38 protein-coding genes and 1 pseudogene are annotated in these 43,965 nt (G+C 65.4%); 15 read left to right on the plus strand and 24 right to left on the minus strand.

The annotated features are described in order from the left end of the window. Positions 1-162: 162 nt before the first annotated feature. From CDV49_RS09715 to CDV49_RS09755, 9 genes are all read right to left on the minus strand, one after another. The gene (locus CDV49_RS09715; protein ID WP_256947300.1) at positions 163-975 is read right to left on the minus strand and encodes a VOC family protein; all 813 of its coding nucleotides are present in this window, start codon (positions 973-975) and stop codon (positions 163-165) included. Continuing rightward, on the minus strand, positions 972-1,391 hold the full coding sequence (locus CDV49_RS09720) for a DoxX family protein (RefSeq protein ID WP_088215344.1): 420 nt from the start codon (positions 1,389-1,391) through the stop codon (positions 972-974). The genes CDV49_RS09715 and CDV49_RS09720 overlap by 4 nt, the downstream gene beginning before the upstream one ends. Positions 1,392-1,491: 100 nt before the next feature. Beyond that, positions 1,492-2,397 (minus strand): LysR family transcriptional regulator, encoded by a 906-nt coding sequence (locus CDV49_RS09725; protein WP_088215345.1) that lies wholly within the window; start codon positions 2,395-2,397, stop codon positions 1,492-1,494. A gap of 62 nt (positions 2,398-2,459) precedes the next feature. Beyond that, complete coding sequence (locus CDV49_RS09730) at positions 2,460-3,305, minus strand: ATP-binding protein (RefSeq protein ID WP_088215346.1); 846 nt, start codon at positions 3,303-3,305, stop codon at positions 2,460-2,462. Beyond that, positions 3,302-4,168: a twin-arginine translocase subunit TatC gene (gene tatC, locus CDV49_RS09735; protein ID WP_088215347.1), complete on the minus strand. Its 867-nt coding sequence runs from the start codon at positions 4,166-4,168 to the stop codon at positions 3,302-3,304. The genes CDV49_RS09730 and tatC overlap by 4 nt, the downstream gene beginning before the upstream one ends. Beyond that, complete coding sequence (tatB, locus tag CDV49_RS09740; protein ID WP_088215348.1) at positions 4,165-4,683, minus strand: Sec-independent protein translocase protein TatB; 519 nt, start codon at positions 4,681-4,683, stop codon at positions 4,165-4,167. Before tatB ends, tatC begins: the two co-directional genes overlap by 4 nt. Positions 4,684-4,709: 26 nt before the next feature. Then, positions 4,710-4,934 carry a twin-arginine translocase TatA/TatE family subunit gene (locus CDV49_RS09745; RefSeq protein ID WP_035746531.1) on the minus strand — a complete coding sequence of 75 codons (225 nt, stop codon included), beginning with the start codon at positions 4,932-4,934 and terminating at the stop codon, positions 4,710-4,712. A 248-nt stretch (positions 4,935-5,182) separates the two neighbouring features. Beyond that, positions 5,183-5,962, minus strand: coding sequence for an SDR family oxidoreductase (locus CDV49_RS09750; RefSeq protein WP_088215349.1), 780 nt, complete (start codon positions 5,960-5,962; stop codon positions 5,183-5,185). Positions 5,963-6,067: 105 nt separating this feature from the next. Further along, positions 6,068-7,594 (minus strand): DEAD/DEAH box helicase, encoded by a 1,527-nt coding sequence (locus CDV49_RS09755; protein WP_088215350.1) that lies wholly within the window; start codon positions 7,592-7,594, stop codon positions 6,068-6,070. A 231-nt stretch (positions 7,595-7,825) separates the two neighbouring features. Between CDV49_RS09755 and CDV49_RS09760 the strand changes: the two genes are divergently transcribed. Continuing rightward, the gene (locus CDV49_RS09760) at positions 7,826-8,242 is read left to right on the plus strand and encodes an OsmC family peroxiredoxin (RefSeq protein ID WP_179209164.1); all 417 of its coding nucleotides are present in this window, start codon (positions 7,826-7,828) and stop codon (positions 8,240-8,242) included. A 66-nt stretch (positions 8,243-8,308) separates the two neighbouring features. After that, positions 8,309-9,073, plus strand: a complete 765-nt coding sequence (locus tag CDV49_RS09765) for a transglutaminase-like domain-containing protein (protein WP_088215380.1) — start codon at positions 8,309-8,311, stop codon at positions 9,071-9,073. A gap of 3 nt (positions 9,074-9,076) precedes the next feature. On the opposite strand, the gene CDV49_RS09770 is transcribed toward CDV49_RS09765, so the two are convergent. After that, entirely contained in the window at positions 9,077-10,675 is a 1,599-nt protein-coding gene (locus tag CDV49_RS09770; RefSeq protein WP_088215351.1) for a peptide chain release factor 3, read from the minus strand. 118 nt (positions 10,676-10,793) lie between these two features. On the opposite strand from CDV49_RS09770, the gene tpiA reads away from it, so the two are divergent. Genes tpiA through CDV49_RS09785 form a run of 3 tightly spaced genes read left to right on the plus strand, consistent with a single transcriptional unit; the run spans position 10,794 to position 13,230 of the window. After that, on the plus strand, positions 10,794-11,537 hold the full coding sequence (gene tpiA / locus CDV49_RS09775) for a triose-phosphate isomerase (RefSeq protein WP_088215352.1): 744 nt from the start codon (positions 10,794-10,796) through the stop codon (positions 11,535-11,537). Next, a complete protein-coding gene (locus tag CDV49_RS09780) occupies positions 11,534-12,721 on the plus strand; it encodes a cytochrome P450 (RefSeq protein WP_088215353.1) in 1,188 nt (395 codons plus the stop codon). Before tpiA ends, CDV49_RS09780 begins: the two co-directional genes overlap by 4 nt. Beyond that, positions 12,718-13,230: a GNAT family N-acetyltransferase gene (locus CDV49_RS09785; protein ID WP_088215354.1), complete on the plus strand. Its 513-nt coding sequence runs from the start codon at positions 12,718-12,720 to the stop codon at positions 13,228-13,230. Before CDV49_RS09780 ends, CDV49_RS09785 begins: the two co-directional genes overlap by 4 nt. 588 nt (positions 13,231-13,818) lie before the next feature. Here CDV49_RS09785 and CDV49_RS09790 read toward each other — a convergent pair. Next, entirely contained in the window at positions 13,819-15,381 is a 1,563-nt protein-coding gene (locus tag CDV49_RS09790) for a phospholipase D family protein (RefSeq protein ID WP_088215355.1), read from the minus strand. 51 nt (positions 15,382-15,432) lie between these two features. Next, positions 15,433-18,927 (minus strand): DNA polymerase III subunit alpha, encoded by a 3,495-nt coding sequence (dnaE, locus tag CDV49_RS09795; RefSeq protein WP_088215356.1) that lies wholly within the window; start codon positions 18,925-18,927, stop codon positions 15,433-15,435. A gap of 75 nt (positions 18,928-19,002) precedes the next feature. On the opposite strand from dnaE, the gene CDV49_RS09800 reads away from it, so the two are divergent. Beyond that, a complete protein-coding gene (locus CDV49_RS09800) occupies positions 19,003-19,380 on the plus strand; it encodes a VOC family protein (protein WP_088215357.1) in 378 nt (125 codons plus the stop codon). On the opposite strand, the gene CDV49_RS09805 is transcribed toward CDV49_RS09800, so the two are convergent. Continuing rightward, a complete protein-coding gene (locus CDV49_RS09805; protein WP_088215358.1) occupies positions 19,374-19,736 on the minus strand; it encodes a VOC family protein in 363 nt (120 codons plus the stop codon). The two genes, CDV49_RS09800 and CDV49_RS09805, sit on opposite strands and share 7 nt — an antisense overlap. 256 nt (positions 19,737-19,992) lie before the next feature. Here CDV49_RS09805 and xdhA point away from each other — a divergent pair, with 256 nt between their 5' ends. From xdhA to CDV49_RS09840, 7 genes and pseudogenes are all read left to right on the plus strand, one after another. Then, positions 19,993-21,381, plus strand: a complete 1,389-nt coding sequence (gene xdhA, locus CDV49_RS09810; protein ID WP_088215359.1) for a xanthine dehydrogenase small subunit — start codon at positions 19,993-19,995, stop codon at positions 21,379-21,381. Further along, positions 21,378-23,792, plus strand: a complete 2,415-nt coding sequence (gene xdhB / locus CDV49_RS09815; RefSeq protein ID WP_088215360.1) for a xanthine dehydrogenase molybdopterin binding subunit — start codon at positions 21,378-21,380, stop codon at positions 23,790-23,792. The genes xdhA and xdhB overlap by 4 nt, the downstream gene beginning before the upstream one ends. A 154-nt stretch (positions 23,793-23,946) precedes the next feature. Next, positions 23,947-24,915 carry a xanthine dehydrogenase accessory protein XdhC gene (gene xdhC / locus CDV49_RS09820; RefSeq protein WP_088215361.1) on the plus strand — a complete coding sequence of 323 codons (969 nt, stop codon included), beginning with the start codon at positions 23,947-23,949 and terminating at the stop codon, positions 24,913-24,915. Positions 24,916-24,950: 35 nt separating this feature from the next. Beyond that, positions 24,951-26,493: pseudogene (locus CDV49_RS09825) on the plus strand (ABC transporter ATP-binding protein). Continuing rightward, on the plus strand, positions 26,480-27,559 hold the full coding sequence (locus CDV49_RS09830) for an ABC transporter permease (protein WP_088215362.1): 1,080 nt from the start codon (positions 26,480-26,482) through the stop codon (positions 27,557-27,559). The pseudogene CDV49_RS09825 and the gene CDV49_RS09830 overlap by 14 nt, the downstream one beginning before the upstream one ends. Next, the gene (locus CDV49_RS09835) at positions 27,559-28,485 is read left to right on the plus strand and encodes an ABC transporter permease (RefSeq protein WP_088215363.1); all 927 of its coding nucleotides are present in this window, start codon (positions 27,559-27,561) and stop codon (positions 28,483-28,485) included. The genes CDV49_RS09830 and CDV49_RS09835 overlap by 1 nt, the downstream gene beginning before the upstream one ends. A gap of 30 nt (positions 28,486-28,515) precedes the next feature. Then, complete coding sequence (locus CDV49_RS09840) at positions 28,516-29,598, plus strand: BMP family ABC transporter substrate-binding protein (protein ID WP_088215364.1); 1,083 nt, start codon at positions 28,516-28,518, stop codon at positions 29,596-29,598. A gap of 472 nt (positions 29,599-30,070) precedes the next feature. Here CDV49_RS09840 and CDV49_RS09845 read toward each other — a convergent pair whose 3' ends face one another. From CDV49_RS09845 to CDV49_RS09855, 3 genes are read right to left on the minus strand one after another with little or no spacing between them, the layout of a single operon-like run. Then, complete coding sequence (locus tag CDV49_RS09845; RefSeq protein WP_088215365.1) at positions 30,071-30,490, minus strand: bleomycin resistance protein; 420 nt, start codon at positions 30,488-30,490, stop codon at positions 30,071-30,073. A 20-nt stretch (positions 30,491-30,510) separates the two neighbouring features. Then, positions 30,511-33,597 carry an efflux RND transporter permease subunit gene (locus CDV49_RS09850; RefSeq protein WP_088215366.1) on the minus strand — a complete coding sequence of 1,029 codons (3,087 nt, stop codon included), beginning with the start codon at positions 33,595-33,597 and terminating at the stop codon, positions 30,511-30,513. Further along, a complete protein-coding gene (locus tag CDV49_RS09855) occupies positions 33,594-34,910 on the minus strand; it encodes an efflux RND transporter periplasmic adaptor subunit (RefSeq protein WP_088215367.1) in 1,317 nt (438 codons plus the stop codon). Before CDV49_RS09855 ends, CDV49_RS09850 begins: the two co-directional genes overlap by 4 nt. A gap of 119 nt (positions 34,911-35,029) precedes the next feature. Here CDV49_RS09855 and CDV49_RS20695 point away from each other — a divergent pair, with 119 nt between their 5' ends. Together CDV49_RS20695 and CDV49_RS09865 are read left to right on the plus strand one after the other, a co-directional pair. Continuing rightward, on the plus strand, positions 35,030-35,578 hold the full coding sequence (locus CDV49_RS20695; protein WP_256947301.1) for a TetR/AcrR family transcriptional regulator: 549 nt from the start codon (positions 35,030-35,032) through the stop codon (positions 35,576-35,578). A 39-nt stretch (positions 35,579-35,617) separates the two neighbouring features. Next, positions 35,618-36,697 carry an NAD(P)/FAD-dependent oxidoreductase gene (locus CDV49_RS09865; RefSeq protein WP_088215369.1) on the plus strand — a complete coding sequence of 360 codons (1,080 nt, stop codon included), beginning with the start codon at positions 35,618-35,620 and terminating at the stop codon, positions 36,695-36,697. A gap of 2 nt (positions 36,698-36,699) precedes the next feature. Here the strand turns inward: CDV49_RS09865 and CDV49_RS09870 are convergent, their stop codons facing one another. The 8 genes from CDV49_RS09870 to fba form a co-directional block, all read right to left on the minus strand. Continuing rightward, a complete protein-coding gene (locus CDV49_RS09870) occupies positions 36,700-37,653 on the minus strand; it encodes a YncE family protein (protein WP_088215370.1) in 954 nt (317 codons plus the stop codon). Between the two features lie 160 nt (positions 37,654-37,813). Continuing rightward, complete coding sequence (gph, locus tag CDV49_RS09875) at positions 37,814-38,479, minus strand: phosphoglycolate phosphatase (protein WP_088215371.1); 666 nt, start codon at positions 38,477-38,479, stop codon at positions 37,814-37,816. Beyond that, positions 38,476-39,195 carry an HAD-IA family hydrolase gene (locus tag CDV49_RS09880; protein WP_088215372.1) on the minus strand — a complete coding sequence of 240 codons (720 nt, stop codon included), beginning with the start codon at positions 39,193-39,195 and terminating at the stop codon, positions 38,476-38,478. Before CDV49_RS09880 ends, gph begins: the two co-directional genes overlap by 4 nt. Next, a complete protein-coding gene (gene rpe, locus CDV49_RS09885; protein WP_088215373.1) occupies positions 39,188-39,907 on the minus strand; it encodes a ribulose-phosphate 3-epimerase in 720 nt (239 codons plus the stop codon). Before rpe ends, CDV49_RS09880 begins: the two co-directional genes overlap by 8 nt. Next, positions 39,904-40,809, minus strand: coding sequence for a CbbX protein (cbbX, locus tag CDV49_RS09890; RefSeq protein ID WP_088215374.1), 906 nt, complete (start codon positions 40,807-40,809; stop codon positions 39,904-39,906). The genes rpe and cbbX overlap by 4 nt, the downstream gene beginning before the upstream one ends. 89 nt (positions 40,810-40,898) lie before the next feature. Beyond that, the gene (locus CDV49_RS09895) at positions 40,899-41,288 is read right to left on the minus strand and encodes a ribulose bisphosphate carboxylase small subunit (RefSeq protein WP_088215375.1); all 390 of its coding nucleotides are present in this window, start codon (positions 41,286-41,288) and stop codon (positions 40,899-40,901) included. A gap of 89 nt (positions 41,289-41,377) precedes the next feature. Continuing rightward, the gene (locus CDV49_RS09900) at positions 41,378-42,832 is read right to left on the minus strand and encodes a form I ribulose bisphosphate carboxylase large subunit (RefSeq protein WP_088215376.1); all 1,455 of its coding nucleotides are present in this window, start codon (positions 42,830-42,832) and stop codon (positions 41,378-41,380) included. A 13-nt stretch (positions 42,833-42,845) separates the two neighbouring features. Further along, on the minus strand, positions 42,846-43,925 hold the full coding sequence (gene fba / locus CDV49_RS09905; protein ID WP_088215377.1) for a class II fructose-bisphosphate aldolase: 1,080 nt from the start codon (positions 43,923-43,925) through the stop codon (positions 42,846-42,848). Positions 43,926-43,965 lie beyond the last annotated feature (40 nt).

Raw genomic sequence — 43,965 nt, forward strand, 5'->3', positions numbered from 1 at the left:
TGAAGCGGTATCTAGGTAATCACAAACAATCCCGCAAGCAGAAAATGCAGCAAACAGACCACATTTTTCATATTACCTTCACAACACCACTTATCCACAGAACACAATGCGCAAACCATCCACTCAAAGACACAATATTACAACGCACGCGTAAGAGCAGGATCAGGCCGAGAGACCGAGACGAATCGTAGTGCCCCATGGATCATCCAGATGCAGCGATTCCACCCCTTTCATGCGAGCGGATTCCCTTACCGCGAGTCGAACTTCCTCGAGCCCGGTGGACGGACGCTGCCTGACGCGCGCGCCACGGCTGTTCCAGACGTTCGTTGCCAGATGATGGTGATAGCCACCGGTCGCGTAGAAGGTGGCGCCTGGGTAATGCGTGGTGATGTCGAAACCCAGTTGGCCTGCGTAGAACGCCTCGGCCTCCGGGAGAGCGCCAACCTGCAGATGCACGTGCCCGACCATCGACCCCTCCGGCGCGCCGGTCCAGGGCGTTGCGGCTTCCAGAACAGCGGCGACATCCATCCGTTCGGTGGTCATTGCCACCTGCCCGTCATGCCACTGCCAGAGGCTGCGCGGACGGTCGGCATAGATCTCGATGCCGTTTCCCTCGGGGTCCGCCAGATAGGCGGCTTCGCTCACCAGATGGTCCGAGAGACCCTGAAGCGGCGTCTTAAGGTCGGCCACATGGCGCAACCAGCCTCCCAGAGCGCCCCGGTCGGGCAGCAGAAAGGCCGTATGAAAGAGACCTGCCTCCTGCGGCATCCGCTGGCGGGCGTTCGGATCCTTGCGCAGCTCCAGAAGCCCGCGCCCCGCTGTACCAAGAACAGCGCCCACGGCATCCTTGCTCAGGACCGACAAACCGACAACCGTCTCGTAGAATCGCGTGACCGTATCCAAATCCCGGACGCGGAGAGCGACGCTTGCGACACTCACCGGGTCATGGTCGGGACCATGTTCCATTTCCATCATACTCTCTCCCCTGAAGCCGACCGCGAGGGTTTCGCGGCAAACGCGCCATCACCGATCAACGCGAGGGCCAGCAGACCGGCGATCCAGAGCGCGAGAAACTCCCAGCCGCCATTCGGGTTGGTGAAGAAAAAGCCCGCCGGCCCATGGACGGTCGCGATTGCGCCGATCAGCGGCAGGGTCATGATTACAGCAACCCAGCGCGTATAGATGCCAAGGATAAGCGCCAGCGCACCGATTATTTCCCACGCGATGGTGATATAGGCCAGCCCGCCCGGCAGACCGAGCGATGCGAAGAATTGAGCGGTTCCCGCGGGGGTGAAGACAAACAGCTTCAACCCGGCATGGGCAAGAAACAGGGCACCGAGCGTGACGCGAAGCAGCAGCGCGGCATAGGGTGCCGTTCGAGTATCCAGCATGACAGATCCTTCAGGGATTCGATTTCATGCGCAGAATATGGCCCTATCCGTTACGGCAATAAATGGCGATATTGGCGGGATATTCATCCCAATATGGAAGTTATTCCCAGGCTGGCGACCGGAACTCCGCCACTAGAAAGTCGAGCAAAACCCGCACCTTCCGCGCGAGATGCCGTCCTTGCGGATAGAGCGCGAAGATGGAGAGCGCTTCCGGCTCCCATGCTTCCAGCAAGGGCGTGACATGGCCCTTGCGCACACTGTCCATGGCGAGAAAGGCGGGAATCGACGCCACCCCCTCGCCCGCCTCAGCAGCGCGCAGGCACGCTTCCGCATTCGCAAATCGAAGGCGGCCGGTCACAGGATATTCGAGCGCCTCCCCGGTCCGGGGGTCGCAAAACTTCCAGCGAAAGGGTTCCGCCATATTGGTATCAAGGATGCAGCGGTGGCCGCGCAGGTCATCCGGCACCTCGGGCCGGGGATGATCGGTGAGGTAATGGGGCGCGGCGCAGCGCAGAAGCCGCGTCTCCGACAGCCTGCGCCCGATCAGCGAGGGTGAATCACCGATACGCCCGATGCGGACCGCCACATCATAGCCCTCCTCCACCAGATTGACCTGACGGTCGGTGTAGGACACGTCGAGCACGATTTCAGGATAGGCTTGCGCGAAGCGGAGCAGCACCGGCGTGAGTGCGGACACGCCGAAGGACAGCGGCACGGAGGCACGGATCCGCCCCGCCGCGGTCTGAGAGGCAGTCCGAACCGCCGCGTCCAGCGCATCGAACTCCAGCAGCAGATCGCGAAGCCCCTCGTAGTAGGCGCGGCCCGCATCCGTCGGATGAAGTGCCCGGGTGGTCCGGTGAAGGAGACGCACGCCAAGAGCCTGCTCCAGCCTGCCGATCAGCTTGGACGCCTGTCCGGGGCTCGCGCCCAGCCGTTCGGCACCGCGGGCAAAGCCGCCCGCCTCGACAACCGCCACGAACATCCGATCGGCTTCGAGCCTGTCCACCTGCGACTCCTCTTGCTACGGGAGGAGGTAAGCAGTTTATAAAGCTGGAGAAAAGCGTTTCTTCAGGCGCGCAGAGGAACGCCCTTGCGGCCTGCGAGGTCGGTAAAGAACTGCCACGCGACGCGGCCCGACCTCCCCCCGCGCGTCGCCTGCCATTCGATAGCCTCGGCGCGGAGTTCATCCTCGGCCACGGGCACGCCATATGCGTCGCAATAACCGCGGATCATGGCCAGATACTCGTCCTGATCACAGGGATGAAAGCCAAGCCACAGGCCGAATCGATCGGAGAGAGAAACCTTCTCCTCCACCGCTTCGCCGGGATTGATCGCGGTGGACCGCTCGTTCTCTATCATGTCGCGCGGCATCAGGTGCCGCCGGTTGGAGGTCGCGTAGAACAAGACATTCTCCGGACGGCCTTCGATACCGCCATCCAGAACCGCCTTCAGGGATTTGTAATGCTGATCGTCGTGGCTGAAGGAAAGATCGTCGCAGAACAGGAGGAACCGCTCCTCCGACTTGCGCAGGAAGTTCAGCAACCGTGACAGGGACGGCAGGTCTTCGCGCTGCACCTCGACCAGTTTCAGCGGCCACCCCTGGCGGCGGACTTCGGCTTGGACGGCCTTCACCAGACTGGACTTGCCCATGCCCCGCGCGCCCCAGAGCAGCGCATTGTTGGCCGACAGTCCCCGGGCGAATTGCAGGGTGTTCTCCAGCAGGACGTCTCGTGCACGATTGACGCCGATCAGGAGGGAGAGGTCCACGCGCGCGACATGCGGCACCGGCTCGAGCCGGTCAGGCCCGACATGCCAGACGAAGGCATCGGCGAGCGTGAAATCCGGGAGCGCGGCGGGCGGCGGGCTCATGCGTTCCAGAGCCGCGGCAATCCGTTCGAGTGTCTGCATCGTCATGCCTTGTCCTTCCCGTCGTCTTCGTCCTCGTCCACCCAGAGCCCCTCCGCCTTCATCTCGGCCTCCTTCCGGCGCTCGATCCGGCGGATGAGGAAGATGGAGATCTCATAGAGAGGGTAGATCGCGGCAAACAGGATGGACTGGCTCATCACATCGGGGGGCGTGGCGATGGCTGCCACGATCAGGATGACCACCACTGCATAGCGCCGCACGCTGGCAAGCCCCTTGGAGGTGATCAGCCCGGCCTTTCCCATCAGCACGAGCAGGACCGGAAGCTGGAAGCACAGGCCGAATGCCGTCACGAAGCTGATGGTCAGCGACAGGTATTCCGCGACGGAGCCCTGAAAGGTGATGCCGGCGGTATGGGGCGTCACACTGCCCGGTTCCGCGGGAATCGGCACGCCGGGCGTTCCGACCTGCTGGAAGGTCAGGAAGAAATTGAACGCGATCGGAATGACCACGAAAAAGGCGAAAGCTGCGCCGATGATGAACATCACCGGGGAAGCGATCAGGAACGGCAGGAAAGCGGCTTTTTCGGACCGGTAAAGTCCAGGCGCAACGAAGCGCCAGAGCTGATAGGCGATGATCGGGAATGACAGGACCAGACCGCCGAACATCGAAATCTTGATGGCGACGAAGAAGCCTTCCTGCAGCTTGATGAGAACAAGCCCGCAATCCTGCCCCCGTTCCGCCAGAGCGCCGCAGACTGGCCAAGTCAGGAAGTTGAAGATCGGGTTCCAGACGGTGAATGCCAGGAACATCGCTACCACGAAAGCGAGTGCTGACCAGATGAGCCGCTTTCTGAGTTCCGCAAGATGTTCGATCAGCGGGGCGGAGGAGTCGTCGATATCTTCGGACTTCATACTTTGGTCCCGTCTCCGGGGCTTTCGGCCGAGGCTTTCGCCACGGCGGGTTCGGATACGGGTTCGGACGCGTGCGCGCGCGGCGCGGCTGCCGCGACCGCCGCGGGATCGGTTCCCTGAGCGTTTGACGGCGTCTCCAGCGGAGCGGTGGCTGCAGGGGGGACCGGGGCTGCAGGGGGCGGCGCGGATCCATTCGCCGCGGGAGGCGTGGTCACGCCGGACGTGGTCGTGCGGTTTGCACGGCTACGGTCGTCCCAGTCGTCCAACTTGCGATTGACCGCATCGAGACCCGACTGCATGGGCGAGCGGATGGAATTCAGGTCACGCTGAATATCCTTCAACCCGGCCTCATCCGCCGCGTCTTCCATGGCGCGCTGAAAATCACGCGCCATCATGCGCCCCTTGGCCGTCACACGGCCCAGTGTGCGGAACATGGCAGGCAAATCCTTTGGCCCGACCACGACCAGCGCCACAATGCCGATCAGGACGAGTTCGCTCCAGCCGATGTCGAACATGTTCCGCTGCCTTCAGGTTCGCAGGGTCAGACCTTGGTCTTTTCCTGCTCCGGGGTGGTCGCGGGCGTTACGTCACGCGCCGCGGCGGCGGAAGCGGATTCGATCTCCTCCGTCCCGTCTTTCACCCCTTTCTTGAAGGCAGTGATGCCCTTGCCGACTTCACCCATCAGCGAGGAAACCTTGCCGCGCCCGAAGAGCACCAGCAGCACCACACCGATGATGAGGATTTCGGTCACTCCGAAACGACCCATGGCTTACTCCTTCTAAGGCGTCACTGCGCCTGTTTCCCGTTCCTACGGCCGGGTGTCAACGTGCTGACTGACAGACTTACTCCCCCCTTTTGTCCTTTCAAAGCCCCCTCAACCGCATAATCACGGAAAATCGTTCAGGGTGCTGGATAGCTGAAAAGACTTAAAAAAGTGTATGTCGCGCGCTCAGTGTGCCCCGAAGAGCCCTGCAGACCCCCGTCACCGGCCTACCGGCAACGGGGAATCACCCTTCACATTGTCAGGTTGTTCAGGCCGCCGTCCGGCATGAAGTTCTGCCCGATGAAGAAGCCTGCATACCGGGAGCAGAGAAAGGCGCAGGCGGCGCCGAACTCCTCCGCGGTGCCATAGCGTCCGGCGGGGATGCTGGCATACCTGCGCTGACGTGCCTCCTCCAGAGAGATGCCCGCCTGCTTGGCCATGCCGCCGTCGAGGGCGATCGCCCGGTCGGTATCGTGGATGCCGGGAAGCAGGTTGTTGATGGCCACGCCCTTGCCCGCGACCTGCCGGGATGTGCCCGCGACGAAGCCGGTCAGTCCCGTGCGTGCCGTGTTGGACAGTCCGAGGGCTGCGATCGGCGCGCGGACGGATTGCGAGGTGATGTTCACCACCCTGCCCCAACCGCGATCCGCCATGCCGGGCACGAGCGCCTGCATCAGCGCCACCGGCGTGAGCAGGTTCGCATCGAGCGCCTTGATGAAATCGTCGCGCGACCAATCCGTCCAGGTGCCGGGGGGCGGGCCGCCTGCGTTGGTGACGAGGATATCCGCCTCTCCTGTGGCCTTCAGAACACGCGCGCGCCCTTCGGGATCGACGATATCGGCGGCCACGGTCGTCACCTCCACGCCATAACGGTCGCGGATATGGGCGGCGGTCGCCTCAAGCGCCTCGGCGCCGCGCGCGTTCAGGATGAGGTCCACCCCCGCCTCTGCCAGAGCCTCGGCACACCCCCGCCCAAGCCCTTTCGACGAGGCGCAGACCAGCGCCTTCCTGCCCCGAATACCCAGATCCATCCGCTTCTCCATCATTCCCTGAAGAAGGCGTAGCATCCGGCGGCGCGGGAGGCCAGCCGCACGGAGCAGGCGCGGAGGCCGAAACGGCAGCCCCCAAGCCTTGCGTCAGTTGCCCGAGGGTGTGGCGAAGGAGCGGAGCATGAACTCCGGCACGTGATCCCCCATGCCGACGACGGGCCCATCGTCCCGCTTCTCCTTCCGGTCGCGACGGCCCTGACCCTCGCGGGAGCGGTGCGGTTTTTCCTCACGCGCAGGGGTTTCGGCTTCCAGGCGCGGCTCCTCCGGCGGGGCGGATTTGGCCCTGGGCTTCTCGGCCGGCTTCTCGGCGGACTTCTCGACGCGGGTCTCCGCCTCGGCCTTCGGCGATTCCACGGGTTCCGCAGCGTCTGCCTTGCGGCGACCGCCACGGGTCCGGGTGCGCGTGGGTTTCTCCTTGCGCGGCTCGCCTGCGGCCTCATTCTCCTCCACAGCGGCGATGGAGATCGGGTTCGCGATCCGCGGGATCGGCTGCTTGATCAGGCTTTCTACATTGGCGAGATACTTGTCGTCAGACGGAACCGCGATGGTAAAGGCCTTGCCCTTCCGCCCCGCGCGCCCGGTCCGCCCGATCCGGTGGACGTAGTCCTCCGGGTGGCTCGGCACGTCGAAGTTGAACACGTGGCTCACCGCCGGAATGTCCAGACCGCGCGCCGCCACATCGGAGGCCACGAGAATGTTGATCGAGCCGTCGCGGAAGCCGTCGAGCGTCTGCATCCGCTGCCGTTGCTCCAGATCGCCGTGGATGGGAGAAGCGTTGAACCCGTGCTGCTTCAGCGATTTCGCCAGCACATCCACATCCATCTTGCGGTTGCAGAAGATGATCGCGTTGGTGCAGGCCGCGCCTTCCTGCCGCAGCAGACCACGCAGGACGGCGCGTTTCTCCTTGAAGACCACGGCCCGGTCCTTGCGGCTCGGCTTGAACTCGACCAGCCCCTGCTCAATCGTTTCGGACGTCGTCGCCTGACGCGACACCTCCACCCGGACCGGGTTGGACAGGAAGGTCTTGGTGATCCGCTCGATCTCCGGCGCCATCGTGGCGGAGTAGAACAGAGTCTGCCGGGTGAAGGGCGTGAGAGAGAAGATGCGCTCGATATCAGGAATGAAGCCCATGTCGAGCATCCGGTCCGCCTCATCGACAACCATCATCTGCACGCCGGTCAGCAGCAGCTTTCCGCGTTCGAAATGGTCGAGAAGCCGCCCCGGCGTGGCGATCAGAACATCCACGCCCCGGTCGATGAGCTTGTCCTGCTCCCCGAAGGAGACGCCGCCGATCAGCAGCGCCTTGGTGAGCTTGGTGTATTTGGCATAGACGTCGAAGTTGTCGGCCACCTGCGCCGCCAGCTCCCGCGTGGGGGCGAGCACGAGGCTGCGCGGCATCCGCGCGCGGGCGCGGCCCTTGTCAAGCCGGGTGATGAGCGGCAGGGTGAAGGAAGCGGTCTTGCCGGTGCCGGTCTGGGCGATGCCCAGCACGTCGCGCCCTTCGAGCGCAGGCGGAATGGCTCCTTCCTGAATGGGGGTCGGTGTCTCATAGCCCGCCTCTTCGACGGCACGGAGCACCTTCGGGTCGAGATTGAGATCTGAAAATTTTGTCATTGGCGTCCAGTGGTTCGGCGGCATCGGGCCGCGCGGTCAGGAGGACGCCGTTCCATGCGTCCCGGCTCGGGTCCGCAGGAGCGGACGCAATTGCTTACAGTAATTCCACTGGAAGGTCAACAATCGCGGCCCAGATGCTCCTCAGCGGCCGCATTCGCCGCTTGCCGGATGCCCGCGACGGTGAAACCAATGAGCGGGGCACCGCGTTGTCCCGTAACAAGGAGAGTTCCCATGATCGAGAAATACGGCACCGCAGTCTGGAACGGATCGCTGAAAGAAGGCCACGGTTCGCTCAGCACGCAAAGCAATGCGTTGACGGACAAGTCCTATAGCTATGCGACACGGTTCGAGAAAAGCGGCGGCTCCAACCCGGAGGAGCTTCTGGGTGCGGCCCACGCCGGCTGCTTTTCCATGGCGCTCGCCAGCATCCTCGGGAAGAAGGGGATCACCCCTCACGAAATCGACACGACCTCCAAGATCACGCTCGACCCGAGCCAGGGTGCGATCACCAAGGCGCATCTCGTCGTGGTGATCCGCGCGGATGCGGATGAGGAGACCCTCGTCGCTGCCGCCAAGGAAGCAGAAACCGGCTGCCCGGTCTCCAAGCTGTTCAAGGCGGAGATCAGCATGGAAGCGCGGAAAGGCTGACCCGTGTTGGACGCCCGGCATCCCCTCACCATCCGGTTCGGCTGTGAACTGACCATCGGTTGTGTCATGCCGACGCCGATTGTGACGATGCTGGACGTCCATCCCGAGCGGCAGGCGGACCTTTTGGCCCCCGTGGCGGCAGAGGTTCGCGGCAGCATTGAGGATGTCGAAAGCTATCTGGACGCCCACGGCAACCTCTGCCGCCGCTTTACCGCGCCTGCGGGCGATACGACCGTTCTGCTCGACGGGCTGATCCGCGATGACGGACTTCCCGATGCGGCGGACGAGGATGCGGGCGAAAATCCCGTGTCGGCCCTTCCGCCTGAGGCGCTCTATTACCTCACCGGCTCACGATACTGCGAAACCGACATGATGAGCCAGCGCGCCTGGGATCTGTTCGGAAACCTCCCGCCGGGCAGGAGCCGGGTTCAGGCGATTCTCGACTACGGCAAGTTGCAGGTCGCCTTCGACTATGCCCGCGCCAGTTCCACCCGAACCGCCTCCCAGACCCTTGCGGACGGCACGGGCGTCTGCCGCGACTTCGCGCATCTCGCCATCACCTTCTGCCGCGCGCTGAATATCCCCGCGCGCTACGTCAACGGGTATCTCGGCGATATCGGGATCCCGGCCCAGCCCAGCCCGATGGACTTTTCCGCCTGGATGGAGGTGTGGCTCGGGGATCGCTGGTGGACCTTCGACCCCCGCAACAACGCGCGGCGCATCGGGCGCATCGTCATCGCGCGCGGCCGGGATGCGGCGGATGTGCCCATGCTTGCCAGCTATGGCCCGCATGAGCTGAAAGGGTTCCGCGTCTGGACGGATGCGGTCTGAACCTCAGACCATCATCTCCTTGGTCGCGGTCAGCTTCAGATCGGGAAAGTCGCGCTGAACCCGGTCGATGTCCCATTGCAGCCGCGTCAGGAATACCACGTCGCCGTCGTGATCCTCGGCGATATGACCCTTGTTGATGTTGACGAACCGCTCCAGCTCCGCCTTCGGGCCGGAGACCCAGCGCGCGGAAGTGAACTGCGAGCCCTCGAACCGCACGGGCAGCGAGTATTCCTGTTCGATCCTGCTCGCCAGCACCTCGAACTGCAGCGCGCCCACCACGCCGACGATGAAGCCGGAGCCGATCATCGGCTTGAACACTTTCGCGGCGCCCTCCTCCGCGAACTGCATCAGCGCCTTTTCAAGGTGCTTGGCCTTCATCGGATCACCCGCGCGCACAGTCTGCAGCAGTTCCGGCGCGAAGGACGGGATGCCGGTGAAATGCAGCGCCTCGCCTTCCGTCAGCGCATCGCCGATCCGAAGCTGGCCATGGTTGGGGATGCCGATGATGTCCCCCGCCCAGCCTTCCTCCGCCAGTTCCCGGTCAGCGGCAAGGAACAGGACGGGGTTCGACACCGCCATGGGTTTCTTTGTCCGAACGTGCAGGAGCTTCATCCCACGCTCGAAATGTCCCGATGCCAGCCGCACGAAGGCCACGCGGTCCCGGTGCTTCGGGTCCATGTTCGCCTGCACCTTGAAGACAAAGCCGGTCACGGCGGTTTCCTCGGGCAGGATCTGCCGCTCCAGCGCCTTCTGCGGCTGCGGCTCCGGTCCCCATTCGCCCATGCCGTCCATCAGTTCCTTCACCCCGAAGGAATTGATCGCGGAGCCGAACCAGATCGGCGTCAGCGAGCCGTTCAGCAGCGACTCCCGGTCGAAGGCGGGCAGAAGCTCGCGCGCCATCTCCAGCTCCTCGCGCAGCTTTGCCAGCAGGTCGGCGGGGACGTGATCGGCCAGCTTCGGATCATCCAACCCGCTGATCTTGATTGATTCCGCCACCCGGTTCCGGTCGGCCCGGTCCATCAGTTCCAGACGGTCGTGCAGGATGTCGTAACAGCCAAGGAAGTCGCGCCCCACACCGATGGGCCAACTGGCCGGACACACGTCGATGGCGAGGTTTTCCTGGATCTCGTCGATGATCTCGAAGGTATCGCGACTTTCCCTGTCCATCTTGTTGCAGAAGGTCAGGATCGGCAGGTCGCGCAGGCGGCAGACCTCGAACAGCTTGCGGGTCTGGCTCTCCACGCCCTTTGCGCCGTCTATCACCATGATGGCCGCGTCCACCGCCGTCAGCGTGCGATAGGTATCCTCCGAGAAATCGGAGTGGCCGGGCGTGTCCACGAGATTGAACCGGAATTCCCGGTAATCGAACGACATGGCGGAGGCGGAGACGGAGATGCCCCGGTCCTGCTCCATCTTCATGAAGTCGGAACGGGTGCGCCGCGCCTCCCCCTTCGCCCGGACCTGACCCGCCATCTGGATCGCCCCGCCGAACAGCAGGAACTTCTCGGTCAGCGTGGTCTTGCCGGCGTCCGGGTGCGAGATGATCGCAAACGTGCGCCGGCGGGCGATTTCGGGCGGAAGGGCGGGGCGGTTCTGTGACATGCGCCCGCGAATAGCCGAAGCCACGCACCGGCGCAATCGCGGCCTCCGCCGAAGGGGGTGCTTTCGCGCCGTCCGGTGATCGCCTATTGCTGGAGAAAAGCCATGACGGAGAGACGGGATGCGGAAGCTTGCGGCTGGTAACTGGAAGATGAACGGCACTCGAACCTCTCTGGCCGAGGTGGAGCGGCTGATCGCCGCCTGCCCGGAACCGGGGTGCGACGTGCTGATCTGCCCCCCCGCCACGCTGATCGCGCCGCTTGTCCACAAGGCAGAGGGTGCCATCGCCGTGGGCGGGCAGGATTGCCACTGGCTGACCTCCGGCGCGCATACCGGCGACATCTCCGCCGGGATGCTGGCCGATGCCGGCGCGACCCATGTGATCCTCGGCCATTCCGAGCGCCGGAGCGACCACGGCGAGACGGATGAGGTCGTCCGCGCCAAGGTGCAGGCCGCATGGGCGGCAGGCCTCGTCGCCATCGTCTGCGTGGGTGAGACTGAGGAGGAGCGGGACGCGGGAGGGACGCTGAACGTCATCGGGCGTCAGGTCGAAGGCTCGCTTCCCGATGGCGCGAGCGCGGAGAACACGGTCATCGCCTATGAACCCGTCTGGGCCATCGGCACCGGCCGCACCCCCACCGCCACCGAGATCGCGGAGGTTCACGCCTTTCTGCGCAGCCGCCTCGCCATCCGCTACGGAACTGCGGGCAACGGGATGCGGCTGCTCTATGGCGGATCGGTGAAGGCCAGCAACTGCACGAGCGTCTTCGCCATAGCGAATGTCGATGGGGCGCTGGTCGGAGGCGCCTCGCTGAAGGCGGAGGATTTCGCCCCCATCGTCGAGGCGCTTTCCGCCGCCGGATGAAAGCCCTCCGCCAGTCCCCGACGGATCCCGCCTTCGTGCAGGATCCGTACCCGTTCTATGACCGGGCCCGCGCCGCGGGGCCGCTGTTCCTGTGGGAAGATTACGCCCTTCTCTGCGCAGCGGGCCATGCGGAGGTGAATGCCCTCCTTCGCGACCGCCGCTTCGGGCGGGAGCCGCCGCCCGGTTTCGCACCCGAAATCCCGGCGCATCTGGCGCCGTTCTACGCGGTGGAGGCGCATTCTATGCTTGAGCTGGAGCCGCCCCAACACACGCGGCTCCGGGGGCTGGTGCTGCGCGCCTTCACCTCCCGGCGGATCGCGGCCCTGGGGCCGGAGATCGCCGCGCTTTGCCATGACCTGATCGACGCGCTGCCAAAGGGCGGGGCGGACCTGCTTCCCGCCGTTGCCCAGAAGCTCCCGGTCATCGTCATCGGGCGATTGCTGGGCGTGCCGGAGAATCGGGCGGATGATCTGCTCCGCTGGTCGAACGCCATGGTGGGCATGTATCAGGCGGGGCGCACGCCAGAGATGGAAACCCGCGCCATCACCGCGACGGAGGACTTCGTGGCCTTCCTGCGGGCGCATGTGGAAAAGCGCCGCGCCGCGCCGGCCGACGATCTCCTCTCCCTCCTCATCGCGGCGGAGGCGGCGGGGGACAGGCTCTCCACCGAAGAACTCATCTCCACCTGCATCCTCCTTCTGAACGCCGGGCATGAGGCAACGGTCCACACCCTTGGCAACGCGCTCAATGCGCTTATACCCCGGGGGATCGTGCCGGTGGATGAGACCGTTGCCCCGCTGGTTGAGGAGGTGATGCGCCATGATCCGCCGCTCCACCTTTTCACCCGCTGGTGCCGGGAGGAGGCGGAGCTGTTCGGCCATCGCTTCCGCCCCGGCGAACAGGTGGGCTGCCTGCTCGCCGCCGCGAACCGCGACCCCGCGGTCTGGCCGGACCCCGCGCGCTTCAACCCGCGCCGGGCACCGGGGCCGCAGCTTGCCTTCGGCGCAGGGATCCATTTCTGCGTCGGCGCGCCGCTTGCCCGGCTCGAGTTGCAAATCGCCCTGCCGATCCTGTTCGCACGGCTGAAGGGGCTTCAATTCTCCCACCCGCCGCGCTACGCCGATGTCTATCACTTCCACGGGCTGGAAACCCTTCCCGTCACTTATGAAAGACTGCCGCGATGATCCTTCGCGAAGCGACCGCCGCCGACCTGCCGCGACTGGCGGAAATCTACAACGACATCCTCGCCACCACCGATGCCATCTGGAACGATGCCCCCGTGGACGCGGAGAACCGCGCCCAGTGGCTCGCCGCCCGCCGGACACAGGGCTATCCGGTTCTGGTGGCGGAAGAAGAGGGCCGCGTGCTGGGATATGCCAGCTTCGGTGATTTCCGGCCCTTCTCCGGCTACCGGCTGACGGTGGAGCATTCCGTTCACCTCGCGCCTGAGGCGCGCGGGCGCGGCGTCGGTCGGATGCTCATGCAGGCGCTGATCGAAGCCGCGCGGGAGGCGGGCAAACATGTGATGGTGGGCGCCATCGGGGCGAGCAATGCCGCCTCCATCGCGCTGCACGAGAAACTCGGCTTCACCCATGTCGGCATGATGCCCGAGGTGGGCGTGCGGCAGGGGCGCTGGCTGGATCTCGTCCTGATGCAGCTCCGGCTGGACGCGGCACCTGTGGAGGATCGCTGATCCAGAGCCGCGCGCCGGGAATGCCGCGGATGGTGGCCTCTCTCCTCGAAAACCGGTGATCGACAGATTGAGAAGGGGGGAAAGCGCCGCTTCGGAGTTCCCCCGAAAACCGGCTGATGCAGCCTTGTTTTTGAGGGGAGTGCTTCCTGTCGCGGCCTGATTGGCCTGTTCACTCATCCCCTAGAGCTATGGCCGCCGATCCGCTCCCCTTTGCACATCCCAAAGCATCGGCCGATCCAAAGCTCCCATTGCAAACCTGCTGCAAAGAGAACCCCGAATCTTTTGGCTTTGGCAGAACAGGGTTAGCAAGCTTCTGAAAAAAGCTTTTTGGCCTGTGTTGGAGCGGAAATCGTTCGCCATCTGACGAAATCCAGCCGGAAATCTATAGACTTCCCGACGTTTCCGGGCCGATTTTCCGCTCTTCGGCACATAGGCATGGCACTTCAGGACTTTTTCAGCAGCCTGCTAGAGCTATGGCCGCCGATCCGCTCCCCTTTGCACGCCCCAAGGCATCGGTCGATCCAAAGCTCCCATTGCAAACCTGCTGCAAAGAGAACCCCGAATCTTTTGGCTTTTGGCAGAACAGGGCTAGAGCAGCCAGTCGATCGGCAGCCAGCTCAGGAACCGGACCGTGGCACGCGAAAGCCATGTGGTGTTCGGTTCTGTCAGATGGGTGACAGGCTCGCCGCCCGGCACGGGATCCAGCCAGACGATCCGGTCATTCTCCAGAACCACGCTGTAGGCCTCATCGGGGATCTGGGAGTCAAAGGCGCTGCCCATGCGCTGCGCGAGATCGGGGCTTTCGATCAGGAACCCCATTTCCGTGTTCAGATAGGCCGAGCGCGGATCGAAGTTGAACGACCCGATGAAGATCCGCGCCGCATCGACGGTGAAGGTCTTGGCGTGCAGGCTGGTCATGGAGGAGCCGAGAAAGCCGAAATTCTCCGTTTGCCGCCGTTGGTTGCTGCCCGCATCCGACTTCAGTTCGTAGAGCCGCACCCCCGCCTCTGCCAGAGGTTTGCGATGCTTGATATAGCCGGAATGCACGGGCAGAACGTCCGTCGCATCCTGTGAATTGGTGAGAACCCGCACCGTCACGCCGGAACGCGCCCAATCCTCGAACTGCTCGGACAACCGGTTTCCCGGCACGAAATACGCGGAGATCAGGTCGAGTGAACGCCGGGGCGTTTCGAGTATCTCGCCCAGCCGGACGGCCATCAGCCCGCTGCGGTCATTCTTGCCCAGCCCCTTCGCGGGATCGTCGCTGACCAGTTTCACGGGCACCCAATCCACCTTGTAACTCCCGTCTAGAAGCTCCCTCACCGCCGGATCGGAGTGAACGCGCGCGACATAGGCATCATGCGCAGAGTCCTTGCGGGCGGCGGCGATCCTGGCATCCAACAGGGCGCCCGGATCCTCCGGCGCTGGGACGAGGAGGTCCACCGGATAGGCCGAGCCACTGGCCCAGTAGCCGTCGAAATCGACCGACACGTCCTTGGCCACCTGCCCCACCCCCAGCACGTCGAGATCGAGGTAATGCGCGTCCGGCCCGCTTTCGAAGTAGATGTCTCCCACGTTCCGCCCGCCGATGACGGTAGCGATACCGTCCGCCGTGAAGGATTTGTTGTGCATCCGCCGGTTCACCCGGACGAAATCATAGAAATAGCCGAGCCAGCGCGGATTGCGGATCGTGAACGGATTGAAAAGCCGCACCTCCGCATTGGGAAGCGCATTCAGCGCGGCCAGTTCCGGGTCCAGATCGGGTACGCCGTTGTCATCGACGAGCAGCCGTACACGCACCCCCCGGTCCGCTGCCCGCCGAAGCGAGTCCAGCAACAGCGTGCCGGTCAGGTCGTTTTGCCAGATGTAATACTGGACATCGAGCGTCTGCACCGCCGCATCGGCCAGCGCCATCCGCACCGCAAAAGCATCGGGGCCGCTGAAGATCGCCCTTATGCCGCTCTCCTTGCCATGGGCGGCCGCCTCTCCGACGATGAACCTGCCGAGCGGCGTCTCCGCGGAAGGCGGAACGGCCTGCGTTTCCGTCCGTCCGTCGAGCGAGGGTAGCGGAAACATCACGCGCAGCACAACGATGGCCGCGACAATGGCCAGCGCGACGATTGCCAGACCGATCAACACGGCACGCATCATTCCGCCGCACCCGGTTCCGTGTCATCCGATTCAGCTTCCCCCGGGCGCGCGTCAGACTTCCTCGACAAGGCTCACCCCCCCGATGGCCTTGATCGCGCCTTTGATCTGCGGAGACACCGGATAATCCTCGCCCAGACGGATGACGATCTCCCGGCCCGTCTCCGGGTCGGTCACACAGAATTCGATCGGCGCGCGGGAGCGTATGCGCTGCTCCGCCATCCGCTCGAACAGCGCGGCGACGGAACGCGCGGCGCGCGCCTCCTCCAGATGGATGCGAAGCCCGGCGGTTCCTGCATCGGCCACCACGCCGTCGATGGGCGCAGCGCCCCGCGCCAGCAGTTTCAGCGTGTCGGCCTCCATCGTCGCCTCCACCGTCAGCACGACCGCCGATCCCGGCTCCAGAAACTGCCGCGTCGCCTCCAACGTCTCCGAAAACACGGTCACCTCGTACAGTCCTGTCGGATCCGAAAGCTGCACGAAGGCGAAACGGTTCCCCTTGGCCGATTTCCTTTCCTGCCGGGAGGAAACGGAACCCGCAAGCTTCGCCACGGTCGGCCCGCGTTCGGCCTGCCGGGTCAGCGCCTCCAGCGTCAGGACACCCTTGCGTTTCAGGGCGGGCATGTAGTCGTCCAGCGGGTGGCCGGAGAGGTAGAAGCCGATGGCCTGATGCTCCTCCGCCAGCCGCTCCACCGGCAGCCAGTCGTCGCAGTTCACCAGCCGCGGCTCCGGCAGATCGTCTCCCGCCTCGCCAAACAGCGACACCTGCGCCGAGACGCGCGCCTCATGTACGGCGGCGGACCAGGCGACCAGCGCATCGAGGCTGTCGAACACCCGGCGCCGGTTGCGGTCCAGCGTGTCGAAGGCCCCTGCGCGCGCCAGCATCTCCAGCGGACGCTTGCCGATCCGCTTCAGGTCCACCCGGCGGGCGACATCGAACAGGTCGCGGAACGGTCTGTCGCCCCGCGCCTCCACGATGGCGCGCATCGCCTCCACCCCCACGTTCTTCAGCGCACCCAAGGCATAGACGACGCGCCCGTCCTTCACGCTGAAGGTGGCGAGCGAGCGGTTCACGCAAGGCGGCACCGTCTCGATCCCCAGCCGGTCTACCTCGCGCTTGTAGACGTTCAGCTTGTCGGTCAGGTGGATATCGCAGTTCATGACGGCGGCCATGAACTCCACGGGATGGTTCGCCTTGAGCCAGGCGGTCTGGTAGCTCACCACGGCATAGGCGGCGGCGTGCGACTTGTTGAAGCCGTAGTTTGCGAATTTCTCCAGGAGGTCGAAGACCTCGCCCGCCTTCTTCGTGTTCACGCCGTTCTCCACGGCACCGTTGACGAACTTGGGCCGCTCCTTCGCCATCTCCTCGGCGATCTTCTTGCCCATGGCCCGGCGGAGCAGGTCGGCGCCGCCCAGGCTGTAGCCCGCCATCACCTGCGCGATCTGCATCACCTGTTCCTGATAGACGATGATGCCCTGCGTCTCGGCCAGGATATGGTCGATGGAGGGGTGGATCGACTCGATGGGCCGGAGGCCGTTCTTCACCTCGCAATAGGTGGGGATGTTTTCCATCGGGCCGGGCCGGTAGAGCGCGACCAGCGCCACGATATCCTCGATGCAGGTGGGCTTCATGCGCCGCAGCGCATCCATCATGCCGGAGCTTTCCACCTGGAACACCGCGACCGTCTTGGCGGAGGCGTAAAGCTCATAGGTCGGCACGTCGTCGAGCGGGATATGCCCGATGTCGTTCGCGGCCCCCTCCTTCGGCACGTAAAGCTCCCGCCCGTCGGGGGAGCGGTGCAGCTCACCGCCGCCCGCAAGGATCAGGTCGATGGCGTTCTGTATCACCGTCAGCGTCTTCAGCCCGAGGAAGTCGAACTTCACCAGGCCCGCCGCCTCCACCCATTTCATGTTGAACTGGGTGGCGGGCATGTCGGACCGCGGATCCTGATAGAGCGGCACCAGCGCGTCGAGCGGCCTGTCCCCGATCACCACGCCGGCAGCATGGGTGGAGGCGTTGCGCAGCAGCCCCTCGATCTGCTCGGCATAGCCCAGCAGACGGCCCACCACCTCCTCCGCCCGGGCGGCTTCGCGCAGGCGGGGCTCATCCGCCAGCGCCTTGGCGATGGAGACGGGCTTCACCCCCTCCACCGGGATCATCTTGGAAAGACGGTCCACCTGTCCGTAGGGCATCTGGAGCACGCGGCCCACGTCGCGCACCGCGGCCTTCGACAGCAGCGCGCCGAAGGTGATGATCTGCCCCACCTTGTCACGGCCGTATTTCTCCTGAACGTAGCGGATGACCTCCTCCCGCCGGTCCATGCAGAAGTCGATGTCGAAGTCCGGCATCGACACCCGTTCCGGGTTCAGGAAGCGTTCGAACAGCAGGCTGTAGCGCAGGGGATCAAGATCGGTGATGGTCAGCGCATAGGCCACCAGCGACCCCGCGCCCGAGCCCCGGCCCGGACCCACCGGGATATCGCGCTGCTTGGCCCATTTGATGAAATCGGCGACGATCAGGAAATAGCCCGGAAACCCCATCTGCTCGATGATGCCAAGCTCGAAGGTCAGCCGCGCCTCATATTCCGCGACGCTGGCGGAATGCGGGATCACCGCCAGCCGCTCACGCAGGCCGTTCCACGCCTGACGGCGCAGTTCCTCCACCTCGTCATCGGCAAAGCGCGGCAGGATGGGCGGGTGCTTCTTCACCTTGAAGGCGCAGCGGCGGGCGATCTCCACCGTGTTCTCCACCGCCTCCGGCAGATCGGCGAAGAGCGTGACCATCTCCGCCTCGGACTTGAAGTAATGCTGCGGGGTCAGCCGCCGGCGCGGCTCCTGCTGATCGACATAGGCGCCCTCCGCGATGCAGATCATCGCGTCATGGGCCTCATACATCTCGGTCTTGGGGAAATAGACATCGTTGGTGGCGACGAGCGGCAGGCCCATCGCATAGGCCATCTCGACAAATCCCTGCTCCGTCGCCCGCTCCGCCAGCGCGGGAGCCCCCCCCTCTCCGGGATGGCGCTGGATCTCCACGTAAAGGCGGCCGGGATAGATGCCCGCCAGCTGCTCCAGCAGCACCTCAGCCTTGTCGCGGTGACCGGCGATCAGATGCTGGCCGACCGCACCCTCCGGCCCGCCGGTGAGGCAGATCAGCCCCTCGGCATGGGTTGCCAGCTCCTCCACGGTGACGGACGGCAGCTCCCCCCCCGCATCCAGATAGAGACAGGAGGAGAGCTTCATCAGGTTGCGGTAGCCTGCCTCGTTCTGCGCCAGCAGCACGACCGGCGCGGCGCGGCGGGCCTTCTGGCTGGGCGCGGCCGCCCCTGCCAGCACGGACACCTGACAGCCGACGATGGGCTGCACGCCCGCGCCGCTCGCCAGGGTGGAAAACTCCAGCGCGCCGAACATGCTGTTCGTGTCGGTCAGCGCAACGGCGGGCATCCCTGCCTCGACGCAGAGCTTCACGAGCTTCTTCACCGGCACCGCCCCTTCGAGGAGCGAATATTCGGAATGGACGCGGAGATGGATGAATCGGGGAGCGGTCATGGGCGGGAGCTTACGCCCTCCCGTGCGGGGAGCAAAGTGCTGGACAGCATTCCGTCGCGCACCTAGCGTTCCGGCATGCGGATCGAACGTCTGGATCATCTCGTGCTGACCGTCGCCTCGGTGGAGACGACGGTGGAGTTCTATACCCGCGTGCTGGGGATGGAGGCCGTGACCTTCGGCGCGGGGCGCAGGGCCCTTGCCTTTGGCCGGCAGAAGATCAACCTCCATCAGCGGGGCAAGGAGATCGACCCGAAAGCCAGGCACCCGACCCCCGGCTCCGGCGATCTGTGCTTCATCAGCGCAGAGCCGCTGGACGACGTTCTCCGCCATCTCGCCCGGACGGGCACCCCGGTGGAGGAGGGTCCGGTGGAGCGGACGGGGGCCGAGGGGCCGATCCGGTCCGTTTACCTCCGCGACCCGGACGGCAATCTGATCGAGATTTCTACTTACTGACGTCGCTCAAGCAGTTCGATCCGGTTGCCGAACGGGTCTTGCAGGTAAACCCGGTCATGGTCCGGCAGCCCCTCATCGGGCAGCACCGGAATGCCCGCGGCCCGCAGGCGGAGGGTCATGGCGGCAAGGTCGCTGACTTCGAACGCGGGATGCGCCTTGGCGGCGGGCCGGAACGGCTGCTCCACCCCCAGATGGAGACGGACATTGCCCGCCTCGAACCAGACACCGCCCCGCGCGGCAAGCGCCGGAGGCTTGGGAACTTCCGCAAAGCCGAGGTGGGGAAAGAAGGCGCGCGCGGCATCCTCGCCTCCCTCCGGCAAGGCAAGCTGGATATGATGAATGGACAGGAGCGCCATCCGACCACCCTTCCACCCCTGTTCCCGAACGTCAATCGCACGCGGAAAGAGCCAATTCCCTTATCCGGCGACATTTTATGAGCATTGCGATCACATTCCCGGCGCGAGACAACGCTCCGGCAGGCGCCGCGCGCAGATATCTGTTGCCAAGGGGGAGGGGCTGCGCTTACCTCGACCTCAAGAACGCGCGCCCCTCTTACGCCGCATCGGACGGGGCACCAGACGCTTCAGGGAGTAAAGCGGCAGGTCATATTCAATGGAGATCGCGTTTCTGCTGAACGGAACGCCGGTCAGGGTTGCGGGCGAACCGCCGACCCGGACCCTTCTCGACTGGCTGCGTGAGGACCGCGGCCTTACCGGAACCAAGGAAGGCTGTAACGAGGGCGACTGCGGCGCCTGCACGGTGATGGTCGCCGATGAAGACGGCGCATGCGCACTCAACGCCTGCATCCTGTTTCTGCCCCAGCTTCACGGCAAGGCCGTCCGCACCGTCGAAGGCATCGCCGGGCCTGCGGGCGAGCCGCATCCCGTCCAGACCGCGATGGTGGAGAAACACGGCAGCCAGTGCGGCTTCTGCACGCCCGGTTTCGTCGTTTCCATGGCCGTCGCGCATCTGAACGGCCGGCGCGACCATGACACGGTGCTTGCGGGCAACCTCTGCCGCTGCACCGGCTATGCACCGATCGTGCGCGCGGCGGAGGCCGCGGAAAGCGCCCCCGTGCCCGGCTGGATGCATGACCCGGCGCAGGATGCCGTGCAGCCCGTCGGCGGAGACGATGTTTTCATGCCCCGCAGCAGCGATGCGCTCGCCACGTGGTATCTGGAACACCCGGAAGCCGTGCTGATCGCCGGAGCCACGGATGTGGGGCTCTGGGTCACGAAGGACCTGCGCGATCCTGCGCCCGTCGCGTTCCTTGCCGGGATCGCCGACATGAAGCGCATCGAGATCGGGGAGGAGGAGATCCGCATCGGCGCGGGCGTCACACTCTCCGCCTTCGGAACCGCGATGGCCCCGTTCCACCCCAGCCTCGGCGAGATGATCCGGCGCTTCGCCAGCACCCAGATCCGCAACGCAGGCACGATCGGCGGCAATATCGCCAACGGCTCCCCCATCGGCGACGGGCCGCCCGCACTGATCGCGCTTGGCGCGACGCTCCACCTGCGACGCGGAGAGGAGCGGCGGACGCTGCCGCTGGAGGCGTTCTTCCTCGACTACCGCAAGCAGGATCGCCGCCCCGGAGAGTTCGTGGAGGCAGTGAGCATTCCCCGCCAGCCCGACCCCCGCCAGCCAGACCGGCTGCGCTGCTACAAGCTTTCCAAGCGCTTCGATCAGGACATCTCCGCGGTCTGCGGCTGTTTCAACGTGGCGGTGGAGCATGGCACCGTCACCGCTGCGCGCATCGCCTTCGGCGGCATGGCGGGCATCCCGAAACGCGCCTCCGGCGTGGAGAGGCTGCTCATCGGCCAGCCGTGGACGGAGGCCACCATCGCCCGCGCGATACCCGCCCTGACCGAAGATTTCACGCCGCTGACCGACATGCGGGCCTCCGCCGCCTACCGGCTGGAGACGGCGGGCAACATGCTCACACGCTACTTCCACGACCTTGCGGGCCGGCCGGTGAACATTCTGGAGGTGCAGCCATGAGCGTGGCAAAACCCCTCCCCCATGACGCGGCCCCCCTGCATGTCAGCGGCAAGGCCCGCTACGTGGATGACATCCCCGTGCCCGCCAACACGCTGTCGCTGGCCTTCGGCCTGTCCACCGTCGCGCGGGGGCGCGTGACATCCCTTGATCTCGCGCCGGTGCGTGCAGCGCAGGGCGTGGTGGCGGTGATGGGGCCGGAGGATCTCCATCCGATCCCCGACGTCTCTCCCGGCGCGCATGACGAGCCGCTGATCGCGGATGGCGCCGTGCACTATGTCGGCCATCCGCTGTTCATTGTTGCCGCCACGAGCCACCGCGCGGCGCGGCAGGCCGCGAGGCTCGCCCGCGTGACCTATGCGGAAGAGGAGCCCATCCTCAGCGTGGAGGCAGCACTTGCCGCCGGCAGCCGGTTCGAACAGGGACCGGTGACCTGGACCAAGGGCGATGCCGAAGCCGCCATTGCCGCCGCGCCCCGCGTGGTGACGGGCCGGATCGAGATGGGCGGGCAGGAGCACTTCTATCTCGAAGGGCAGGCCGCGCTCGTGCTGCCGCAGGAAGGGGGGGACATGATCGTCCACTCCTCCACCCAGCACCCGACGGAGATCCAGCACAAGGTGGCGGAGGCGCTCGACCTGCCGATGAATGCCGTGCGGGTGGAGGTGCGCCGCATGGGCGGCGGCTTCGGCGGCAAGGAAAGTCAGGGGAACCATCTGGCGGTGGCCTGTGCGCTGATGGCGCGGGCGACGGGACGGCCCTGCAAGATGCGCTACGACCGGGATGACGACATGACGGTCACCGGCAAGCGGCACGATTTCCGCATCGACTACCGCGCGGGCATCGACGGCGAGGGGCGGATCCTCGGCATCGCCTTCGACCAGTACACGCGCGCGGGCTGGAGCCAGGATCTGACGCTCGCGGTGGCGGACCGGGCGATGCTGCATGCCGACAATGCCTATCACCTCCCTGCCGCCCGGATCACCTCGCACCGGCTGAAAACCAACATGCAGAGCGCCACGGCCTATCGCGGTTTCGGCGGTCCGCAGGGGATGCTGGGGATCGAGCGCGTGCTCGACCACATCGCCCATGCCGTGGGGCGCGATCCGCTGGAGGTCAGAAAGCTCAACTTCTACGCGCCCGCCCGGCCCGAGGCACATCCTGTCGTCATCGGGGAACCGGCACCCGAAACGCCCGGCCCCGAGATCCCCGAGGATCGCGTGACCTCCGGCGACCAGACGGTCGAGCGGGTCCGCGTCGATCCCGACGGGCTGCAGACCACGCCCTACCACATGCCGGTCGAGGATTTCGTCCTGCACGAGATGGTCGCCGAACTGGAACAGATGGCCGACTACGCCGCCCGGCGTGAGGCGATACGCGCGTGGAACCGGACGAGCCCGGTGCTCAAGCGCGGCATCGCGCTGACGCCGGTGAAGTTCGGCATCTCCTTCACGCTCACGCATCTCAATCAGGCGGGCGCGCTGGTGCATGTCTATTCGGACGGCTCGATCCACCTGAACCACGGCGGCACGGAGATGGGACAGGGCCTGTTCCAGAAGGTAGCGCAGGTCACGGCGGCTTCCTTCGGGGTGGAGGCCGACCGGGTGAAGATCACCGCGACCGATACCGGCAAGGTGCCCAATACCTCGGCCACGGCAGCCTCCTCCGGCTCGGACCTGAACGGCATGGCGGCAAAGGCTGCGGCCGACACGATCCGCGACCGGATGGCCGCCCATCTGGCCGAAAGCCACCAGACGACGCCGGGCAAGGTGCGCTTTGCCGACGGACGGGTGGAGGTGGCGGGCGAAAGCTACAGCTTCGCCGAGGCGGCAGCGCTTTGCTATCAGCACCGGGTGAGCCTGTCCTCCACCGGGTTCTACGCCACACCGAAGATCACATGGGACAGGCTGCGCGGCGTGGGACGGCCGTTCTTCTACTTCGCCTATGGCGCCTCCGTCACTGAAGTGGTCATCGACACGCTGACCGGAGAGAACCGGATCCTGCGGACGGACATCCTGCACGACGCGGGCGCGTCGCTGAACCCTGCGCTGGATATCGGTCAGGTGGAGGGCGGTTACGTGCAGGGCGCGGGCTGGCTCACCACGGAGGAACTGGTATGGGACGGCAAGGGGCGGCTCCGCACCCATGCGCCCTCCACCTACAAGATCCCCGCCTGCTCCGATCGGCCCCGCAACTTCAACGTGCATCTGTGGGAAAAGGGCCGGAACCGGGAGGATACGATCTATCGCTCCAAGGCGGTGGGGGAGCCGCCCTTCATGCATGGCATATCGGCGCTGATGGCCCTGTCCGACGCCGTCGCGGCCTGCGGGGACGGCTCTGCCTATCCCGACCTCCACGCCCCCGCGACGCCGGAGCGGATCCTCTCGGCCATCGCCCGGCAGCGGAGGCAGCCATGACCCGGAGCGCGCATGCCTCCGGCGGCGCGGGGGACGCCCCCCGCGACCCCCGGCCCGAACCGCTGAAGAGAACCGACCCCTCGGTGACGGTTGAGGGCAAGAGGGCGCGACGCCCCGGGCCGCCCCCGGCAACACAGCAACGGAGGCGCCGGGAATGAGCTTCGATCGCAGCCTTCTTGCCACGTTCACCGAAACCCACGGACACGTCGCGCGGATCGTCGTCGCGGAGGTGCAAGGCTCCGCCCCGCGGGAAGCGGGCACGGCAATGCTGGTCTGGGCCGACGGCATCTCCGGCACCATCGGCGGGGGCGCTCTGGAGTGGCAGGCGATCGCCGCCGCCCGGGCACAGATCGCCAGAGGAACGGAGAGCGCGGTGCAGCGCCTGCCGCTCGGCCCGGCGCTGGGACAATGCTGCGGCGGGGCGGTGACCCTCGTCACGGAAGTCTGGACTGCGGCGCGCTTGACCGAACTGCCCCACACGCTGCCGGGCTTTGCCCGCCGCGTGGAGGGAGAAGCGCAGATGCCGCTGGCGCTCCGCCGGAGCCTTGCCCATGCGCGCAGGGCGGGAACGCTGCCGCGCCCGGCATTCAGCCAGGGCTGGTTGATCGAACCGCTTGCGGCAGAACCCCGCGCCACGTGGATCTGGGGGGCCGGTCATGTCGGAAGGGCCATTGCCGCGGTTCTGGCCCCGCTGCCAGACTTCGACATCACGCTCATCGACACCTCCGAGAGCCGAATGCCGGAGAGCCTGCCGGACGGGGTGCGCGGGCTTGTCGCCACAGAGCCGGCACGGCTGGTCAGGCATGCGCCGAAAGAGGCGGAACACCTGATCCTCACCTTTTCCCACGAGATCGACTTCGCGCTCTGCCATGCCCTGCTTCTGCACGGGTTTTCGCGCTGCGGGCTCATCGGATCCGCGACGAAATGGGCGCGTTTCCGGTCTCGCCTGGCCAAGCTGGGGCACGCGGCTGCACAAATTGACGCCATTGCCTGCCCGATAGGCGATCCAACGCTTGGCAAACACCCGCAAGCCATTGCCGTCGGCGTTGCCGCACAGCTACTAAAGCCTGCGCAAGCAAGCCAATCCACGAAAAAAGGAAAGCGCCTGGTGACTGGGGCATGAACGGGGAACACAGCAAAACCGCCGCTGGCGGAGCCATGCCATTGCTCCGGGTGGAAGGCGTGACCAAGGCCTATCCCGGCGTGGTCGCGAACAGCAACGTCTCCTTCGTGGTGGATGCCGGTGAAGTCCATGCCCTGTTGGGAGAGAACGGCGCGGGCAAATCGACGCTGGTCAAGATGATCTATGGCCTCGTACGGCCGGATAGCGGGCGGATGACCTTTGCCGGTCAGCCCTATGCGCCCGCCGAACCCCGGGAGGCGCGGAGCCGTGGCGTTGCCATGGTCTTCCAGCATTTCTCGCTGTTCGAGGCGCTGACTGTGGCGGAGAACGTGGCGCTGGGGATGGAGAACCCGCCGCCGCTGCGCGCTCTCTCCTCCCGCATCCGGGAAGTGAGCGAGACCTACGGCCTGCCGCTCGACCCGGCGCGCCTGGTGGGCGATCTCTCCGCCGGCGAACGCCAGAGGGTCGAGATCATCCGCTGCCTCCTCCAGGATCCGAAGCTGCTCATCATGGACGAGCCGACTTCCGTCCTGACCCCGCAGGAGGTGGAGATCCTGTTCCGAACCCTGCGCCAGCTGTCGGCAGAGGGCACGTCGATCCTCTATATTTCCCACAAGCTGGAGGAGATCCGCTCGCTCTGCGACTCCGCCACCATCCTGCGACTGGGCAAGGTGGTGGGCGAATGCGCCCCGGCGGAGCGGAGCGCGCGCGAACTGGCGGAGATGATGGTCGGCACCACCCTGCAGACCCCCAGCCGCCCCGCCCTCTCCCCCGGCAAGCCGGTGCTGGAGGTGCGGAACCTTACGCTGTCCTCCCCCGCGGCCTTCGGCACCACCCTCCGGGACGTGACATTCACGGTGCGCGAAGGGGAAATCCTCGGCATCGGCGGTGTGGCCGGGAATGGTCAGGACGAGTTGCTGGCCGCGCTTTCGGGCGAGGCGCGATCAGCGCAGCAATGCGTGCTCCTCGAAGGCACCCCGATCGGCGCGATGGGTCCGGAGGAGCGGCGGGCGCGCGGCCTGCTGTCGGCTCCGGAGGAACGGCTGGGCCATGCCGCCGTGCCCGAGATGAGCCTGACGGAAAACGCCCTGCTCACCGGTGGCACGCGGGAGAACCTGCTGCGCAACGGCTTTATCGACTGGACCCGCGCCCGCAGCTTTGCAGCCAGGATCATCGGTGATTTCGATGTGCGCACACCCGGTACGGAAACCGCGGCCCGTGCCCTGTCAGGCGGCAACCTGCAGAAATTCGTCATCGGGCGGGAGGTGCTTCAATCGCCCCGCGCCCTCATCGTCAACCAACCCACTTGGGGCGTGGATGCGGCGGCGGCGGCGGCCATCCGGCAGTCGCTGATCGACCTTGCGGCCGGGGGCGCGGCGCTCGTGGTAATCAGTCAGGATCTGGACGAACTCATGGAAATCGCCGACCGTTTCGCGGCGCTGAACGAAGGACGCCTTTCAGAGCCGCGACCGACGCAGGGCCTGACGATCGAAGAAATCGGGCTGATGATGGGGGGGGGCCCATGGCATGCGCCCCGCCGATCCCGACGCGGGCGAGGTCTTGCATGATCCGGCTTGAGAAACGCGGGACGCCTTCCCGTCTCTGGGCGCTTGCGACGCCCCTCCTCGCCGTGGTCCTGACGATGATATTCGGCGGGCTGCTGTTTGCGCTTCTGGGCAAGGATCCCGTCATGGCGATCCGCACGATCTTCTGGGATCCGCTGTTTTCGGAGAACGCCTGGTATTACCGTCCCCAGCTTTTCGTAAAGGCGGCGCCGCTCATCCTGATCGCGACCGGCCTGTCGCTGGGCTTCCGGGCGGGCATCTGGAACATCGGGGCCGAGGGGCAATACATCATCGGCGCGATCTGCGGAGCTGCGGTGGCTCTCGCCTTCTACCCGGCGGAGGGGTGGTACATATTCCCGCTGATGGTGGTCGCGGCAGCGCTGGGAGGGTTCCTCTGGGCCATGATCCCGGCGGTGCTCAAAACCCGTTTCGGCACGTCGGAAATCCTTGTTTCGCTCATGCTGGTCTATGTGGCGGGGCACATTCTGTCCTGGGTGGCTTTCGGCCCGCTGAAGAACCCCCAAGGCTACGGCTTCCCGGGCAGCCGCAACCTCCAGCAGTATCCGCCCGCCGCCAACCCCGAGCTGTGGGACGGCACCGGCATCCACTGGGGTGTCATCGCGGCCGGTCTGGCGGTGGTCGCGACATGGGTGATCCTGTCCCGGCATATCCTGGGCTTTCGTATCCGCGTGGCAGGTCTGGCGCCACGGGCCGCGCGCTTCGCCGGAGTGAGCCCGGACCGGCTGGTGGTGCTTTGCCTTGGCATCTCGGGGGCGCTGGCAGGGTTGGCCGGCATGTTCGAGGTGTCCGGCCCCTCGGGCACATTGTCGCCCGACTTCGCCACCGGCTACGGCTTCACGGCGATTATCGTGGCGTTTCTCGGGCGCCTGCACCCTGTGGGCATCGTGCTTGCCGGGTTCCTGCTGGCACTGACCTATATCGGCGGAGAGATCGCGCAATCCACGCTGGGCCTTCCGGCCTCCGCCATACAGGCATTTCAGGGGATGCTGCTGTTCTTCCTGCTCGCGCTGGACGTTCTGCCCAACTATCGCATCCGCATCGCGAAGGAGACCGCGTGATGGTCATTGCCGGTTTCGACATTCCGACCCTTGTCGCCATGCTGATGGTCGCCTCGACCCCCATCCTCTTCGCCGCCATCGGTGAGCTGGTGGTGGAGCGCGCGGGCGTTCTGAACCTCGGAGTGGAAGGGATGATGATCTGCGGCGCGGTCTGCGGCTTCGCCACCACGATCCATACGACAAACCCTGTGCTGGGTATGCTCGGAGCGGCTCTGGGCGGGGCGCTCCTCGCGGCGCTTTTCGCGGTGCTGGTGCTGTTTTTGCTGTCCAATCAGGTCGCGACGGGGCTTGCGCTCACGCTCTTCGGGCTGGGGCTTTCTGCGCTCATCGGGCAGGGCTACAGCAGCATGCGCCCGGTGAGCACGCCGAAGCTGGACCTTGGCCCCCTGTCGGATCTGCCGGTGCTGGGGCCGATGCTCTTCCGTCATGACATCTGGGTCTACGGCTCGCTGCTTCTGACGCTTGCGGTCTGGTGGTGGCTGACGCGAACCCGCGGCGGGCTGGTGCTCCGCGCCGTGGGGGAAAACCACGACGCCGCCCATGCGCTCGGCTACCGTGTGCTGCGCATCCGCTTCCTCGCCATCCTGTTCGGCGGAGCCTGTGCCGGGCTGGGCGGAGGCTATCTCAGCCTCGTGCGTGTGCCGCAATGGACGGAGGGCATGACGGCCGGCGCGGGGTGGATCGCCCTTGCCATTGTCGTCTTTGCCTCCTGGCGGCCATGGCGCGCGGTTCTCGGCGCCTATCTCTTTGGCGGCGTCACTGTATTGCAGTTGAACCTGCAGGCGCGCGGGGTGAACATTCCGGTACAATACCTTTCGATGGCACCCTACGTCATCACCATCATCGTCCTCGTCCTCATATCGGGCGGGCGGCGGGCGCGGGGCGCGCCCGGGTCGCTCGGCCGGGTATTCCATGCCTCGTCCTGAGGCCAATTCCATTCAGTGGGAGAAACTTGAATGAACAGACGCGAACTTCTGGCCGGCGGTGCCGTTCTTGCCCTGGCGGCAGGGGGTATGGGACGCATGGCGCTGGCGCAGGATCCGGTGAAGGTTGGCTTCATCTATGTCGGCGTTCCGGGCGATGGCGGCTGGACCTATCAGCACGATCAGGCCCGCAAGGAAATGGAAGCGCATTTCGGTGGCCGCGTCGTCACCAGCGTCATCGAGAACGTACCGGAGGGCGCGGACGCCGAACGCGCGATCACGCAGCTCGCGCTTGCCGGCAACCAGCTCATCTTCACCACCTCCTTCGGTTTCATGGACGCCACGGTGAATGTCGCCGCCAAGTTCCCGAAGGTGAAGTTCGAGCATGCGACGGGCTACAAGAGCGGACCGAACCTCGCCACCTATGACGCCCGCTTCTACGAGGGCCGGGCGATCATGGGCACGCTTGCCGGGCGCATGACCAAGTCCAACAAGATCGGCTACATCGGCTCCTTCCCGATCCCCGAGGTGATCCAGGGCATCAACGCCTCCTTCATCCACGCGAAGAAGGTGAACCCGAACGTGGAGATCAAGGTGGTCTGGGCCTACACTTGGTTCGACCCCGCGAAGGAGGCCGATGCTGCCGCAGCGCTGATCGCCGAAGGCGTGGACGTGCTGCTCCAGCATACCGATTCCACCGCGCCGCAGGCCAAGGCGCAGGAGGCGGGCATCTTCTCCTTCGGTCAGGCTTCCGACATGTCGGCCTATGCGCCGAAGCCGCGGATCTCCTCCATCATCGACAACTGGGCCCCCTATTACATCGAGCGTGTGCAGCTTCTGCTCGACGGCAAGTGGGAGACGGCGCAGAACTGGGAAGGTATCGGCAGCGGAACGGTCGGGATCGGCGAGATCACCGATGCGGTCCCGGCGGAAGTGAAGGCGGAGGCGCTCGCGCTGAAGGACAAGATCGCGAAGGGCGAGTATCACCCCTTCACCGGCCCGCTGAACAAGCAGGACGGCTCGGTCTGGCTCAAGGAAGGCGAAGTGCCGGATGACGGCATGCTTCATGGGCTGAACTTCTATGTCGAGGGCATTCAGGGCAAGATCCCGAGCTGATCGGGCAATCGCAGTGATCGACGGGCATCCGCCGATCACTGCCGGAACAGCACCGGAGTCGGACAGACGTCTTGGGAGGAGTGCCCGTCTTCCTCTCCGCTGTCCAATGGCCGACCTCGGGCACCGTCAAGACTTCGTGCTCCGTCCTGAACGGGGCGGCGCGCCAATCTCCTCACAGGGCGTCGGTGGCGAGATGTGCAAGAGCCCTCCCAGCATCCGGTACCGTCAAACTGACCCTGTCGATCCGCAAACATGTCTGCCAGTGTCATCAAGATCGAAGCGCACAGGTCAGACCCTTAGCAGGCTGCTGAAAAAAGTCCTGACAGGTCATGGTTACGCCGTCGAAAATCGGCCCGACGATGGTCCGAAATCTACCGGTATCCGGGTGTATTTCGTCAGAGCAGGAAAGATTTCGCTCGCATGCGGTCCTGAAGGCCCTTTTGCAGCAGCCTGTAAGCGCCCGCGGCGCATGTCAGGCCGGCCGATGGCCAAGGTGCTCGTGAAAGCGCAGGAGATATCCGTCTGGGTCCGCAATGATGAACTGCCGGTTGCCAACCTCCCCCGCGCCCGTTCGATACCATCGCTCTTCCACCGGCAGGTAGAGGGAGAGGCCGGCCCCCTCCAGGGCGGCGAGCAAGGGCGCGATCCGCGCCACGCAAATCTGCAGATTCATGCCTCTGCCGAGCGGCGCCTGCCACGGCCCCTGCCCCGCGTCGCAGGTTCGGCCCTTGCCGATCTCGTCTATCATGAGATCGGCGGCCCCGAGGCGCAGATAGCTGAACCCTTCCTCCGGCCGCTCATAGACGACCGCGAACCCCAGAAGATCACAGTAGAAGCACCGCGACCGCCGCCAATCCGTGACCGCCAGTTCAGGCACCAGATCGTTCGCCATGGCCCCGCGGCCCGAGCCGCTCAATGGGCTTCGGAGGTGGTTGCCATCGCTTCCGGATCGGGTTTCTCCGGCTCGGGCGGCAGATCCTTCTCGGCGATGTAGCTGTAGAACATCGGCACCACGAAGAGGGTAAAGGCAGAACCGATCATCAGCCCGGTAAAGATTACCAACCCCATGGAATAGCGCGCGGCCGCACCCGCACCGGCCGCCGTGATGAGCGGCACCACACCCAACGCCATCGCCGCCGTCGTCATGAGGATCGGGCGGAGACGCACACGGGCAGAGACGATGATCCCCTCCTCCCGGCTCAGGTTATGCTCGCGCCGCTGCTGATTGGCGAATTCCACGAGCAGGATGCCGTGCTTGGTAATCAACCCGACAAGCGTGATCAGCCCCACCTGCGTGTAGATGTTCAGCGTGGAGGCGCCGAGGTTCAGCGGCACGATGGCGCCAAAGATCGACAGCGGCACGGACATCATGATGATGAACGGGTCGCGGAAGCTTTCGAACTGCGCGGCCAGCACGAGGTAGATCACGATGACAGCCGCCCCAAAGGCGATGAGAATGGTATTCCCCTCCGTCACCTCGAGCCGCGACTGGCCGGAATAGTCGATGAAGAACCCTTCGGGCAGCACATCCTGCGCGAGCCCCACGATGGTCTGCAACCCGTCTCCCGTGGAAACCCCGGGGAGAGGCAGGGCAGAGATCGTGGCGGAGTTCAGCTGGTTGAACTGTTCGATGGCGGTCGGCGAGACGTTGGTCTTGATGTCCACCAGCGCGGACAGAGGCACCATGTCCCCCGTCGTCGCGCGAATGAAGAAATCGCCCAGCCGTTCGGGGTTGTTGCGGTAGATGTCCGGCACCTGCATGATGACGTCGTAGCTGTTGGAATCCCGGTCGAACTGACTGATCTTGTTACCGCCGACCAGCAGCGTCAGCGTCTGACCGATGGTCTGGGCGGGCACGTTCATCGCTGCCGCGCGATCCCGGTCGATGGTGATGGTCACCTGCGTCTGGGTATATGCAAGCGAGTTCTGCACCACGATGAACTGGCCTGAAGCCTGCGCCTTCAGCCGGACTTCCTCCGCCAGTTCATAGACGTTGGAGGATGGCCCCGTCGATTGCAGCACCATGGAGATCGGCAGTCCACCCCCTGTCCCCGGCAGCGTCGGCGGTGCAAAGACGAAGGCCTCCACCCCGGTGACGGGAGCGATCCGCGCCTGCAGATCCTGCTGGATCTCCGCCTGACCGCGGTCCCTGTCTGCCCAGTCCTTGAACGCCCAGAGCGCGATGGCGGAATTGGTGCCGCCCCCGAAACCGACGATGGAGAAGTTGGCCTTCAGCTCCGGCAGATCCTTTGTCAGGTCACGCATCTGGTTGACGTAGGCGGCCGTGTAATCGACCGTCGCATTGGAAGGGCCGTTGATGATCGAGAAGAGCGCGCCCTGATCCTCCTCCGGCGCCAGTTCGGAAGAGGTGCGTGTGAACAGGAAGCCCATCAGCGTCACCAGAACGATCACCATCAGCAGCGTGATCGGCCGGTATCTCAGAGATCCCCGCACAAGCCGCTCATAGCGGTCGGCCAGCTTCTCGAAGGTGGTATCGACGAACTTCTGGAAGCGGCTTGCCTCCCCCTTCTTCAGCAGCCGTGCCGACATCATCGGCGTGATGGTGAGGGCGATCAACCCGGAGATCATCACCGCGCCCGCGAGCGTCAGGGCGAATTCCCGGAACAGCGCGCCGGTCAACCCTCCGGTGAAAGCCAGCGGCGCGAACACCGCGGCCAGGGTGATCGTCATGGCGACGATGGGGCCGATGATCTCCTGCATCCCCTTGAAGGAGGCCTGCATCGGGCTCAACCCTTCCTCGATATGGCGATGGATGTTCTCCACCACCACGATCGCATCATCCACCACCAGCCCGATGGCGAGCACCATGGCCAGAAGCGACAGCAGGTTGATGGAGAATCCCAGCACATAGAGGATGAACAGCACCCCGATCAGCGACAGCGGGATGGTTACAATCGGCATCAGCACCGACCGGAAGGAGCCGAGGAACAGCAGGATGACCACCACCACGATGGCCACCGCCTCCAGGATGGTCTTGAACACCTCCTCGATGGAGGCGGAGATCTGCTCCGTCGCATCGTACATCAGCGTCATGGTCATGCCGCTGGGCAGAGTGTTCTGGATCGCGGGCAGTTCCTCCAGCACGGCGGAGGACACGGTCAGCGGGTTGGCGGAGGGCGTCGGGAACACGCCGATGAACGTCCCCGGCTCACCGTTGAAATTCACGATGGTGTCGCTGGAGGCAGCGGCGAGCTCCACCCGCGCGATGTCGCGAAGCCGCACCACGTCATCGCCCTCTGCCTTCACCGGGAGAGCCCCGAAGGTTTCGGGCGTCTGCAGCGTGGACTGCATGGTGATCGGATAGGCGACAAGCTCGTTCCGCGTCTTGCCCGGCGCGGCGAGGAAGTTCGACGTCGTGATCGCCTGATAGACATCGGCGGCGGTAAGCTGATGCCCCGCCATCAGGATCGGGTCGATCCAGATCCGCATGGAATATTCGGATGCGCCCAGCACATCCACCTCTGCCACACCCGGAATGGTGGACATGCGGGGCCGGATCACGCGTTCGATGTATTCGGTGACCTGTTCAGAGGTCATGTTGGGGTTCTGGAACGCGAAATACATCGTCGCGAACTGCATCCCCGTGCCCTTGACGATCGTCGGATCCTCGGCCTCGGACGGCAGTTGGCTGCGCACCTCCTGCACCTTCGACATGACTTCCGTCAACGCCGCGTCCGGGTCCGAGCCGAGCCGCATGTTCACTGTCACGATGGAGGTGGAAGGCAGCGACTTCGAACTCACATAGTCGATGTTCTCCGTCGTGGCGACGGACCGGGCAATGGGCGCGGTGATGAAGCCCTGCATCAGATCGGCAGAGGCGCCGGGATAGGTGGTCGTGACGGTGATCACCGTCTCATCGACCTCAGGATACTCCCGCACCTGAAGCGAAAACAGCCCCTGAATCCCCAGGAGAATGATGAGCGCGCCGAGAACCGTGGACAGGACGGGGCGGCGGATGAAGATGTCCGAAAAGCTCATTGGCCAGTCGTCCCGCCGCCAGTCGTTCCGCCACCGGTCGTTCCATCACGATCAGCGCCAGTGCCCTGGGGGCCCGTGCCTTGGGGGCCCGCATCGCCGTTCCCATTCGTGCCGCTTCCCGTCGCTGGTGCATCCTGCCCCGCCTGGGTGCCAGCTTCGGTGGCATCGCTGTCCACCGGGTCGCGACCCACGCCGCCGGAGCGGATATAGGCCTCGGTTTCCTGAACAGCGGGGTTGATGGCGTTGTCGATCTCTGCGGGCTGACCGTTGCTCAACCGGTTCTGCCCGGCGGTCACCACGCGATCCCCGTCCTTCACCCCCGAAACGATCTCCGCGACGGGGCCGGAGCGGCGACCGATCGTCACGAAGGACTGGCGGACTTCCAGCTGCTCGGCATTGTCCTGTTTCGGCTGCACGAGATAGACATAGTCACCGTAAAGGCTTGAGATGACGGCAGTCAGCGGCACGGCGATCACGCCCTTCTCTTCCGGCAGCGCCACGGCGATGCGGACGAACTGGCCCGGCGTCAGTTGCTGGCCCGGGTTGGCCACCGATCCGCGCACGGAAACGAGCCTGCTTTGCGGATCGACGCGCGGATCGATACCCGTCACCTGCCCTGCCAGCCCTTCGGTCATGCCACCTGCCCAGACGTTGAGCTGCTGCGTAATCGAAAGCTCCCGGAGACGCTGCTCCGGCACACTGAAATCGACGCGCATCGTCTCCAGATCCTGGAGCGTCGCGACAGTGGTGCCAGGCGAGACATACTGGCCAAGGTCCACCCGCGGGATGCCGACGGTTCCGGGGAACGGCGCATCGAGATTGCGCTGATCCAGCACCGCCACCGTGGAGGCAAGCTGAGCCTCGGCCGCGCGGGCGGAGGCTTCCGCCTCCTCCAGCGAGACATTGGTGGAGACGCCGCGGCGCTGAAGCTGCTGGTTCCGCGCAAGGGTCTGCCGGGTCAGATCGACCTGCGTCCGCGCGGCTTCCACATCGGCGGCCTGCACACGGCTGTCCAGCCGAAGGAGTGTCTCCCCCTGCGCCACCTTGTCATTGGCGGTGAACAGGATTTCCCGCACGACCCCTGCCGTCTCGACCGTCAGCTGGACGCCCTGAGACGCGTTGGCCGTCCCGATCGCCTCGATCACCGGAGACCAGGTGACCGGCTTCACGTCATAAACGGCAACCGTCGCGGGCGGCACCTGACGGTTGGCAAAGAAATCCGCGATCATCTTGGACCGGAACAGGTTGAACCCGACAAGGCCGCCCGCAACGATGGCAAGCAGGATGACGGCAATGGCAAGTCTCTTGAACATTCGGACCCTTTCCGGCACGGGGCCCTGCCCGATCTCGGGTCGGGCCAACGGGGCCGATCCTATCACATAGTGTTGAAAACGGCCACGTTTTGACTGTACCGTCCAGACGGTTCTGTCAAGTGGAGGGATTTCCCCTGAACCGCGCGCGAGGCACTGCAAAAGAGCGAATTCTGTATGCTGCGGAGGCGGTCGTGCGGAAGCAGGGCGCGCGCAAGATGTCCCTTGATGCCGTGGCGGAACGCGCTGGCGTGTCAAAGGGCGGGCTGCTTTACCATTTCCCTTCAAAAACGCGGCTGCTGGAAGCGGTGGTCTCATCGCATCTGAACCGGTTCGACTCCGATATCTCCGGGCGTCCGGGGCTGGATGCGGCGGACGGTCTGCTCCGCGCCTATCTGGCCGAGATGCTTCACCGTCTGGCCGAAGGCGCGCCCCCGGCCAGCGGAATGCTTGCCGCAGCGGCGGAGAACCCCGCGATCCTCGGTCCCGCGCGACACTATGGGCGGGACCTGCTGGAGCGGCTCCGCGCCAATTCCGCCGATCCCGAACGGGCGACCATGATCTTTCTGGCGGTGCAGGGCATCTGGATGGCGCAGTTTCTGGGCCTCGACCTCATCCCGCGGGAGGAAGCGAGGGAGGTGCTGGAGCGGATGGGCACCAAGCTCACCTGACCCCTTTCCCGGCCTGCCCCGGCATGGCATGACATACGAATGGACAGTGATTTCCTTATCATCGGCGGCGGGATCGCCGGCATCTCGGCTGCGGCGCGGCTTTCGTATCTGGGGCGGGTCATCGTGCTGGAGGCGGAGCCGCATCTGGCCTATCACGCCTCCGGCCGCTCCGCCGCGCTCTATGAGGAGGGCTATGGCGCTCCGGCCGTGGTGGCGCTGAACCGGGCGAGCAAGGATTACCACTTCGACCCGGCACGGGAGCTGACCACGCCCCGGGGCGTGATGATCGTCGGGCGTGCGGGGGAGGAGGACGTGTTTCGCGCAGATGCCGCACAGATGCATCTTTCCCCCGTCACGCTGGAGGAAGCCCGCGCCCGTGTTCCCGTCCTGAACCCTGACACGGTCGCGCATGTCGCGGTGGGCGACGGGGCGCGCGACATAGACACCGACCGGCTCGTGCAGGCCTTTGCGCGGGAGGCGCGGGGGAATGGCGCGCTGATCGTCACCGGCGCTCCGGTGGATACGATCCGCAGGCGCTCCGGTGGCGGTTGGGAGGTGCAGTCGGGCGCGCGGGGTTGGTCGGGGCGAATCCTCGTCAATGCGGGCGGGGCTTGGGTGGACAGGGTGGCAGCGCTCGCGGGTGTCGCTCCGCTCGGCTTCACGCCTTATCGCCGCTCCATGGCGCGCATTCCCGCACCCGGCGGCCATGACGTCAGCGGGTGGCCGATGATCTTCGGCGCGGGTGAGACATGGTATGCCAAACCCGATGCAGGCAAGCTCATCGTCTCGCCCGCCGACGAAGACCCGGCCGAGCCGCATGACGCCTATCCCGATGACATGGTGCTGGCCGAGGGGCTGGCGCGCTATGAGGAAATGGTGACCGCTCCCGTCACGCGGGTCGAGTCAAGCTGGGCAGGATTGCGGACCTTCGCGCCGGACAGGGTGCTGGTCATCGGTTTCGACCCGCACGTGCCGGATTTCTTCTGGCAGGCCGGACAGGGCGGCTACGGCTTCCAGACCAGCCCCGCAGCCAGCCGCCTCGCCGCCGATCTTGTGGGAGGGATGGCGCCGGAACTCGACGCGGCCACCGTCGCCGCGCTCTCCCCCGCGAGGTTCTGAGATCAGTTCGTATCGGCGATGAAGGAACCGAAGGCGCGCGGGCCGGGCGGCATGGCAATCTCCTGCTCGACCGTCAACGTCTCGCCGTCTATGCGCATCACGCTGTCGCTGAACCAGTTGGCGACAAAGAGCGTGCGCCCGTCCGCAGCCACGGAAATCCCCTCGGGATAGTCCCCGACCGTCACCTGACCGGTCACCGCCAGCGTCGCGGGATCAAAGACGGTGAGCGTGCCGCCATACTGATCCGTCACGAACCCCCGGCCGGCGGCAAAAGCGACGGTATAGGGCCGTTCGCCCGTTTCCACCTTGCCCACCACGGCGCGGCGCCCCAGATCGACCACCGTCACGCTGTTGTCGAGCACATCGGCCACATAGGCCCGCCCCTCCCACAATGTGACGCCGAAGGGATGATGGCCGACGGGGACCCGCTCCACCACCGCCCCCGAGCCGAGATCGAACAGGCTCAGCGTGTCGGAATCGCGGTCGGTCACGGCGAGCAGGCGTCCGTCATCCGACACGGCGACACCGGAGGGATTGGCGCCGGTCTCGAAACTCCGCACGACCGCCCCGGTGGCCGGATCCACCTCATGCGCATGCCCTTCCCAATCGGTGACGAAAACGTGGCGCGAGATCGGATCATAGGCGATGCCGAAGGGCGCTCCGGGCAGCGGGTGACGCATGATCTCCCGCCCATCCAGCCCGATGACGTGCAGCATGCGGGACTTCACCGCGACGACAAAGGCGCGGGCATCGCGCCCGTCCACCGCGACGGAAACCGGATCTCCCGGCACGTCCAGCGTGCTGCGGGCGGCACCGCTCTGCAGGTCGAGTATGGTGACCTTTCCTGCGTTCTGCGAGGTGACGACTGCAAGGTCCAGCGCCGCGGCCGGGCTGCCAAGGAGAAGCAGCGCTGCGCAGATTCCGCCCGCGCACCCTGTCATCGATCCGTTCGCCATCGGCCTCTCCCTGCTTGACGGCGCCACCATTCCCGGAGCCGGGCGCAGGGTCCAGTGGGAAAAGAGTCCTACCCCCGGAGAGCGGGGCCCTTGGGGAGCGAAGCCCTGAGCGCGGGACAGACGACCGTTGCCGATCCTTACGGAAAACGCCCTGCGCCGCTCAGGCGGGCGACGTTGCAGGATCGACAAACGCAGGATTGATGAGCGCGGGAAGATCGGCCCAGTCGGAGAAGTGGAACCGGGAGGGGAACATGTCCAGATCCTCGCGCGCGTAGCCCCCGGTGAAGATCCCGAACGGGATCCTGCCCGCTTCCGCCGCGCGGGCGTCTATCTCGCTGTCGCCGATGAACACCGCCTCGCCACCGCCAAGCACGTCGATCGTGTGGAGCACGGGGAGCGGGGACGGCTTGCGTTCGGCCAGCGTGTCGCCTGCCGTCACCTGATCGAAAACCGCGAGATCGAGCGCTTCGAGCAGCAGCCCCGTCGCGCGCGCGGGCTTGTTGGTGCAAAGACCCAGCCGTGCGCCCCGGTCGCGCAGTTGAGCAAGCGCTTCCCTGACCCCGGGAAACACGGTGGTGCGGACGGCGGGATTGCGCTCGTATTCCGCAAGGAAAGAAGTGTGCCACGGCTCCAGCAGCGCCGGATCGGCGCCCACTGCGGCGATCACCCGCTGCATGAGAACGCGCGTCCCCTCACCGATGAAACTGCGCACCGCCGTCAGCGGCAGCGGCGGCACGCTGTTTTCCGCAAGCACATGGTTCACGGCCGCGTGAATGTCGGCAGCACTGTCGATCAGCGTTCCGTCAAGGTCGAAGACAACAATCATGCGGCCACCCAGGTTCGTCTGTTCAGCCTTGTCCGAAGGCCTGTCAGCCCACCCAGATCAGAGAAGCAGGACAGCTGCAACGTCGGATTTTCCGCGGCCTCGCCCTGCGTGAAGACCCCCTGCGAGAGAACCACGGGGATGCCCGCGCCCAGCGCCGACAGAACGCCGTTGCGCGAATCCTCGAATGCCACCGCCTCGCCCGGCGCGACGCCGAGCATGGAGAGCGCCAGACGGTAGACATCGGGCGCAGGTTTCTTGGCCCGCACCATGTCGCCCGCAGCCACGGCGTCGAACACATCCCCCGCGCCCACGCCGAAGCCTGCGCGGCAAAGGGCCTCCACATTCGCGGGCGTGGTGGTGGTCGCCACGCCCAGCAGGCAACCCGCCGCGCGCGCCTCCGCGACAAGCGCGGCGATCCCGGGACGGAGCGGTATGCCCTGCGCCAGAAGAAGGCCGAACCTGCGCGTCTTTTCCGCATGAAGCGCGGCCACGGGCCAGTCTTCCGGCGTCTCGCCGATCTCCTCCAGAAAGCGGGAAATGCGCTCCTTGCCACCTGTTGTCGTCAGCAGGTCGCGATACTGGTCGCGGGACCAGTGCCACGGCAGGCCACGGGCCGCGAAGGTTTCGTTGAACGCGGCAAGGTGGAGATCCTCCGTTTCCGCCAGCGTGCCATCCACGTCGAAGATGAGCGCGCGCGGCCAGCGATGGTCAGACATGGGCTTCCTCCCTTCTGCGCGGAACCGCCGCTTCGGCAGCGGCGCGTATGGCGCGGATGTTGTTGCCGTAGGGGGCGGGATCGGCCACCGATCCGCCTTTGAACACCGCAGACCCCGCAACCAGCACATCCGCGCCAGCCGCGGCGACAAGCGGGGCCGTCTCGGGCGTCACGCCGCCGTCGATCTCGATATGCACCGGGCGGTCACCGATCAGCGCGCGGAGCCTGCGCACCTGATCGACCTGGCTCGCGATGAATTTCTGGCCGCCGAAGCCGGGGTTGACTGTCATCACGCAGACCAGTTCGACCATGTCGAGCAGCGCCGCCGCCGCCTCCACCGGAGTGCCCGGATTGAGGGCCAGCCCCGGCCGCATTCCGGCGCCCCGGATGGCCTGCAAGGTCCGATGGATATGCGGGCCGGCCTCCAGATGCGCGGTCAGGATATCCGCCCCCGCCGCCGCGAAAGCGTCGATATAGCTGTCAACCGGGGCGATCATCAGGTGAACATCCATGACGCCCCGGATATGGGGCCGGATCGCCGTGCAAAGCTGCGGGCCGAAGGTCAGGTTCGGCACGAAATGCCCGTCCATCACATCGACATGGACCCAGTCGGCGCCCTCTGCCTCTATCGCCTCGCACTCCCGCCCGAAATCCGCGAAATCGGCGGAGAGGATGGAGGGCGCGATACGGATGCGTCTGTCGAACGTGCTCATGTCTCCGCCCCGATCTTCAGCCCGCCGCTGAAGACGCGGCTGACGTTGATGTCCTCGGCCTCGATCCGGCTCAGGGTGGCCGCGTCCACCGGTCCCGTGGAGGTGGTGAACAGCCGATTGGCCTGCCGGAGCCGCGCGCGATCCAGCGCGTTGCGGATGGACCGCGCATTGGCGAAATGCGGTTGCTGGCGGCGGAGGGCGATATAGTCGGTCAACACCTGCGACGCCTCATCCGTCAGGGTGTAGTTCTGATCCTCCAGCATGTGATCGGCGATGCGATGCAACTCCCCGTCGGTGTAGTCCGGGAATTCGATGTGATGCGCGATGCGCGAGCGGAAGCCCGGATTCGACTGGAAGAACCTGTCCATCCGGTCGGCATACCCCGCGAGGATGACGACGAGATCGTCACGGTTGTTCTCCATCACCTGCAGCAGGATCTCGATGGCCTCCTGCCCGTAATCACGCTCGTTGTCCGGGCGGTAGAGGTAATAGGCCTCATCGATGAACAGCACGCCGCCCATCGCCTTCTTCAGCACTTCCTTGGTCTTGGGCGCGGTATGGCCGATATACTGGCCAACGAGATCATCCCGCGTGACGGAGACAAGGTGCCCTTTGCGCACATAGCCCAGCCGATGCAGCAGCCCGGCCATCTTCATCGCCACGGTGGTCTTGCCCGTCCCCGGATTTCCGGTGAAGGACATGTGCAGCGTCGGCGTTTCCTGGCTCAACCCCATCTGGCGGCGCGCGCGGTCCACCAGCAGCAGCGCCGCCGTTTCCCGGATGCGCTCCTTCACGGGTGCAAGGCCGATCAGCTCACGGTCCAGCTCGTCCAGCACTTCGCGGACGCCGGAGCTTTCGTATTCGGCAGCAAGATCGACGGTCAGCGGCGTGTCGGCGTTCATGGTGATTGCTCCGTTTGGCAGGGATCGGGCGTTCCCCCGGCCGGAGGGGATGACCAGGGAAAGAAGCCGGGGGAACGCAGAGGTTACCCTTAGCGGACGACCTCATGGGTGTAGCGGATGGAGCGGCCGTCCACCTCGGTCCGCACCATGCGGATCCGCGGCTCGACCTTCGGACGGTTGACGATGAAGCTCATCGTGACCGTCTCGAACCCGCGCGTGCTGTCGAAAGCGTTCAGGCGGATGTAGCTGTCGGGGAACGCCTTGCGGCATTCGTCCAGCTCCATCATCACGCCCTTGGCGTCCCGCAGGTCGAACATCGGGTTGCCCCACATCTCCCAGTAGGTATTCCGGGGGTGCGGTTCGTCCGTATATTCGACACCGATGGCCCAGCCCTTGGAGAGGCAATATTCCACCTGTGCGGTGATCTGCTCGTCCGTCAGGTCGGGCAGGAAAGAAAAGCAGCCTTGAGTGATACGCATCCTGGCCTCCTTTGAGGTATTGCGATGGCGGCGGGACACCCCGCCCGTTTCCGGTGCGCCCCCCGGGGTAAGGGGGGCGTCAGGTGCCGTCAGCTCACCCCGGCGGTCGGAACGAAGTCCGACGTGTCGGTGGAGGTGTAGTTGAAGCTGATGTTGCCCCAAGTATCGAGGGCGGCTTCCAGCGGCTTGCACCACTTGGCGGCCTTGCGCAGCACTTCGGGACCTTCGTTCCTGATGTCCACGCCTTCGTTCCGGGCCTGGATCATCGCCTCCAGCGCCACGCGGTTCGCTGTCGCGCCCGCCTGGATGCCCATCGGGTGACCGATGGTGCCGCCGCCGAACTGAAGCACCACATCCTCGCCGAACAGGTCGATGAGCTGGTGCATCTGGCCGGCGTGAATGCCGCCGGAGGCCACGGGCATCACCTTCTTGAGGTCGGCCCAGTCCTGCTCGAAATAGATGCCGCGCTCCAGATCGACCGGGTTATGCATCTCACGGCAGACGTTGTAATAGCCCTGCACGGTGGGCGGATCGCCTTCCAGCTTGCCGACCGCGGTGCCTGCGTGGATATGGTCCACGCCCGCCAGCCGCATCCATTTCGCGATCACGCGGAAGGAGATGCCGTGACCCTTCTGGCGCGTGTAGGTGCCGTGGCCCGCGCGGTGGAGGTGCAGGATCATGTCGTTCTGGCGGCACCATTCGGAGATCGACTGGATTGCCGTGTAGCCGATGATCAGGTCGATCATGACGATGACGGAGCCGAGCTGCTTGGCGAATTCCGCCCGGCGATACATCTCCTCCATCGTGCCGGCGGTGATGTTGAGGTAGTGGCCCTTGATCTCGCCGGTTTCCGCCTGCGCCTTGTTCACCGCCTCCATGCAGTAGAGGAACCGGTCGCGCCAGTGCATGAAGGGCTGCGAGTTGATGTTCTCGTCATCCTTCATGAAGTCGAGCCCGCCCTTCAGGCCCTCATAGACCACCCGGCCGTAGTTCTTGCCCGACAGGCCGAGCTTGGGCTTCGTCGTGGCGCCCAGCAGCGGGCGGCCGAACTTGTCCAGACGCTCGCGCTCCACCACGATGCCGGTCGGCGGCCCCTTGTAGGTCTTCACATAGGCGATCGGCAGGCGCATGTCCTCCAGCCGCGCGGCCTTCAACGGCTTGAAGCTGAAGACGTTTCCGATGATCGAGGCGGTAAGGTTCGCGATGGAGCCTTCCTCGAACAGGATGAGGTCATAGGCCACGTAGCAGAAGAACTCCCCCGGACGGCCCGGAACCGGTTCAACCTTGTAGGCCTTGGCGCGATACTGGTCGCAGGCCGTCAGCCGGTCGGTCCAGACGACGGTCCAGGTGGCGGTGGAGCTTTCCCCGGCAACGGCGGCGGCGGCCTCGATCGGGTCCACGCCCTCCTGCGGGGTGATGCGGAACAGCGCCAGCAGGTCGGTATCCTTGGGCACGTAGTCACCGTCCCAGTAACCCATCTGCGCGTATTTGAGCACACCCGCCTTGTAGCGTTCCTTGCCCTTGATTTCCTTCATCTCTGTCATGGCACGGCCCTCCTCAGGCAGCCTTGGCGGTGGAATTGCTGGATGAGAGCGCGCCCGAGGCGTAACGCCGGGCCATCTCGTCCATCGGAATGACGCGAATCTTCGAGGCGTTTCCGGCGGTGCCGAAGGCTTCGAAACGATCGCGGCAGAGCTTCGCCATGCTGTCCATGGCGGGCTTCAGGAATTTGCGCGGATCGAACTCGCGCGGGGTGGTCTTTGCGATGCGGCGGAACTCCGACGTCATCGCCATGCGGCAGTCGGTGTCGATGTTGACCTTCCTCACCCCGTGACGGATGCCGCGCACGATCTCCTCCACCGGCACGCCGAAGGTCTGGGGCATTTCGCCGCCGTTTTCGTTGATGATGTCCTGCAACTCCTGCGGCACGCTGGAGGAGCCATGCATCACCAGATGCGTGTTCGGCAGGCGGGAGTGGATCTCCTCGATCACCTTCATGGCGAGGATGTCGCCATCCGGCTTGCGGGAGAACTTGTAGGCCCCGTGGCTGGTGCCGCAGGCGATGGCCAGCGCGTCCACCCCGGTCCGGGCAACGAAGTCCACGGCCTGATCGGGGTCGGTCAGCAGCAGGGCATGGTCGATCTTGCCCTCCACGCCATGCCCGTCCTCCGCCTCGCCTTCGCCGGTCTCCAGCGAGCCGAGCACGCCCAGCTCCCCTTCGACACTGGCGCCGACCCAATGCGCCATGCGGGAGACGCGCTCCGTGATGGTCACGTTGTAGTCGTAGTCGGCGGGCGTCTTGGCATCGGCCTTGAGCGAGCCGTCCATCATGACGGAGGTGAAGCCGTGACGGATCGCGGTGAGACAGGTCGCCTCGTCGTTCCCGTGGTCCTGATGCATGCAGAGCGGGATCTCGGGATAGATCTCGGCCAGCGCCTCGATCATCTTGGCCAGCATGATGTCGTTGGCGTAGCTGCGCGCGCCCCGGCTCGCCTGGATGATGACCGGCGCGTCAACCGCGCGGGCCGCCTCCATGATGGCGAGGCCCTGCTCCATGTTGTTGATGTTGAAGGCCGGAACGCCGTAGCCGCGTTCCGCGGCATGGTCGAGAAGCTGCCTGAGTGTGATGAGTGCCATCCGTAATCCTCCCTAGATCAGCCGTCCGATGGCGGCGGCG

Origin of the sequence: Haematobacter genomosp. 1 (assembly GCF_002196855.1) — a bacterium.
In the GTDB taxonomy this organism is placed as follows: Bacteria; Pseudomonadota; Alphaproteobacteria; order Rhodobacterales; family Rhodobacteraceae; genus Haematobacter.

What these genes read in the sequence shown, in the direction of transcription:
- CDV49_RS09780 (WP_088215353.1), top strand. Translation starts at nt 11,534, where the DNA reads ATGAAAGCCCTCCGCCAGTCCCCGACGGATCCCGCCTTCGTGCAGGAT.
- tatC (WP_088215347.1), bottom strand. Translation starts at nt 4,168, where the DNA reads ATGAAGTCCGAAGATATCGACGACTCCTCCGCCCCGCTGATCGAACAT.
- dnaE (WP_088215356.1), bottom strand. Translation starts at nt 18,927, where the DNA reads ATGACCGCTCCCCGATTCATCCATCTCCGCGTCCATTCCGAATATTCG.
- CDV49_RS09880 (WP_088215372.1), bottom strand. Translation starts at nt 39,195, where the DNA reads ATGTCTGACCATCGCTGGCCGCGCGCGCTCATCTTCGACGTGGATGGC.
- CDV49_RS09830 (WP_088215362.1), top strand. Translation starts at nt 26,480, where the DNA reads ATGATCCGGCTTGAGAAACGCGGGACGCCTTCCCGTCTCTGGGCGCTT.
- CDV49_RS09805 (WP_088215358.1), bottom strand. Translation starts at nt 19,736, where the DNA reads ATGGCGCTCCTGTCCATTCATCATATCCAGCTTGCCTTGCCGGAGGGA.
- CDV49_RS09745 (WP_035746531.1), bottom strand. Translation starts at nt 4,934, where the DNA reads ATGGGTCGTTTCGGAGTGACCGAAATCCTCATCATCGGTGTGGTGCTG.
- CDV49_RS09900 (WP_088215376.1), bottom strand. Translation starts at nt 42,832, where the DNA reads ATGACAGAGATGAAGGAAATCAAGGGCAAGGAACGCTACAAGGCGGGT.
- tpiA (WP_088215352.1), top strand. Translation starts at nt 10,794, where the DNA reads ATGCGGAAGCTTGCGGCTGGTAACTGGAAGATGAACGGCACTCGAACC.
- xdhB (WP_088215360.1), top strand. Translation starts at nt 21,378, where the DNA reads ATGAGCGTGGCAAAACCCCTCCCCCATGACGCGGCCCCCCTGCATGTC.
- CDV49_RS09715 (WP_256947300.1), bottom strand. Translation starts at nt 975, where the DNA reads ATGATGGAAATGGAACATGGTCCCGACCATGACCCGGTGAGTGTCGCA.
- xdhA (WP_088215359.1), top strand. Translation starts at nt 19,993, where the DNA reads ATGGAGATCGCGTTTCTGCTGAACGGAACGCCGGTCAGGGTTGCGGGC.
- xdhC (WP_088215361.1), top strand. Translation starts at nt 23,947, where the DNA reads ATGAGCTTCGATCGCAGCCTTCTTGCCACGTTCACCGAAACCCACGGA.
- CDV49_RS09755 (WP_088215350.1), bottom strand. Translation starts at nt 7,594, where the DNA reads ATGACAAAATTTTCAGATCTCAATCTCGACCCGAAGGTGCTCCGTGCC.
- CDV49_RS09895 (WP_088215375.1), bottom strand. Translation starts at nt 41,288, where the DNA reads ATGCGTATCACTCAAGGCTGCTTTTCTTTCCTGCCCGACCTGACGGAC.
- gph (WP_088215371.1), bottom strand. Translation starts at nt 38,479, where the DNA reads ATGATTGTTGTCTTCGACCTTGACGGAACGCTGATCGACAGTGCTGCC.
- tatB (WP_088215348.1), bottom strand. Translation starts at nt 4,683, where the DNA reads ATGTTCGACATCGGCTGGAGCGAACTCGTCCTGATCGGCATTGTGGCG.
- CDV49_RS09765 (WP_088215380.1), top strand. Translation starts at nt 8,309, where the DNA reads ATGCCGACGCCGATTGTGACGATGCTGGACGTCCATCCCGAGCGGCAG.
- CDV49_RS09750 (WP_088215349.1), bottom strand. Translation starts at nt 5,962, where the DNA reads ATGGATCTGGGTATTCGGGGCAGGAAGGCGCTGGTCTGCGCCTCGTCG.
- CDV49_RS09800 (WP_088215357.1), top strand. Translation starts at nt 19,003, where the DNA reads ATGCGGATCGAACGTCTGGATCATCTCGTGCTGACCGTCGCCTCGGTG.
- CDV49_RS09760 (WP_179209164.1), top strand. Translation starts at nt 7,826, where the DNA reads ATGATCGAGAAATACGGCACCGCAGTCTGGAACGGATCGCTGAAAGAA.
- CDV49_RS09790 (WP_088215355.1), bottom strand. Translation starts at nt 15,381, where the DNA reads ATGATGCGTGCCGTGTTGATCGGTCTGGCAATCGTCGCGCTGGCCATT.
- CDV49_RS09785 (WP_088215354.1), top strand. Translation starts at nt 12,718, where the DNA reads ATGATCCTTCGCGAAGCGACCGCCGCCGACCTGCCGCGACTGGCGGAA.
- CDV49_RS09855 (WP_088215367.1), bottom strand. Translation starts at nt 34,910, where the DNA reads ATGTTCAAGAGACTTGCCATTGCCGTCATCCTGCTTGCCATCGTTGCG.
- rpe (WP_088215373.1), bottom strand. Translation starts at nt 39,907, where the DNA reads ATGAGCACGTTCGACAGACGCATCCGTATCGCGCCCTCCATCCTCTCC.
- fba (WP_088215377.1), bottom strand. Translation starts at nt 43,925, where the DNA reads ATGGCACTCATCACACTCAGGCAGCTTCTCGACCATGCCGCGGAACGC.
- CDV49_RS09865 (WP_088215369.1), top strand. Translation starts at nt 35,618, where the DNA reads ATGGACAGTGATTTCCTTATCATCGGCGGCGGGATCGCCGGCATCTCG.
- CDV49_RS09730 (WP_088215346.1), bottom strand. Translation starts at nt 3,305, where the DNA reads ATGACGATGCAGACACTCGAACGGATTGCCGCGGCTCTGGAACGCATG.
- CDV49_RS09850 (WP_088215366.1), bottom strand. Translation starts at nt 33,597, where the DNA reads ATGAGCTTTTCGGACATCTTCATCCGCCGCCCCGTCCTGTCCACGGTT.
- CDV49_RS09835 (WP_088215363.1), top strand. Translation starts at nt 27,559, where the DNA reads ATGGTCATTGCCGGTTTCGACATTCCGACCCTTGTCGCCATGCTGATG.
- CDV49_RS09870 (WP_088215370.1), bottom strand. Translation starts at nt 37,653, where the DNA reads ATGGCGAACGGATCGATGACAGGGTGCGCGGGCGGAATCTGCGCAGCG.
- cbbX (WP_088215374.1), bottom strand. Translation starts at nt 40,809, where the DNA reads ATGAACGCCGACACGCCGCTGACCGTCGATCTTGCTGCCGAATACGAA.
- CDV49_RS09720 (WP_088215344.1), bottom strand. Translation starts at nt 1,391, where the DNA reads ATGCTGGATACTCGAACGGCACCCTATGCCGCGCTGCTGCTTCGCGTC.
- CDV49_RS09845 (WP_088215365.1), bottom strand. Translation starts at nt 30,490, where the DNA reads ATGGCGAACGATCTGGTGCCTGAACTGGCGGTCACGGATTGGCGGCGG.
- CDV49_RS09840 (WP_088215364.1), top strand. Translation starts at nt 28,516, where the DNA reads ATGAACAGACGCGAACTTCTGGCCGGCGGTGCCGTTCTTGCCCTGGCG.
- CDV49_RS09770 (WP_088215351.1), bottom strand. Translation starts at nt 10,675, where the DNA reads ATGTCACAGAACCGCCCCGCCCTTCCGCCCGAAATCGCCCGCCGGCGC.